We start from the raw sequence: 45,341 nt of genomic DNA on the forward strand, positions 1-45,341 counted from the left end.
TACGTTGGCGTACGACGGAAACTAGAGCAGCCACCCGCATCTACCTGGCGATACGTCACAGCAAATGATCTGTGTTGCGATTTTTGTTGCAATTGATCTACCGTTGCGCCATGGCTGAACGCAAACGTGCCCGCAACGGACAGGGGACCATCACTCCCCGCAAGCTGGCGTCCGGCAGCACCGTCTACGACGCCTGGGCGTCCATCAAGGACCCGCAGACGGGGAAGACCTTGCGGCCCGGCAAGCGGGGACACAAGACGGAAGACGAGGCTGCCAGGTGGATTCGCAAGACCATGGAAGCGGCCGAAGCCGGTACACGTGTCGTAGCGATGCGAGGGGGGCCAACCGTCAGCGAGGCGGCCGAAGCCTGGACGAAGGTGACCCACCTCAAGGAGTCGTCTTGGAAGCTCTACTATGCCCGGTACCTGTCGACCGTCGCCCCCTTAATCGGTACGGAGCCGATCAGCAAGGTTCGACAGACGCACATTGACCAGCTCCTCTCAACGTTGAGGCAGACGCACGCACCAGGAACCCTGATCACCGCCATCAAAGCCTTGACCCATATCTGGGACTACGCGGTTGCCAACGGGGACGCCACCGGGAACGTCATCAAATCGTCCCCGTGGCCCGCCCGGATCGCCCGGGAGGACAAGGCAGCGCGGATCGAACGCGAACAGGACAAGGAAGACCAAGACGGAGGGCTTATCCGGGTCTTCACACCAGAGCAGATAGCCAGGCTTTTCGAGTACGAACGCAAGATCGGCTTGCGTCACCTGTGGCAGTTCATTGCCTCTACCGGCGTGCGTCGCGGTGAGGCCCTGGCACTCCTCTGGTCGGATGTGGACCTTGGTAAGCGCATCATCCGCATTCGACGGAACGTCACGGCGGTAAATCGCGAGATCATCCATCTCGACTCCCCCAAAAGCAACCGCCCGCGACGCCTGTACGTGGATGACAGCGTTATCGCGCTCCTACAGGCGCAACAGGCTTTCTTGGCCGAGTGCCGCCAACGCCACGGTGATGCATGGAATGAGCATGACCTCGTCTTCCCTTACGCCGACGCGCGCAAGGACGCATCTAGCCGGCCTGGAGAGTGGCACAACCCCACCAACATCTCAGATGCCTTCAGCCGGCGGCTTCGCATGCTGGACATGCCCCGCATCACGCTGCACGGCTTGCGGCACACGTGGGCGTCGGCCGCCTATGCGGCAGGCGTGGACCTCAAGACGATTCAAGACCACCTTGGGCACCGGGTGGACATCACAACCCTTGTGTACGTCCACACTGACCAGGAAGCTAAGCGGGAGGCGGTCACGCGGGTCGTGGACTACCTAGGCCGTAGCGCATAGAGAAAGCCCCCGGCTGGAGCCGGGGGCTTGGTTATGCCGCTAGCAAGCTGAGCGGGCAGCCGCCTCGCGAGGCTTCGAGCCACGCATCCACTTCCGACTGTCGGAACCGGTACTCGCGGCCAACCCTTACATGAGGGATCTCATGCGCGTTGTCGTACACCCAGGAGACGGGCGTATCGAGATACGCCGCTAGATCCTTCACGGTCCACAGCGCCTTGATCACGCTGCCCCCTTGTCCTGAACTACGAACGGCTGATCTTCGGGAGTCCAATCCGCGGGCTGTTTAAACACCACGGACAGGACCGTCTTGGACTCGACGTCCACGACCAACGCCACGCGGCCCGCCTGCCGGACAGTGCGCCCCTTGTACGGGCCGCTCTGGCTATAGACGAGAGCCGGGCTTTCCAGACAGGCCCGGATCTCTTCGGGCGTCACAAGCCGGTCAAGAGCCCGGCCGAGGGCGTGCTTCGTGAACGTCCACTCCGATACTTCCTCGCCCACAACGGGGAGGGGGACAGCATCGGCGCGCACGGTACGGCACGAGTTGGAACCGGAGCAGCAGCCCCACAGCGCGGGGTGGGCGTTCCCCCACCTGTTAACTCCGGCGGGGATGTGGCTGGCTGGGCCGTGCTGGCAGTGAACCACTCCTCCTTCAACCCGGAAGTTGTCAACGTTCTTCGGCTGCTTCCCGAGACTCACCACAAACCGCCTTGTCCTAGAGCCGCTTCATTGCGTACTTCGTCCATCGCCATCACCAGGCCCCGGAAGTGGGGGCCGACCTTGCCGAGGATCACTCGCGTGTCAGGGATGCTTCGGAGGTGAACCCCCCGGCCAGTCGCGTCGGGCCTGACCTTGTTGAACAGGGCCAGATAGCCCGTGTTGACCAGCACTCCGCCAGGCCAGTCGACGGCCTTCTCTTCGGCCAGCGCGAACATCTCATCCAGCAGGGACCATTCCGGCCGGAAACCGTGGCGGCTGGCGTCCAATGCCGTCACCGTTTCGGCGTAGGGGTCATCGGTCATGCCGTGGAAGATGACTCCCGCCCTGGGGCCGGTCTCTACCGTGATGCGACTTAGGCCCTTCTTGGTGCCGTCCGCCCGTGCCCTCTTGGCAAGGGCCAGGAGGTCCGCCCGGCTGATCTCAACGGCTTCCGCTGGCTTGCCCTGGTGGCCATCCACCGGGCAGGTTGCCTGTCCTGCCGAATAGGTGTCCGTCACGGTGATGACCAGCTCGTGCCGGTCTGCCGCGACCAGTGCCACGGGCACTGGAGATCGGGAGGGAAGCCATCCTTCGGCGTTCGTGAGCGCCTTGGACAGCTCCCCTGTGGTGACGGTGAGTTGTGCCATATGCAAGACGGTAGCGCCCAACTACCGTCTTGCGCAAATTCTAGATCATGTGATGCACATCACACTCATCGGGGGTACACGAAGCGAAGATGCGACACGGCATAGAGGTTGCCCCAACGGGGGGAACACAAGGGGGGCAGCTAGCTAACAAGCTTGCTAAGCCAGCTAGCAGGGGTTGCGAAGCCCAAGCGGAGCAACCCCTTAGCTAACTAACAGCTACAGCTAGCTAGCTAGCTGTACGCGCGTAGGCGCGCGAGGGAGCATGCCAAGGGCGAAGCAAGTGTGTTCTACGGCCGGATGCGTCCGGCCGGTGACAGCTAGAGGGAAGTGCCTCCGGCACGACCCTGGCCCATGGGCAACGTCGGACAGACGCTCTCGACTCCCGTCGAACTGGTCAAGCCTCCGGCTAGCCATTCTCCGGAGAGACAAGCGCACTTGCTATGTGTGCGGAGGTGAAGCTTCCGAAGTTGACCACGTGCAACGCGGGGATGACCACTCCCCCGCCAACCTCCGGGCCATCTGCGCGGAGTGTCACCAGCGCAAGACGCTGGCAGAGCGCTAGACCAGCCACAGGGTGGCCGTAGCAGCTCGACCCATAAAGCGCGCTAGGCCCCCTCCGGAGAGGGGGCCTAGCTTCAACGTGAGGGCCTTACGCGGTTATCAGAAGTGATGCCGCCAGGCGTACACCATCGCCCGGCACACTTCGCATCGCTTCGACGCCTCAACGGCCTTAGGCGGGACTACGACGACGACCTTGCGCTTACACTCCAAGCATTCGCCGGTGGTGGCGAAGGGCAGAGCCCTTGCCGACTCGCCAAAAGGCGGGATGTACTCGACCAACATAGCGTTCCCCTTAAGGGCGGTTTCTGCTGACACGGAAAACACTATCCCGCTTAAACGCTATGTGCAAGCCGGTAGTCGATGCCAGCTTCCGGCCGCTAGGCCGGAGACTCGAACGCATGGCCGCTAAAGGCGGCCCGAAGCGTCGCTAGAGGCGTCCAGCTCATAGACGCCTAGGCATCGAACCCGTAGCCGTTCCGGCGGCTATGGGCCGTCTCAGCGTCTTCCGGGGCCGTCCACGCATCCACCACGTGAACGCCATCGCTGGGGCATCCGACACAATCGCAGCAGTCACCACAGGCAACAGGATTCTCGCCACAGTCGGAGCAGGGCATCCGATAGGTGGTGTAAGGCATTAGGGTTTCCTTACTGAGAGAGGGTAGCCCCCCGGCCGGAGCCGGGGGGCTTAGCGGTTAGACCTGGGCGATAGTGACGCAGACGTAACCGGTCTGCATGGCCAGCTCGATAGCCACGCGGTTCGCCTCTTCGGCCGTAGCCCGGTTTGTGATCTCCCGCTTGCGGTCACCATACACAACCTCGACGGTGTATCCGTCGACAGTGACGCTAACCACTGCGCGAGGCTTCTCCATAGTTCTTCCTTCCTGAATCCCGCGTTAGCGGGCGGTTCTGCTGACAGGAAGAACATTAGCCGCTTTGGGCCCTATGTGCAAGACGGTAATGGGTTTAGCTGTTGGCAGCAGAAAGCCCCCGACCTAAGCCGGGGGCTTTCGCTTGGTAGCTAGCTAACCAACCCTCCAACGACCGGGACGCTCCGGAAGGTTACCGGGTAGAGATCGCCAGCGGCGATGCGGACGATGATGACGTGAGTTACATCGCGCTCTTTGGCTGCCGCCTCAAATCCGGCGAAGATGGCGTCTGACAGTTCGTCGTGCTCGTTAGCGGGGCAGTAGATCGTCCGGCCACGCAGCTCAAGAGCAAAGTGGTACGTGTCGATCTCCCGAACGGGCCGGTAGACCGCCGCGAAGCGGTAACCGATGTCGGTGGGCTTCTTAGGAATGAGTTCCATCTTGCATCCCTTTCGGGCTGGTTTCTGCTGACATGCAAGACGGTAGCACGGTTTAAACACGATATGCAAGACGGTAGCAATAGAAACAGGTGAAGCCCCCTAGCTGGCTGCTAGAGGGCTTCAGATGTTAGTTCAGGATCTCTGTCTGGCCCGTCGTGTTAGCGGCAGGGCTAACGACTGTGTCCTGAGCTTCCGGCTTGTCCGCCTCCGGACCGTTAGCCTTCCTCGCGATCCGGCGTCCGATCCAAGCCGCAAGAGCGACCAGGACGACCACCAGAACGATCGTGCTAACGATCTGCGTGGGGAAGGCGGCCTTAGCCGGTTCCGGGGTGGCCCTGACGGGAGCCTGTGCCGTGGTCGTCACAGTCACCGTAGGAGCCGCAACTACCGGCATCTGCACATCAGGCTCAGCGCTAACGCTGGGAGCCGGAGCGTCGACTACCGGAGCCGGAGCGGCCGTAACGGTCACCACCGGAGCGGGACTAGCCGGAGCCGTCTCCGTGACCGTCTTGGTGACGGTCGGTGCCGGGCTAGCGGGGGCCGTCGTGATGACGGTCACCGTAGGGGCCGGAGGCGGTGTTGGCACCGGAGCCTGACTAGCAGGAGCCGTAACCGTGGCCGTTGTGTGAACGGTCGCGGTAGCGGTTGCGGTGCTAGTAACCGTCACTGTAGGCGTGACAGTCGGCGCAACGGTTACCGTCTCGGTAACCGTTGGTCCCGGTTCGATGATGGTCTCTGTGACCGTCACCTCAGGCACCGGTGCGTTGGCGGGTTCCATTGACCCATCCCTTTCCACTATTGAGTTGTCAAACCAGCTTGGCCGGTTTGAGAACCCGGTTTGTGCTGACACGACAAACATTAGCGGAACGATCGGCTGATGCGCAAGACGGTAGCGAGGGATCTTTCTGGCTGAACTAAGCGCGCCCTCTCTTAACCATGAGAGCGTCTTTACGGCTTAGCGGAGCAAGACCACACCGAGCGCGTGAGACCGCGTCAGCGTGGCTCACAGGACCGCACAGCGGTATGTGTGTAGTCAGCGGAGACACCCGCAGTCAAGAGACTGGGGTACCCACCACAGTCAGCGACGACAAGAACTGTGGAGGGCTGGTCCTCGCGATGTGTACGAGTCTGGGACTCTGCGTATGGACGCCAGCTACTTGCTGTTACCGCTGGTCGGCATGCGAAAACCCCGGCGGAACCGGGGCTCGAAAATTGGGGCGGCTGAACCTTGGAACCGTTTAGACGGGTTTGCCGGCCAAGCCTCGGAGCTTGGCCCAAAGCTCCCGTAGAGCTTCCTCGAACTCGGCATCTACCAGTTCCATGGCGGCTTCCATCTCCGCGTCGCGCTCGCGGAAGGTGCGCACGGGGTGTTTAAACAGCCCTGCGAGGAAGGCCCTTAAGGTCATGGCTCCACAGTACGTGGTGGGGCTGACGTTTGCGATGGCGTTTAGCTCAAGTGGCAGAGCGGCGGACTGTTACTCCGCTGGTCCTGGTTCGAGTCCAGGAACGCCAGCTTCAGCCGATGAACAGGAGTGCCGCATGCTTCCCTTCAAGTCGCTTGACGCAGCCAACACCGCCGGTCCTGGCGCTGTACGGGATCTAGAGGAGCTGCGCAAGGAACACACGATTCAGATGTCGTTCACGGGAGTCCCCGACCCGTTCTCGGTGTATCTCCAGGTGTCCCTAGACGGCGATAGGTGGACCACGGTCGCCTCTGTGAGCACTGGCTCTAACGCGCCACTGATGACGGTTGCTGGCCCATACGCGCGATACGTGCGCGCTTACCTCGTGGGCAATCCTGGTAACGCCCTCGTTACTGCACTGGTGGTCAGCGTCTAAACGCCATGAACTTAGCGGAGTAGAGGAGTCCGGTTGTCCTCGCGGGTTTCATAGGCCCTGAGATCGTGGGTTCAAATCCCACCTCCGCCACCATGCTTACCCATCACTTGGAGGCTGCATGCTGCCCTTCCTGGCACTCGACAATGCCACTGACTTCGGCCCTGGCCCCACCAAGGACCTTGAGGGTGTGTACGGCAAGCACACGCTTCACGTCTGGTACGCCGGCGACCCTACCGGCCGGGCGGTGAAGCTCAACGGTTCGCTTGACGGCGTGCATTGGTTCGGCATGGCCACTTGGCGTCCCGGTGACAGCACTGTGCTTACGGTGGAGCACCTGGCCCGGTACGTGAGCGCGAGTCTGGGGGGGACGTCGGGCGGCACGGCCTTCTCTGCGATCATCGCGAGCGCGTAGCCGCTCGCCTGTTGGCGACCGTAGCTCAACGGTAGAGCGCCGGGTTGTGAAGCCGGTCACGTGAGGGTTCGATTCCCTTCGGTCGCCCCTATGCCTCCGTAGCTCAAATGGCTTAGAGCATCCGCCTTGTAAGCGGCTGGCTGCGGGTTCGACTCCTGCCGGAGGCTCCATGTGGATTTGGTGTAGTGGTAACACGGCCGGTTTGGGACCGGGCGACGGGGGTTCGATTCCTCCATTCCGCACTCTTTCCTTGTTCGTCCAACGGCAGGACGCACGGCTCTGAACCGTGAAATGGGAGTTCGAGTCTCTCGCAAGGAGCGCTTCTCATGCTGCCCTAGCTCAATGGATAGAGCACCGCGCTACGAACGCGGGGGTCCGGGTTCGAATCCTGGGGGTTGCGCTTCCGTCCCGTTGGTCCAATGGTCAGGACTCCAGGCTTTCAACCTGGCAGCGCCGGTTCGATCCCGGCACGGGGCACGTGGGGAACTAGGCAGGTCTCGCAAACCGGCTGAACTTCCCCTAGGGATGGGGTGTGTCTGCACTCCGGCCCCTAGTAGCGCGGGTTGCCACCGCGCGAACCGGGCGGGCAGTAACGGTTGAAATCCGTTCATCCCGCTTATGGCCTTAGCTCAATTGGTAGAGCAGCCGCCTCCAAAGCGGAAGGTTCCAGGTTCGAGTCCTGGGGGTCGTGCTGGTGCCCCCCTTCGAGGGGATACCGAAAGGCAAGCCTTTGGTTAGCGATCGTAGACCGTGGGGACTGCCCGGTAGGGAAACACAGTCGGCTTGCTGGCTGGGGGCACACCATGGCGATTGGCTCAGTCTGGTTAGAGCACCGCTCTGATATAGCGGGGGTCCTAGGTTCAAATCCTGGATCGCCAACCTTGCTCGCGTAGCTCAGTGGTTAGAGCGCCGCCCTGTCACGGCGGAAGTCACGGGTTCAAGTCCCGTCGTGAGCGCACCATCCGGCGGCCGGAGAGTCCGGCCACAGGGCTCCGCCGGAGGCGGATTCTTTGGACGTTAGCTCAATGGAAGAGTGGCCGACTCTTAATCGGCGCGGTCTGGGTTCGAGTCCCAGGCGTCCAACTCGTATCGGGCGTTAGCTCAATTGGTAGAGCAGTGGCGTGAAGTGCCACGGGTTCCGGGTTCGATTCCTGGGCGTCCGGCAAAGCAGGAACCCTCTAGCCGGGTGGCCGCCGACTAGGGCGCTTAAACGCGCCCGCGGGCGCATCCTGCCTGCATGCCGCTCTAGCTCAGCGGGAGAGCACCTGTCTTACAAACAGGGTGGCGAGGTTCGATTCCTCGGAGCGGTACTGATGGTCTGTCACTGGAGAGACAAGCGGACTGTAAATCCGTGGCTTCGGCTGTGGGGGTTCGACTCCCTCACCATCAACGGAGAGCGCTGGTAAATCCGGGCATGCACTCCTGGTTCCTATCGTCCTACGTGGCGGCTGCTCTGGCAGTAACCGCAAAGAACTATAGGGCAGCGTTCAAGCCGCTCTAGCCCAATCTGGTAGAGGCGCCGGTCTTAGAAACCGGGCGTTCCCGGTTCGAGTCCGGGGGGCGGTACCCATGCGGCTCTAGCTCAACCGGAAAGAGTGCCGGTTTCCTAAGCCGGAGGCTCCAGGTTCGATCCCTGGGAGTCGCACGAAGGGTCTGGCTAGCGCTGGACCCTTTCTCCTGTCATCGCATTCTGCGGAGGATACCTTTTTGAAGTCCACACTTAAGCGTCTCGGTACTGCTGCGGCCGTGACGGTTGGCCTGGTTAGTGCCGTCGCGTTTAGCGCAGTTCCGGCTAGTGCCGCCAGTGTTGCGTCGGTTGACTGTACCGTCACCGCGAACGCGCCCTACTACTCCAGCCCGTACGTGTACGCGGGCGGCACCGTCGACTGCGACGACTGGGGCGCGGCTGGCAGCGTAGACGTGATCGTGGACGCGAAGCTCACGATGGATGGCTCGCTCGTGGATGACGACTACTTCGCGGCCATCGACGCGGACAACGTCAAGGCGTACACGACGCTTCGCGCGACGAACAAGACCGGCAACCAGACCTGGTGCAACAGCGTGGTCGTGAAGGAGCGGACCACAGGCATCCTCCTGGGCAGCGACTACACGTGTGAGTCTGGCGGCTTCTTCGCCTAACGAGGCGGCCCCCGTGGGTCGCCTTCACTGAATGAGGGAGGTGTGAGCGTGGCTGGTCGAGGTCCAGCACCGAAGCAAGACCGCATCAGGCGTAACGCGGACGCTGTCGATTCCATCGCGCTCACACCCGACGCGGTGGTGAAGGCCCCGAAGCTTCCGGGCTACACCACGTACTCGGCGAAGACGCGAGCCTGGTGGGACACGTGGGCCGCGTCCCCGCAGGCTCAGGCTTTCGCGCTCACTGACTGGCAGCGCTTGATGATGCTGGCTCCGCTGGTCGAGCAGTACCACCAGGAGCCCAAGGCGGCTCTGCTTGGTGAGATCCGGCTGAATGAGGAGAGGTTGGGCGCGACGGTCGCGGACCGTCAGCGGCTCAGGATGAAGCTTCCCGGCCCGGCTGATGAGAAGCCGAAGCTTGCGCCCGTGCGGGACATCTCAGCTCGGCGGAAGAGTCTGGAGGACTGATTGCCGTACGCCCCTGACGGGCGTTGGACGGCACCGCAGCACTCCCTTGGCTATCAGGTCATCGACTGGATTGAGACGTACCTTGTGCATGGCCCTGGCGACGTCCAGGGCCAGCCGATGGTCATTGACCGCGAGTATGCGCGGTTCATTGTCGACTGCTACGAGGTGACCCGGCAGGGTCGCCGCAGGGTTAACCGAGCGTTCCTGAGCCGGCCGAAGGGCCGCGCCAAGTCCGAGCTGGCGGGCGCGCTTGGTTGCGCCGAAGCGCTGGGGCCTGTCCGGTTCGATGGCTGGGACGCCAATGGGCAGCCGGTGGGCCGTCCAATCACTTACCCGTATATCCGCTGCCTAGCGACTGAAGAATCGCAGGCGGGAAATACTTACGACAACATTTATTACATGCTCACCGAAGGCCCGGTGATTGACGACTATCCCGGCCTTGACGTGAATCTGGGGCAAGTGGTTCTTCCCGATGGCGGGAAAATCGTTCCTTCTACCGCCTCTAGCGCTTCTAAGGATGGCGGCAAGGAAACGCTCGCCATTTTTGACGAGACGCACTTGTATACGACGCCCGAGCTTCACCGTATGCACAATACGGTGAGCCGCAACCTGCTCAAGCGAAAGCTTGCTGAGCCGTGGGCGCTCGAAACGTCCACGATGTATGCGCCTGGCGAAGCGTCCGTCGCGGAACATACGCACACCGAATATTTGAAGGTCGTTGAGGGCCTTCTAGAAAATCCGCACTTGCTGTTCGACCATCGTGAAGCGCCACCGGTTTCCATCCGGAACCGCGCGGAGCTTAAGAAGGCTTTGCGGTACGTGTACGGGCCGGCGGCCGACTGGATGGATCTCGACCGCATGGTCATCGACCTTCAGTCGATGCCGGAGCACGAGGCCCGACGCTACTTCCTCAACCAGCCCACGGCCACGCAAGACACCTACATCGAGAAGGATGCGTGGAACGCGGCCCGTGTCGAGCTGGAGCCGCAGCCCGGCGACCAGATCGCCATTGGGTTCGACGGCAGCTTGAGGTACGACGCCACGGCGATCGTCGGTTGCCGCCTCTCGGACGGGCTGGTCTTCCCTATCAGGGTGTGGGAGAACCCGCACACCTCCGAAGACTGGGAAGTTGACGTGTTGGAAGTGTCGGCCGCCATGTCCAAGGCGTTCGACACGTACAAGGTGGCGTGGGCGTACTGCGACCCCGCGTATTGGCAGGACATTGTCGGCCGGTGGGCGCAGGAGCACGGCGACAAGACCGTCTACGAGTTTTGGACGCACCGTGACACGCCTATGGCGAGCGCGGTTGAGCGCTTCAAGACTGGCATTGAGACGGGCCAGATTTGGCACACCGGGGACAAGACGCTTACGCGCCACGTTCTCAATGCCCGCACAAAGGAAGTGCGTACCGGCGTCGTCATCCGCAAGGAGACGAAGAAGTCTAAGCGGCACATTGACGCCTGCATGGCGGCTGTGCTCGCGGTTGAAGCCCGCGCTGATGCTATCGCGGATGGCCGCTTGAAGCGGCGTAAGCGCCGCGCCATGAGTTACTAGGAGGTCCATTGCTGGCGGGAGGTCCGCCTAAGTCTCCCGCCGAATGGATGGAGTACCTACAGGGCAAGCTTAATGGCCAGATTGCGGCCAATAGGGAACGCAATGACTACTACGACGGCAACCACCGTCTAGCGTTCGCGCAGGAAAAGTTCTACGAGGCGTTCGGCGGCGTTTTTCAGAGCCGATGGGCTGAGAACTTCTGCGCGCTGATCGTGGATGCGGTCGCGGAGCGGCTTCGCATCGAGGGCTTCCGGATGACGGATGATCCGGCAGCCGACCGTGACGCCTGGGACATCTGGCAGCGCTCCTACATGGACGACGACTCCGACAGCGCCCACGTTGACGCGCTCATCGCGTCCAAGTCGCATGTGCTCGTGTGGGCCGACAGCGACGGCAAGCCGGTCATTCAGCCGCAGTCCGCCAACGAGATGTACGTGTTGACCGACCCCAGCAACAGGCGTAAGCGCCTGGCGGCCTACAAGGAGTACCGCGACGACTGGGGGACTCTGCATTCCCGCCTGTGGCTGCCCGGCCGCCGCTTCTATAAGGCGATCCGCGAGGAGGGCGCCAAGTCTTGGGCAGAGCCGGTGGAGGGGCCGAACGCTTTCGATGTCGTCCCTGTGGTGCCGCTGCTGAACAGGCCCCGCCTGTCCGGCAAGCCGATCTCCGAGCTTGACCGCGTCATCCCCGTCCAGGATGCGATCAACAAGGTTGTCATTGACGCCTTGGTGGCCAGCGAGTTTGCTGCGTTCCCGCAGCGCTGGGTGACCGGCATGGAGCTGGACGAGGACGAGAACGGCAACCCTGTGGCCCCGTTCCGGGTGGCGCTGGATCGCATGTTCCACAGTGAGGACCCGCAGACGGCTTTCGGCCAGTTCCAGGCGGCCGACCTGTCGAACTATGTGAGGCTCGCCGAGTCGCTGACTCAGGCGCTCGCGTCGATCAGCCGTATCCCGCTGCATTACTTCCTGGTCAACTCTGGGCAGCCGCCTTCCGGCGAGTCGATCAAGAGCGCTGAGGCGGGTTTGGTCGCGAAGGCCCGGCAGCGTCAGCGCTCTTTCGGGGAGTCGTGGGAAGAAGTCATGCGCCTGTGCTTCGCGGTGATGGGCGACCCTCGCAGGGACGCTTACCGGGCAGAGGTCATCTGGTCTGATCCCGAGTACAAGTCGGAGTCTGAGCACATCGACGCTCTGACGAAGCTGCGCACCTTGGGTGTGCCTGACAGGCAGTTGCAGGAGGACGCTGGCTACAGCCCCGGCCAGATTGCCCGGTTCGACAAGCTCATGGCCGAGCAGGTGGAACGCGCTCGCGTTCAGGCGCTTGTGGTCGGACTGCCGCCCGCGGCCGACCGTTTAAACGGTTCGGCCGGCGCGGATGAGCGGGAGCCCGGCGAGGAGATGCCGGAGGCTGCCTAGTGCCTTCGCTTGCGGAACTCCGCCGGGACTACTCCAGCCAGCGGCTTTCCCTGCGCGCTGGCTTGGTCCAGGCGGCCCGCCTCATCTGGGCGGGCCTACGCCACTCCTCAACGGCCTACGACCGGGCATCGGTGCCCGGCTTCGTCGACCAGCTCGTGCCGCTCGTGCATGAGGGCCAGGCCCAAGAGGTCTCTCTCACGGTTGCGATGCTGCGGGAGCTGTCCTTGCTGCGGACGGGCGTACCAACCCCGGACGTGGATCTATCCAAGCTTGAGGGCCGCCAGGGAGGCGTGTCCCTCGATGACGTCTATGCACGGCCGTTCGTGTGGCTGTGGACGGACTTGAAGAACGGCAAGCCGTTCGAGGACGCCTTAGATGATGCCGCCGACAGGCTAGGCAAGTCGATTGAGGCGGACCTACAGCTAGCCAGCCGGAACGCGGCAGACGCGGTAATCGACGCCGACAGGCGAACTATCGGGTTCAAGCGGGTTCTGTCTGATCGGCCGAATCACTGCCCTTTGTGCGTGGTGGCGTCTACGAACCACTACCGGAAGGGCGACCTGTTACCTATCCATCCCGGTTGTGGGTGCGGCGTTGAGCCGGTCTACGCCGATGCGGATTGGGACGACACTCTTAATAGGCAGGTCGCTGACGCTTACGCGGATGCGATCCGGAACCAAGAGATCGCTGTGACCGAGCACGGCGAATACGGGCCGTACCTGATTGCGGCCTAGTTCCGCTCTCGGCTCCCGACATGGGGCTATTCCGACATGGAGGCAAGACATGAGTGAGCAGAACGACAGCGTGACCACGACGGAGCAGACGACGGAGACGGGGACCGAGACGGCCCCGGACATGGAGGCTCTTAAGAACGAGGTCGCGAAGTGGCGCACTATGAGCCGCAAGCACGAGGCGAACGCTAAGGCGGCTGCCAAGCAGCTTGAAGACCTTCAGGCGGCGAATCTTTCCGACGCCGAAAAGGCGGTTGCGGAGGCGCGTGCCGAAGGTGAGCGGGCGGCTGTCACGAAGCTTTCCGCACGGCTGGCGAGCGCGGAGCTAGCGGCCGAGGCCGCTAAGGCTGGCGCTCAGCTCCCGGACACCGAGTTCATCAATATGAGCCGGTTCGTCACCAGTGACGGCGACGTTGAATCGGATGCCATCAAGGCGTTCGTGAAGTCGCTGCCGAAGGCGGGCGATAAGCCGAGGTTCGACCAGGACGCGCTTAGCGGTGGTGGCGACGGCTCCGGTTCGAAGGTGCGGCAGCTCACTCGTGAAGACCTTAAGCGAATGAACTATGAGCAGATCGAGGAAGCCCGAAAGAAGGGGCAGCTTAACGATCTGCTAGGCATCAGTTAGGAGCTACAAGCCCTTTGGCTATCTTCCCTGCGCCGCAGCGCGCAGAGCGTTTCATCCCGGAGATTTGGTCTGCCGGGATTTTTTATGCCCTTCGTGGCGAACTCGTGGTCGCTTCCGGCCTGGTATGCAACCACGACTACGAGGGTCAGATCCAGGATGCGGGCGACAAGGTTCGTATCCCGACTGTCCTTGACCCGACCGTTGAGGACTACGACCCGATTGCCGGTTTCACTGGTGATCCGCAGGACATCATCGGCGGCGAGACCAGCTTTGAGATTGAAGAATCCAAGGCGTTCCGGTTCAAGGTCGATGACATCGCTAAGGTTCAGTCCCTTATCGGTGGCCAGTACATGAGCGAGGGTATGACCCGTGCGGCTCGCAGGCTGGCAGAGGCGGCTGACGCCTATGTCGCCGGCAAGATCCTTGCCGCGTCGGTGGCGTACAAGAAGGTTGACCTCCTGCTGGATGCCGCTCCTGATGTGATGTGGCAGCAGCTCGTTGACGTTCGCGTCGCGCTGGACAAGACGAACACTCCTGCCACTGGCCGCTACATGATCGTGTCGCCGGAGCTGTACGGCAATCTACTGATGAACCCGCGTTTCATTGACGCGAGCCAGAGCGGCAGCACCGAGCCGCTTCGTAACGGTCTAGTGGGCCGTGCCCTTGGCTTCGACGTTGTGGTGGCTAACACCCTTCCGGCTAAGACGCACGCTATCGCCGGTCACAAGATCGCGACTAGCTATGCCGACCAGATCGTTAAGACGGAGGCTTACCGCCCGGAGCGTTGGTTCGCCGACGCCATTAGGGGCCTGCACGTCTACGGTGCCCGCGTGATGCGCGGCGAGCACCTTGCCGTGCTGCAGACCGCCTAATCCGTTTAAACGAAGCCGCGGGCCGGTCCCTTCCAGGACCGGACCCGCCGCCGGCTAACCCGTTTAAACAAGGAAGGGGGTTGGTTTGCTGGCAACTCTCGCGGATGTTACCGCGAGGCTAGGCCGGGAGCTGGAGCCACACGAGACAGCCCGCGTTGAGGCGCTCATCTCTGATGTGTCGGCTCTGGTGCAGGCGTACACGCGCCGCACCTTCGGCCGCGTAGAGAACGACGTGGTCAAGCTGACGTCTCCGGCAGAGCTGACGTTGGAGCTGCCCGGCGGACCTGTCCACCAGGTGACGCGCGTACTCATCGACGGCCACGCCGTTACCGACTGGTCTCTAGTCCAGTCGACGCTTTGGCGTCGCTGGGGCTGGCGACTGCGCTGGATGGACATGAAGCCGTCAGAAGTGACCGTGACATACACGCATGGCGCGGACGATGTACCGGCAGACGTGAAGGCGGTTGTCTGCCAGGAAGTGATCCGGCTGCTGTCGGGCACGCCTGGCGTACAGGCGGAAAGCGTCGGCGACGTCTCGATCACCTATGCCGAGTCCGGCGGCTCAGTGGGCCTTAGCGCTGCCGCTAAGAAGGCTCTGGGCAAGTACCGGCGCAAGGCCGGTTCCGTGGCTACGAAGCGCGCCTAGGGGCGGCTTTGGCTATCTACGTAGATCGGTTGGCGGTGCTTCGTGCCCCGCTCGTGGATGACGTCTACGGCAAGGCCCGTGACTGGACGAGCGCGCAGCCGGTGGGCACGTATCGCGCGAGCGTCCAGCCGGAGCGTGTCGGTTCCGGCCTGGCGGCCGATGAGGACCGCGACCGCGAGACGACCATCACCACGTATCGCGTGTTCGTTCCTGGCGTGGTCGACGTCGAGTCGGCGGACCGTGTTGAGTTTCGGGGCCTGCTCTATGACGTCGTCGGCTCTCCCCGGCTTTGGCCGGTAGGCGTCAACGGCCGTCACACCGCGTTCACGATGAGGCGGGTTGATGGCTGACGTCGATATCAACCTTGATCAGCGGGCGATCGACCGGCTCCGCTTCGAGCCGGAGGCCGCTAAGGAATGCCTGACGGTCGCCAAGGAGATCGGCCGGCTTGCTTACGGCCTGGCGCCTAAGCGTCAGCCGTTGCACGAGTATTCGGCATCCATCTCCGAGCATTTGGAGATCACAGCTGACGGCCCGGTCGCCTACGTGTCAGCCGACAAGGACGCGCTCAAGGTCGAGTTTGGGACTAAGCCTCGAACACACACCGAGCTTTTCGGTAAGCCTGTGCCGCCTTACCGGCATCCCGGCACTCCCCGTTTTCGCCCTCTGGGCAAAGCTTTGGAGGCTAAGAGAATTTCGTGACTATCGACCCTGTTGAGGTCGCGCTCACGTTCCTTAAGCCACGCCTTCCCGGCATCGCTGTTTCAGGCTCTCTGGTTGGCCATGCGACGCATGGCCGCCATCTGGTTGTCACGCTCGTAGGTGGGCGTCGGGAAGTACGCAACCGGCTGGACCGGTGGGCGCTGGACTTCGACGCTTACGGCCCCGACAAGCGGGGCGCGCTTCAGCTTGCGCTAACGGCGCGTGCGGCTCTGCTTGAAGAGCTTCCGGGCCGGGCTGTCGGCGGCGCGGTGGTTGCGGACGTGGTCGAGGACCTAGGCCCTTCAGATATCTCCGACTCGGTGAGCCGCGAACACCGGTTTGTCTTCTCGCACGCCCTTTACCTGTATGGGAGCTAAGCCCTTTGGGCAAGATCAACGCTAACGACATTCGTTTCGCGCCAAACGGGCGCATCCTCATGGCTGCTGCCAGCACTCCAATGCCTACCCTGCCGGAGCCTGCGAACGCTTTCGATGATGCTACGGCTCTTGCGGGCTTTACCGATCTTGGCTATGTGTCGGAGGACGGAGCGGAGATCACTCCGTCTCTGACGACGAGCGATATCCCGGTGTGGCAGTCGGCTACCCCGGCTACCACTGTGATTACCGGCGCTGGCCTGACTGTGGGCTTTCGGCTGATGCAGTTCGACGCGGACAGCACAGCTCTGTTCTTCGGCGGTACTTGGGTCGTGGGGACAGGCGATCCGGTGACGTCCACGCTGACGCTGCCTTCGACGCCGACGCTTCTTACTAAGGCGCTCATCATCATGTGGGGTGACGCCACCCGTGTTGCTGCGCTCTACATTCCGCGCGCCCAGGTGTCCGACCGTGAAGGCTTCACGCTTACCCGTACGAACCCTAACGCGCTCGCCATGACCTTCAAGGCGCTGGATGCCAACGGCAAGCTCGGTGACCTGATCGTGTCGGGCGACATCACAGCCGCCAGCTAACCCGTTTAAACCATCGGAGGAGTTTTAAGCTTGAGCAAGTCTGCGCAGAAGGCGGAGGGTACCGGGAAGCCGTTCCCGGTCGAGTACAACGGCGTCACGTACACCGTGCCCACACCGCTGGACTGGGATGCGGATGTCCTGGAGCTGCTGGAATCTGGTCGTCTCACGTCCGCGCTGCGGATGATTCTCGGTGATGACCAGTACGAGGAGTTCCGGGCGACTAAGCCGAAGCTTCGCCATGCTGGCGAACTCATGGAAGCGATCAACGCTGCCGGAGGCACGGGAAACTAGCGTGGCTCGCAAGGCTCCTTAGCGAGCATCCTGCCGCCGTAGAGGCGGACCTACAGCGCTATTACAGGGTTGACCTTTGTGACCTGTACCGGGGGCGGCTAAGCCTCCGGAAGGTATACAGCCTCATCTCACAGTTGCCGCGAGGCTCTGCCGTGCATCGCGCTGAGTACGGCGAAGAGGCTGACTGGAGCACTGCCGAATACCTGTTGGCCCTTATCGGTGACCATATCGCCGCAGGCAACTGGCTATTCGCGGAAGTGCACAAGGAGCAGGGCGTTAGCAACCCTGAGCCGGAGCCTATTCCGCGGCCCAACTCTAATCGCGAAACCGAGCCGGAGCCGGTTCGGGAGTTCGCCACGCCTGAGCAAATCATGCAGCTACTAGCGACCGTCCAAGGGGGGTGAAGTCCTGGCGCAGACGAAGGTGGGTGAAGCCTATGTAGAGATTCACCCGAAGCTAGCTAAGGACTTCTCCTCAAAGCTTCGTAACGAACTACGGACGCACCTCAAGCCCGTTGCCGAAAGCGTTGGGCGTGAGGTCGGCGCGGATATGGGCCGCACGGCTGGTGACGAGTTCGGCCGGTCTTTCGGGGACCGCGTAAGCGGCCAGGCCCGCCAGACCGGGCAGCGCGTCAACGCTTCCCTAACTCCTGCGCTGTCCAACGTCGGCAGGGCGTTCCTGAGCGCGGCCGGCGGAGCCACCAAGTTCGTGGCTGGCCTGGTCGCTGTCTCGGGTGCCGCGAGTGTCGCGGCTGGCGGGCTGGGCGTTGCCACGCAGGGTGCGCTTGCGCTCGCTGCTGCGCTGGCTCCTGCGTCGGGTCTGTTCGCTGCTCTGCCTGGCGGCGTGCTGCTGGGCGCGGCTGCGCTCAGCACGCTCCGGCTGGCCCTGTCGGGTGTGGCTGAGGGCTTCAAGGCTGCGCTGAGTGGCGATTACGAGACCTTCATCGCTGGGACGTCGGAGCTTGGCCCTGCTGCCGGAGAGCTGGCCTATCAGCTGTTTCAGCTAGCGCCCGCGTTCAAGGGGTTGCGCGCAAACGCGCAGGAAGCCTTCTTCCGACCGCTGGTTAGCGACCTGTGGGAGCTGCTTCCCCTCCTTAATGCTGTAGACGGCGGAGTGACGTCTGCCGCCGGGGCCTTCGGCCGTGGCGCTGTGGAAGTGCTTGCCTTCGCCAAGGCAGCGGAGACGGTGCGAGCTGTTCAGTCCGTCTTCGACGCGCTGCGCACGTCTGTCGACGCTGTCACGCCTTCGCTTCTGCCGCTCCTGGGCGGCTTACGCGACCTGGGCGTGGTCGGGGCTGGATGGCTTGCCGGGCTCGCCCCCGGCATCGGAGAGGCGGCTGCAAGCCTGGGCCGCTTTCTGTCGACTGCTGCCGCTTCAGGCGAGGCGCTTCGCTGGATGCAGGACGGCCTAGCTGTCGTGAAGCAGCTTGGCGCGCTGCTCGGTGACGTCTTCGGAATTCTCCGAGCGATCTTCCGTGCCATCGAAGCGACCGGCAGCAACGCTCTGGGTGTCCTCGGGTCTCTGGTCGGCGGGCTTCGCTCATTCCTTGAGTCGGCGCAGGGCCAGGCCATCCTCATTTCGATCTTTGAGGCGCTTGGCCGCGTGGGTGCTGCTCTGCTGCCTGTGGTCCAGGCCCTTGCGGGCGGGGTCGCGCTTCTTGCGCCGATCCTCGCGCGTCTGGCCGAGATCGTCGGCCCGATCTTGACGACCGCGCTGACCGTGCTGGGGCCTGCCCTGGCCACGGTGGGCGGAGCGCTCGTCAGCGTCTTTCAGCAGCTCGGGGTGGCCGTTCAGATCCTCGCGCAGAGCGGGGCGCTCCAGAGCATCGCCGCCTTGCTGGCCGCGCTCCTGGTGGCCGTCGCGCCGATTCTGCCGCCTATTGCTCAGCTCGTCTCGCTTCTGGTCGAGGGGCTGGCGTTTGTGATCACAAGTTATGTGGCTCCGGCGCTTTCCACTTTGGTGGGCTGGATTTCTGAGGCGGTCGGCTGGCTGTCGGGTACCGGCCTTTCCGAGGACACTTGGCTGAGTCGCGTCGTCCGATTCATTTATGAAACGGTTGCGCCTCTCTTCCAGCAGGCTTATGACATCATCAGCCGCATTTTCACTGATCTGGTAGGTTGGTTTACCGAAAATCAGGCCACGGTGGAGGGGTGGGGCGAAAGGCTCCAGTCGATCATATCTCGCCTAGGCGAGATCATCGGTGGTGTTTTCGAGTTCATCTCGATTGCGTGGGATACCTTCGGCGGCCCGTTGCTCGACATCATCGGGAACGTCTTTACGGGCATTCTCGCTGTGGTCGATGGCGCCCTAACGGCGGTTTCCGGTCTGATCGAATTTGTCCTTGGTGTTATTACTGGTGACTGGGAGCGGGCTTGGGAAGGAGTTAAGTCCTTCTTCTCAGGTATCTGGAACGCCGTAGTCGGCATTTTTGAGACCATCTGGGCGAACTTCAAGACACAGTTCAAGACGGCGCTCACTCTGCTAGGTATCGACTGGGAAACCAGTTGGAATCTGGTTAAGCGAACCGTGGAGCAGGTCTGGAATTCTGTAGTTGATTGGTTAACTCGTCGCGTAGGCGATGTGGTCAACATTTTTTCCAGCGCTGGCACATGGCTGTATAACGCTGGCCGTGAAATCGTGAACGGCCTATGGAATGGCATCGTTTCACTCTGGAACTGGGTCGTCGGCCAGTGGAACAACATGGTGAACGGGCTGATCGACACGGTCAAGTCGATTCTCGGAATCGCATCTCCATCTCGTGTCTTCATGGAGATTGGACGCTTTATCGGCCAGGGTCTCGCGAACGGCATCACCGGGACAGGGAAGCTGGTCGGCAGCGCTGTTTCTGGCCTGGCTGATCAGGTGACGTCCGCGTGGTCCGGGGCTGAACTGCCGCTGGCACTGGACGCGGATCGTTTAAACGCGACCGCGGCTTGGGGCGCCCGCAACGCGGCAGGCGTTCGACCCGCCAGGACTCCGCCGGCCGCTAGTGCGCTGGTCACAGCAGGCGCATCTGCTGGGCGGGTGTACCACGTGAGCGTCACTGCTGCCCCGACAGTCCCGACCGAGCGCCAGATCGTGGACGTCCTCGCTTACACCGATGCTCTGTATGCCTGAAAGGGGTGACAGACAATGGCCGCAGGGCCGAAGACTACAATTGAGCTGGCCACCCCTAAGGACGTCGCAGCGGGTAGCGGGGGCGTCTATACGTCCACGTACAACCTGACGAGTGGGGCGGACGGCATCATCACCCTTCCCGGCCTGAAGGGTTTTGACGCTCCGCCCTACAGTCTGTTTTATGACGAGCTGGCAGCGCTTGACGGCGGGTATCCGCGCCACTCACGCGCCACGTCTCGGGAACTGTTCATCCCTGTATTTCTGACAGCCCCGGACCGTCCGGGGCTACTGGCGCTAAAGCGTGGGCTTATTGCCGCGCTCAATCCGACGCTTGGCCCATGCCGTATCACCTTCACTGAAGGGGACGGTTCCCGTCGTTTCATTGACGCCTACTACGTAGACGGGGCGAGGGGCGACGAGGGGCAGGATATTTCTGGACTCCTGTGGCTCAAGTACGGGCTGATCTTCCGTGCACTCGATCCGTTTTTCTACTCCGGATCGGCGCAGACCATCAAGTTCACCACAGGCAGCCTGGAAGTGATTCCGTTCTTCGGCGAACCATTCCTGGGTCGATCGTTCATCAACAAGGCGCACAGCCTGAACGGAAGCTCGACCATTACCATTACGGGCGATGTAGATACATGGCCAACGTGGACAATTCATGGTCCAGCAACGTCTATGACGTTCACTCGTAAGGTGCCGAATGCCCCCGATCAGGCATTCACCGTGAACGCCGGGCTATCGGAGTCTCAAACCCTAGTGATTGATACGCGGCCACGGCGCAAGTCTGTCATTGATCCAGTCACAGGCGAAAACCTGTGGAGGCTTCTAGGTCCGAGCCCTAACCTGTGGCCGATCTCGCCGGGTTTAAACGAGGTGTTCATCGACGTTGCGAACGTCGGCGCTGAAACGTCCGTCTCCCTGACGTACAGTCCGAGGTTCCAAAGTGCCTAAGTTCTTTGTGGAAGCCCGCGACGCCTTCTATACGCGCGTGGGCGTGGTGGAGCAATACACGTCCCTGGACGTGATCTCCCGATTCAACGCGGTCGGCTCGTGGAGCCTCACAGTTCCCGCCGACTCCAGCGAGGCGGCCATCCTGCAACCGGGCGGCGGCATCATCGTTTGGATTGACGGTGTGTCCTGGCCCGTCATGTCGGGCTCCATTACTGCCGTAGCTCACGCCTGGTCGGCAGACCAGCCCGGCCGGGGACAAGTGACATACAGCGGCGTTTCTGATGAGTGGCTGCTCTGGTCACGCATCACGCTCCCCGTGCCAGCCAACGAGATCGGGAACCAGACGGCGGACCGCTACTCCTTCAGCGGCCCGGCGGCTGCCGCGCTGCGGGAGCTGGTGGCAGTGAACGCCGGACCGCAAGCCCGGCCAGACCGGATCATCCCGAACCTGGATGTGCCCGCAGTCTTCTTCGGCCGACCGGTCGACATCGGCACGCGGTTCGACGTACTGGGCGTCAAGCTGGCGGAAGTGGCGGAGAGCGCTGGTATCGGCTGGCGGCTGCGCCAGGGGGCGAGCGACCGCGTGACGTTCCAGCCATACACGCCACTCGTACATGATGACGGCGAAGTGGTGTTCAGCGCTTCGGCCGGCACCTTGGCCAGCTACAGCTATCGGCTTACTGCCCCTGCCGCCAACCGGATTGTGTTGGCCGCTCAAGGCGAAGGCCGCAACCGCTGGTTGCAGCAGTACGACGACCCCGCTACAGCGCCTCACGAGTGGTTCAGGACGCCTGTGGAGCGGTTCGCGGACCGGCGTGACATCCCGGTCGCTCGGGGCGCTAACGGCTCCCCTGTCGACCCTGACAACACCGCCTTGCCCGCTGACCCTCAGGCGCTCGCCCAGCTCGACCAGGCGGCGGCCGAGGTGATCGCGGAGTCTCAGGCGCTCGCCGAGCTGTCCGTGACTCCCATCGACACCGACACGCAGCGGTACGGCGTGCATTACCAGGTGGGCGACGTGGTGACCGTGGATGTTCACGGCCGCATCATCACGGACGTTCTTCGCGAGGTCCGTCTCACTGATGGGGCCGATGGGCCGCGCGTGCAGCCGGTCGTCGGCACGACGGGGGCGAGTGCCACGCCTGGGCTGTATCGGGACGTTCGGCGCATCTGGAATTCGATCAGGAAGCTTGAAGCGAGGCGGTAACCACATTGGCAGAGCGGGCTTTCCCGTTTGACGGCGGTCCGGGGGCGGTGCTGACTGAACCCGATTGGGAGGCGATGGCTTCCCTCTGGCAGGACGACGGCGTTGCCGACATCCCGTCAGGGTCGAGTCTGAGCGTCCTCTCTGAGGAGGTACCGGGCAAGCTGAAGGTCCGGCCCGGTCGTGCGGCCTTCCGCGGATTTCATTACGTCCTCGACACGGACATGGAACTCAGCTACACGCTCAACACGGCTGCTAGCGGCTGGCGCGGCGATCTTGTCGTGATCCGCCTCGATCGTGGGACGAACAAGATGGCGCTCGCCATCAAGGAAGGCGTGGTCGGCGGTTCGACGCCGATCCCGGACGCCGATGGGCCGACGCCGGAGCTTCCCCTTGCGTCCTACAACGTGCCGCCGAACTCTGCGGCAGTGCCCGCCGCGCAAGTGCTGGACAGGCGGCCGTTCGTCAGCCGACGAATCCGGGTTACGGGTGGAGGCAACTCCAGCTACCCGGACGGCACTCTCTACTACGACACTGGGGCCGGTCGCTTCTATGCCAAGTTCAGGGAGTCGGGGGCGACGAACTCCGAAGTTTCGCCCATCCCTAAGTTCCGTGAAGTCAACGTGGCTGTCGCGAGCGACAGCAGCAACTATCCGGCCAACGCCCTTCCGGGCGCGCTCGTGTGGGATGAGTGGCTAGAGCAGCTTCTTATCCAAACGTCGTGGGCGCCGGAACCGGTTTGGGTGTCGCTCGGTAACACGAAGTTTCAGGGGATCAAGCGTCGCGGCGGCGACACCCAGATTACAACGACGACCGTGGATGCTTCCCTCACAATTCCTATCACAGCTCGGGGCAACTTCCAGTTTGAAGGCGTCGTGTTCTACCGGCACGCGACTGCTGGTGGGACGTGCAGTCTCCAGATGGATTTCCCGTCGCTGGGAACGACGGGACGGGCCACACTTGGGTTCGAGTACAACAACGGCAGCAACAACGCTTCGCTGCGGATGAGTTCTATCTCTGCCACGGCGACGCTGGGGCCGTTCGGCGCTCCGACGACAGGCACGGTCTACAACTGCCGCGTGTTCGGCACTTTCAACAACGCGACGGCTGCCAGCGACGGCGACCTTGCCATTCGTTACCTGAACCCTTCGGGGACGATCACTATTCTGAACGGCAGCTATCTGACCGTCCGCCAGGTCTAAGGAATCCCTTTGGCTGAACATTCTTTTCCTTTCGACAGCTCAGCGCTCAATGAAGCGCAGTGGTCGCGCATGGCGGGAAGCTGGCAGACAAATGGTGTGGATGCGCCTGGCCCTTGGGACCAGGCGCTCAAGGTGCTATCGACCGGCCAGCCGTTTCAACTGCTGGTCACCGCCGGGAATGCCAAGTGTGCGGGCTTCCATTACGAGCTTGACGCGAACACCATGATCCTGTTCGCGGAGAACAAGACCACCAGCGAGCGGACAGACCGGGTTGTCCTGAAGCTTGACCGGGAGACGAACACAGTCGCCCTCGCTGTGAAGCAGGGCGGCATCACGGCCCCGCCCGTCGACCGGTCGTGGAACAGCCTTGAGATCCCGCTCGCCACGTTCATCGTGCGAGCGAACTCGGACACGGTTGTGCCGGCCGATCTGGTGGACGTGCGCGAGTTCGTGTCGTCCGGTGTGCAGATGCTCTCTCCAGCGCATGGCGAGCCGGGCGCGCGGCAGCTCGCCGAGGGGCAGCTTGGCTACGACCCAACCGCTAAGAAGTTCCTCGCGAAGGACGGCGCGCGGGAGTTCGAGCTTGGCCCTCCGCAGGACTTGTCTCCGTACCTCACCAAGGGTGAGGCGGTGATGGGCTATGCGGTCCGGAATCATCAGCACAACATGGCCGCGTATCCGTCTTCGGTGTCCGATATTCACAGTGACGCTGCGGTGCTCTTGAATCAGATTCGTTGCTGGGGGCGCTGGGCGTCTGTTTCGTTGATCGTAAGTCCGCCTCCGGCGTGGGGCACTGTCGTTGGCGGCAGCGCTATCGGCATCATTGCGGATACTCGACTGCGGCCTACCATTCCGGTTCACATCACCAGCTATCAGCAGGACAATTCGGGGCCGCATCACGGCGTCGCGCGTGTGACGCTTAATCCGGATGGTTGGGTCGTGTTCAGCGGCTCGACTGAGCCGTGGATGGCCGCTCGCTATATTCACGCGCACGCAACCTATCTGTGCTCGGGCATCAGCCCATGGTGAGGAGACTTGAGTAACGAACCTAACGGCGTCGTCGTCAGCATGAAGGACATGTATGACGAACTGCGCGACCTTGTCAGCGAGGTCCGTACGCTCACACAGGAGCTTAAGGAATCTCGTAAGACGGACGACGACCACGAGCGGCGTATTCGCCTGCTGGAGCAGTGGCGCTATGCGCTACCGGCTTCACTTATTCTCGCGGTCGCTTCTGCCGTCAAGACGTTTTGGCCCGCATAGGAAAGGGTTTGTTTTTGGCTACGGCCAAGAGGGTTATCAGGGTTGCTCTCGCGGAAGTTGGTTACCGCGAGAGTGGCAACAATCATCAAAAGTATGCTCCGGCCGTGCCCGGTCTTGAGTGGGCTCAAGACGACCCGTGGTGTCACACGTTCGTGTCGTGGTGCGCCATGATGGCGGACGCCGACAACATCATCCCTCGCACTGCGAGCTGTCTTACCGGTGTGGCTTGGTTCGACCGCCGCAACCGGCTCCACAGTTCGCCGAAGGCGGGAGACATCGTCTACTACGGCCGCAACGGCGGCACGCATGTGGAGATCGTCACAGAGGTCGAATCGGGCCGGTTCAAGACGGTGGGGGGCAACACTCGGGGCGACCTGGGCGACGGCTACGCCGAGGGTGACGCCGTGGCGGTCAAGTGGGTGTCGAAGAACGCGAGCAACATCTACGCCTTCGGCCGTCCTGCCTACGACAGCTCGGGCAAGCCGAAGCCGGGCGACGGTCCGCGTTGGCCTGGGCGAGTCCTCAAGCTCAAGAACCCGCACATGCGCGGCTCGGACGTGAAGGCGTGGCAGGCCCGCATGCGCGCCGACCATTGGGGCCTTGCGGCCGATGGCATCTACGGCCCGCAGTCGGCTGCTGTGTGCCGCGCGTTCCAGCGCCAGGAGGGCCTTGCGATTGACGGCCAGGTGGGGCCGAACACGTGGGCCAGCTCGTTCCGGTGACTCCGCGGCCGACCGTTTAAACGGTTCGGCCGGCGGGTGGCATCCCAATCGCGTTCTCACGGCTTGCGCCCGACTACGCCGGTCGCGCTCAGAATCATGATCCCGAGGGTGGCCATGCCGAGGAACGTCCCGCCGAACCAGGCGAACGCAGCCACCAGCTCTGTTCCAAGGGCGTACGCGGCGATCCCGGCCATGAAGGCGAGGATGAGGGCGATGCACAGGGCCAGAGCGACATAAACGCCGTTCTGCATGTCTTCTCCTACAGAGGGGTTGAGGGGCACAGCCCGCGAACAGGTCCACGACAGGATGCATCGCGGCCAGGGTTAGCGTCGCTTCCGAATCTGGTTCTGTGGAAGAGGTTGTCCACAGGCGACTGCGGGTTGTCCACAGACAGAGGTATAGCCGCCCTGTCAAGCATCTCGATATCGCGAAGGCCACGCGGCCGGGTGACGCTTTGGTCATGAATCGCCCTCTTTTGGCCGATATGCCGTCGCCATTTCGCTCCGTATGTCCTCCGGAGTTATGACACACCCGGACTGTTCGGACCCGCGCTCGAACAAGCCGGTTCGCGACGCCGTAACGGTGCATCGAATGTGAGGAAGGTCTCACCTCTCATAGAGGCGGCGTGAGCGCCGCCCTCGTTTAAACGGGGCCGCGGCCAGGGCCCCCGCCCCAAGTCCGACGTTGTCTCAGTCCATCGCACATCAAGAAAGAAAGCGTGTTTAAACGTGGTACATGTTGACGAACAGGCGAACCAGTCCAAGCGCGTCGAAGCGCTGTCGCGCGGCTGGCGCACCTTCCTACAGTCGATCGCGGCCGTAGCAGTCGTAGCGGCCGGGCAGGCGGTCGTGGACTCCGGTTCGACCGACCTAACGCAGCTCGGCATGGCGGCCGGTACAGCTGCGCTCGCGGCTGCGCTGTCGTGGCTGCACAACGTCGTGTCCCCCAAGAAGTAGGCTGCAAGCGGCTGTGTGAGCGCGTGCAGACATGAGGAAGCCCCCACGGTCCTTCGGGACCGTGGGGGCCTTTTCTCGTTTCTAGGGGAAGCTTGTGCCCCCGCCGCTGCTACCCGGTTCAACGGCGAGGGCGTCCCCATAGCTCTCTTTCCGGGAGACTTGGCAGCCGTCCCGTCACCGTCCCGCATCGGTGGAGCTATGGAGTTTGGCCCCGTGGCCTGCCGGGGTGGGGCTCACGCGGCGGCGCGGAGCGCAGCAGGCCACAGGGTGCTAGGGGGTGGTCAGCCGGCAGTCCGGCTGACGGTCGAGCTGCCGCGCCAGGTCGTCAGGAGCGGAGCCGATCAACGCATACAGATAGCCTTCGTTGAATTGCTCGGAGGTCGGCAGGTGCTTCCTGGCGGCAGCAACGCCCCACCACAGGGGGTAGAACTGCCAGGCCGGGTAGCGGGCCACCAGCTCGTCGACCGTCACGGCATGTCCGGCAGGTAGCCAGGGATCAGCGCTGCGGCCTTCGCCGGGAGGTGGCCGGGAACCGGCGTCACCTTGTCGGGGAGTACGGCGTTGTCGTTTCCGACCTGCGCCACCTCCACGATGTACGCGCCGGATCGCGGAGCTATCCGGACGGTCGCTACGCGCCACCCTTGAGGCGCGAACACCAGCAGCTCGGGCGCGTACCTGTTCTCCAGGCTGACCGGCGGCTGCGGCCAGGGCGAGGATTTGAGCGTGAGTTTGAGCCATTCGACTATGTGGCTGTGCACCCCCCGCTCTGTCAGGAGATCCCGCAGCGCCCCGAGGGCTTTGTCGTGCTTGGCGGCTATATCGTCGCTGACCGGTTCGCAGGCCGGGTTGACGTGGGCTACTTCGGTCATTCTCTCCAACAGTTCGTGAGTCATCACTTTTCACCGACCATGTCCGTGTCTGGTATGCGGCCCGGATCGTAACTGGATCAGAGTTGTCCCGTTTCGAACGCCTGGGGCCGCTGGCGTGTGTTCCCCGAGAGCAGTTCCAAGAATGCTCTTGGCCCGCTATTTTCGGGATAGGGCCGCAGTAACAGCCGTGAACAACACTGTTGCGGCGAACGTTGTCGTAGCCCACAACCCTCTGTTGTCTCGCCAGGAACGGAGCCGAAATGCCCCCCAGCCTCGAAATGCCGCCCGTCACGCCCGAGGCCGCGTTTGGCCGTGAGCTGCGCAGACTGCGCGAGGCTCAGGGATGGTCGCTGGACGCTTTCGGGACGCGGGTCGGCTACTCGGGGACGATGATCGGCTACTTCGAGCGGGCAAAGCGGCCCGTACCGGAGAAGTTCGTCACCTCCGCTGAGGAGACGCTAGGGCTCAAGGGGGAGCTGGTGGCGCTCTGGAAGGAGATCGACCCGAAGACGGCCCCCCGCTGGTTCCGGCAGTGGCCAAAGATCGAGTCAGCGGCCGTGTCCATACGGACTTGGGAGCCGCTTGTCGTGCCAGGACTGATGCAGACGCCGGAGTATGCGCGCGTGCTGCTCAGCGCAGAGCCGGGGGCAGCTAAGGAGCAGGTGGAGGAGCTAGTGCAGACGCGCCTACAGCGGCAGTCCATCTTTCAGGGAGCTTCCCCGCCGATGTATGCGGCCGTGATAGACGAGGGGGTGTTGCGGCGGCCGATCGGCGGCAAGTCCGTGATGAAGGCGCAGCTTGAACACCTGATAGCGCTGATGGATCATCCGAAGATCACCCTTCAAGTGGTCCCCACCGAGGTCGGCGCAACTCCCGGCCTGCTGGGCGGTTTCGCCATCGCACAGCTTCCCAGCGGTCCCGACGCGGCTTACCTGGAGTCGGCATCCAATGGCCAAGTAACGGATCGCGTGGACGAGGTCCGGGCCATTAGCCTGAGGTACGACACGATCCGTGCGTGGGCTCATCCACTGCATGTCACAAGGAGCGTGATCCGCGAGTTGACAGAGAGGTATGGCGATGAGTGACGAGCTGGCCGCCGAGCTGGCCGCCGCTTCCTGGCGCAAGGCCACAAAGTCCGGCTCGAACGGCGGCAACTGCCTGGAGGTTGCTCCCCTCTCTGGGGGGCGTGTCGCCATCCGCGACACCGAAGCTCCCGACCAGGCTCCGTACGTCGTTCGCGGTCCAGTGTGGGCCGCTTTTATCGACGGCGCCAAGATGGGTGAGTTCGACTTCTAAGAGGACCAGGCCCCCGACTCCGGCCGGGGGCTTCTCTAGTGCTGCCGTCTTGTTGCGTTGTTTGTTGCGCCGCAAACCGTAGAAGCTCCTGGCCTGCGAGTCCCCTCGAACCTAGCTTCGAGTGAGCAACAGTCCCCTTCCAGGAGGCTCACATGACTCTGACGCAGGAACAATGCGCACGGCCGTGGGGCTTGAGCCGGATGGCTCCGCCTTCCCCGCCCACGTCGCCCGAGTACGCGACCGTCGAGTTCGACCCTGACACCCAGCTCACCCACTTCCGCGACGCCGCCGGCGCGCTGGTCGACATGGCGAAGTCCACGATCTCCTACTCCCAGGGAGGAGGCGGGGACGGGTCCAAGAACGCCCCGAAGGTCGCCGACGACACGACGCCCGACAACGACTAACGCATGAGGTCTTCGCCGCGAACCGTGCTGGTCGTCACGTCGCTCATTGACGCGACGGCCAACATGGTCATAGAAGCGCTGATCGAGCGTGAGGCACATGTGGCCCGCGTCGACCCCGCAGACATCGGTAGCGCGTTGACGTTCAGCGCCCATATCGGCGAGGGCCGCAACGACTGGGGCGGCTGGCTTCGCACGCGGAGCCGTAACGTTGCCCTGGCGGAGATTGGGGCGGCCTACTATCGCCGCCCCAGCTCTTGGCGTTGCGACTCTCCCGACGAGCAGACGCGGCAGTTCGTGACGACTGAAGCCCGCTATGGGCTTGGTGGCCTGTTGAGAAATCTCCCGCACTGCCGCTATGTCAACCATCCCGCCTCGACGGCCCGAGCCGACTACAAGGTTGCCCAGTTGGAGGCAGCCGCGCGGCTGGGGCTGAAGATCCCTAAGACGCTCGTGACGAACGACCTGGACGAGGCTCGGGAGTTCGCTCGCGGTCTTGACCGAATCGTCTACAAGTCGTTTCGTGGCGCTCCGCCTTCCCCGGACGGCCATGTCACCGCGATATGGACGCAGCAGATCAGCGCCGATGATCTCGACCGTTCGGTGTCGGCGACAGCCCACATGTTCCAGGAGGAGATCCCGAAGACTGCGGACGCGAGGGTTACGGTCGTCGGCCGGAAGGTGTTCGCGAGTCGGATCGTTACCCCGGATGGCTCGCTGGATTGGAGGCGCGGTGACTGGAACGAGCTGGTTCACGAACCGGTAAACGTTCCTGCACCGCTGCGACTAGCCCTGTTCGCCTATCTCGACTTCTTCGGCCTGGCCTTCGGCTGCTTCGACTTCGCCCTGCATGACGGCAAGGCGGGCGGCGATCCGTCCGAAGAGTGGACGTTCATCGAGTGCAACCCCAACGGGCAATGGGGATGGTTGCCCAACTCCCACGCGATAGCACATGCCTTCGCTGATGTGCTCCTAGAAGGATGGTGGCAATGACCGATACCGCCGCGAGGCTGCGCCTCAAGCTGGCAGACGAAGTGTCGTCTACCGGCTGGCACAAGGCGCTCCAGATGGTTCCCCGCGATCGGTTCCTAGGCGATGCGGTGTTCCTGCCGCATGAAGGCCGGGGAGACCAGTGGACGCCGGTACGGCGTGCCGACATGGACGCGGATGACTGGCTGGCGCTCGCCTACACGAACGAGACGTGGGTGACACAGGTAGCTGGCGTTCTGGCCAGCGAAGCGGCCGGAGTCGTGACGGGACAGCCCAGCTCGTCGTCCACCTATCCCGGCCTGGTCGTGCGGATGCTCGAAGCCGCTGAGATCGCCGAGGGTGACAAGGTGCTGGAGATCGGCACCGGCACCGGCTACTCGACGGCGCTGCTGTGTCAGCGCTTGGGCAATGACGCTGTCACGTCGATCGAGTACGACCCTGCGGTGGCCGCTCGCGCCCAGGATGCGATCACAGGGGCGGGCTACGCGCCTACCTTGGTCGTGGGCGATGGGCTGTACGGTCATGCCGAGAACGGCCCGTACAGTCGGCTCATCGCTACCTGCTCGGTTCGCACAATCCCGCATGCGTGGATGCGGCAAGTGCGTGAGGGTGGAACGATCACAGCACCCATGTGGGGCTGGATGGGCGGAGTGGCGTTCGCGCACCTCGCCATGGCGGATGACGGCGCGGCCAGTGGCCGCTTCCTGCGCGACGACCTGTACTTCATGACGGCTCGAACTCACCTGCCGCCGCCACGGCCGCCGCTCGTGCGCGGGATCGGCGAGACGCGCGAGACCATGCTTGACCCGTCGCTGCTTCAGGACGACGCAGCTCTATGGGTGGCGCAACTCGCCATTCCTCAAGCGCAACTTTCGTGGGCGGAGGACACGACGTTTCTCGTGGACGTCGGCACAGGTTCACGGGCGGACGTCCACCCGAAAGCCGGAGGCGGCTGGACAGTGTGCCAGCACGGCCCGGTCAGACTGTGGGATGAGGTGGAAGAAGCCGTCAAGACGTGGCAGGAAGCTGGCCGCCCCCACCAATCAGGCTTTGGCCTGACGGTGACCCGTGAGGATCAATGGGTGTGGCTCGGCGATCCTGGCGGGCCTGCGTGGCGACTCCCCGCCTGACCAAACCGCGGCCGACCGTTTAAACGGTTCGGCGCCGTCGACTAATAGGAACTGTCCCGTCTTGCATAAATGATCACGGCAGGCTTACTGTCCCGGCATGCATCCCTCTCAGCCTCAACAGCCTTACCAGCAGCAGCCGCAGTACGGCCAGCCGCAGCCATACCCGGCTCAGCCGTACGGCCAGCAGTACCCGCCACCGGGTTACGGGCAGCCGATGATGCCTCAGCAGCAGCCGGTACAGGTCGCCATGACGGGGCGTGCGGTGACAAAGCCCGCGTGGACTATCGGGGACTTTCTGTGGATCATCTGCACGGCTGGGCTGGCTTTGCCGATCATCTGGTTGAAGCGCCGCAGTAAGACAACCGTGACCCGCTACCGCTGATTGTTCAGCGGGTTAGCCGGCGGTGTGCCGCCAGCGGGAAAGCCCCCGGCTCCAGCCGGGGGCTTTCGTCATGTCTCCGTCACAGCGTCAGTAGTCGTCGTTCCATGATTCACCTGCGTAGGTCGGGTCGAACCAGCTCGGTGGAGTGGGGGTGTCCGGGTAGACCTGGCGTAGCCGCTGGTCACGCTCCGCCGCCTCCTGCTGATGCTTGGAGCATTCGGCGATCCGCGTTCCCGTTCCGGCGTAACTGGCCCTGTAGGTGACGCCGCCTCGGCAGTTGCCGTCCCCACCGTAGGAGCGAAGGCATTCCGGTTCCGGTTCGAGCTGCGCGGCGTAGAGCTGCGCTTCGCAGAACACGCACACCGGACCGCCTAGGCTTGGCCAGTTGTCGCCAAGTTCTGCGCTTCGGCCACACTCGACGCACGGTTTCATGCGTTCCCCTTTTGAGTTTTCAACCGGCTTTCCAGCCGGTGCGGTCTCGCTGACGGTTTAAACACTACACGATCACTACCGTCTTGCACAATACGGTCAATGAAAAGCCCCCGGAATCTCCGGGGGCCTTGTCTTCTAGGAGGCCGGTCGTCGGTCCGGGAATGCCTCATAGAACTTCTCGTAAACATCTTGCGCTACGCGAGCTTTGGCTGACACTGGGACGTCGTTGGCCTGTGCCCACTGCCGGACTTCGGCTGCCGTGGGTGCGCCGGTTTGCCGGGCCGGTATGGAGCTGCCACGTACGGCCCTGGAACGGCCGCTGCGGGCGGATGACGCCGCCGGAGCGGGGATGCGTTCGGCGACCGCCTCGAACGCCTCCAGCGCCTTCAGGAGCGGCTTAGCGTGGGTGTCGCAGGCGAGCGCTCGCTTGCCGTTGATTTCGATCTTGTGTGGCGCTTCAGTCTCTTTGTCGTCATGCGCGCAGTAGTCGCATAGGAACTGCTCAACGATTCGGATAGGCATGCGGGGAAGTCCTTCCTGGGTGCTGACGGGATCGTACAGGTACTTAGGGCCTAGCGCCCCCTTAGCGGGGGCGCTAGGCCGGGTTAGGCGGCCGGGGGCGTCTGCATCGGCTGCCCCATCGGGCACATAGGTGCTCCGATCTTCAACCATGTTGCGGTTACCCGCACCACGTAGCCGCCGCAGGCGCAGTCCGCTGCGACGCATTGCGCCTTAAGGAGCCGGGCCGTTTGCTTCTTAGGGCCAGAGGAGAGCGGCCCTTCCGACATCGGCGGCATCGGCTGCCCTGCCGGGTCAACCAGCTTCCGGCGGCGGTCGCGACTGATGAGGACCTTGCCGTGCGGGTACTCCCCCAGCGTTTCGGCGATAGTCATCAGCTCGGCCGCCAGTTCAACCCCCGGCGTCGCGGTGGTCATGGGCGACAAGAGCCCGAGCCTGGTAGCGCCTTCGGCGAACGCCCCCCGGTGGCCGTGCTGGCAGTCGTCGGCGGCGTGGATCAGCTCGTGCAGGAGTACCGCCAGGACAACGGCTGTGTCTCCCAGCTCGGGCGAGATGTAGATGTGGTTTACACCGTCCTCGCTGCCCGCCTTGGAGATGCACACGCCCCGGATGACCGCGTTCTCTCCGCCGTGCCCGTCAGGTCCGAAGCCGACCGACAGGTGGAGCCTTTCCGGAAGCGGCATACCGATCTCAATGAACCGGGGGCGGAAGATAGATGCGGCCTTGTGAAGCCAAGCTTCCCGCGTCTTAGAGAGGTCGTTCATCACGATCCCCTTTCGGGTTTGGAACCGGTTTCTGCTGACAGGATTAAACCTACCGGATCATTACCGTCTTGCACAAGTCGAGTGCGGGAAGTTCTTAGCTAAGCGATCGGTCAGCGGTGGCCGACAGGCACAGAAAAAGCCCCCGGCTAGCCGCCGGGGGCTAAGTGGCTAGCTAGTCCCAACTGTTGGTGTACTGGGGGCCGTGATTGGCTCGGCGAGCTTCCCAGTCGGCGACGTCAGCCGCCTCTGCGTGCCGCCACTCCCGCGTTAGGCGCTTCATGCTGAGGTACGCAGACTCTTCCACCGCATCGCGGAAGTAGTCTGGGTCCGCATAGCTGATCCGGTGAACTCGGCCGTCCTCGTGGCGGCACACGCCTACGATCTTGACCGTGACGACGTCATCCGGCTCGTCACCTTCCCAGCTCACATAGTCGCCAACCTTTGCCTTGTTCCAGTCGAACATCTCAACCCCTTTGGTGTTGTGCCCAGCCTTTCCGGCGGAGCCGGTTCTTGCCGACGCGCTCAAGCTATCAACGCCTACCGTCTTGCACAAATCAGCCCCTTAGCGGCTTACGATCAGGCTTCTGACTACCTGGTTCATCCACCGGCTTCGGTTGAGCTTGCCGCGCCATCGCGCCTCGCCGGGCTCAGGAACCGGCTCCGCCGCGTGGCGCGGACCGCCGCGGGCTTGTTTAAACGGCGCCGCCGGCTGCACGGCCCCCTGCCTCGAACAGCGGAAACGCGCCACCAACCTGCCCGAGAAACAGAAAGCCCCCCGGCCGGAGCCGGGGGGCTTCTCCATCGCGTGATGGTTTAAGTGTCAGCAGAAACCGGGCTCAAAAGAGCCTCCCAGAAAGGGCCGCGATGAAGTTCACAGCCTAGCAAGAGAACCCGGGTGCCCGCGTCTCCGCCAGGAGCCTTGCTAGACGGCGTCGGCCGGAGCCTGACAGTCGTCTTCGTTCTCGTAGTGCTGCGTCACGCTGCCTCCGATGACGTCGGTATCTGTGAGGAAGTGCGTGTCGGGGATCATCCCGTTCACCTTGGCCAGTTCGGACGGCTTGGGGTGGCCGTCGAGATGAACCCGGTACCCGATGCAGCCACACCCGTAGGTGATCTTCACGAGTTCGGCCGTGGCCGACGTGTAGATCGTCTCGGAGCTTTCGGCTGCAATCGCGTCGACGTTGACGGGGGTCAAGGGCGTGTCCTTCTGACGTGATCGGTCTCTGACGGGCCAAGTAGATACAGGAGATGGGGGCTTACGTCCTGCTTGGATTCTGTTATGCCATGACCAGGGGCTTTACGGCCACTAACCTAGTAACTAGGTGTTTCAAGATGCGGCTGCGCTGTGCTTTGTGCGGTGATCTACGCCTGGATGTCAACGTGGATGCCCGCCTCGCGGGCGTACCGGATCGTGCTGGCTGTGCCCCGGCTGTTGTCCTTGTGGAAGGCCAGCACCCTGTCTGCTCCGGCCGCGACCATGCGCGCGTTGCGGTGCGGTCCAGCCGCAGGACCTTCGCGCCAGTGAGCCGGGAACATCTCCTCGTCGACCGCCATACCGTCGAAGCGGGCCATGAGAACCCACTCGTGGGCGTGCGCATCGGCACCTGTGGGGCAGGCCCCGTGGACGACCACCAGGCGCTGCCGCTTCTGCGTCGCCTCGCGGTAGACGGCTTCCAGGGCTGCGTACACGCGGCCGGGCTCTGGCCAATCCCGGGAGCCGGTGACGATGACTCTCATCCGCCGCCCCCGCTGCTGCGGCCACCGAACCCGCCACGGCTGATCACCTTGCCGGTTCGCGTCGTGATTTCCCCGCTGCCGGGCCTGACCGTCGTCCCGCCGCGTACGGAGCCGTGCCTGGCCGTGCCGCCGTAGTACCAGACGTAGGAGGCATGCGAGCCGCCCTCGCAGTAGCGGTCATCAACGATCTGGTACGCCCCACTGCCGTCCGGCTTGGCTGCGACACAGTCGGCCGTGACGTCGTCGGCACAGCCGGAGATCACGAGCGCTGACACTGCGCCGAGTGCGCCGAGCGTGATCCCTCGGCTTCTGCGGTAGCCAGCGCGTCTCAAATGCCCGCCTCTTGGTTGAAGTCTGCCATGCTGCGTTTAAACGCCTTCCTGATAGAGAGACGAGTTAGGCGACGGGAAAACCCCGTCGCCCAGTCGCTACCGTCTTGCATATTACGGACATGCAAGACGGTAGCGCAATGAGTGTCCGAAAGTTGGAACGCCCGGATCTAGTGGAGCAGTAGGCGAAGCACGAAGCCGAGCGCTTCGGCTGTGCCGTGGGCTCCCCCGACGACTGCTAGCGCTGCGATGAGCGGGTCCGCGGTCGCGTTTAAACGGGTCCGCCGGCGGCGGCAGGCGGGGCAGGTGCAGGCCATCATCCCCCCGCGAGCATGCCTAGCAGGCTGATCATTGCCCTGATGCCGCCGATCACGAGTAGCCAGAAGATGCCGCTTGCTAGGACCAGGGCCAGGCAGCCGAGCATGATTTCTTTCGGCTTGGGAGGCTCTACCACTTCGCCTCCGGCAGGAACTCGTCGGTGACGTCTTCCCACGCCAGTTCGCCGTTCACGTGGCCGGAAACCCGGTAGACCTTGCATCCGAGCTGGTTGCAGGACCAACCCCGGCCCTTGAGCGCTTGTTTGACGTGGCCAGCCGAAACGTACGGTCGCGGCCGGTTGCTAGTCGCCAGGTAATAGATGGTGCTAGGCAGCTTCGCCACTCTCAGCCCCCTTCCCTGCTAGTAGTTGCTTCGGGCCCCAGATCCACGAGCGCATCCACCACGGGCCGCCCTCAGTGCAGCCACAGGTGAGGCACATGGTGGGCATCCATTCCCCCTCTACTTCCTTCACGTAGGGGGGAGAGGTTGCGTAGTGGCCTAGCTCGATCAGGCAGGGGCTCCCCGGATGGTCGGGGAGCCACCATGCGAAGTCCGGCATGCAGGGCTGCATGCTTTCGGTCATCGGCCGTCTCGCTCGTCGTGTGTGACCGCGTGCGCGTGGGCGTTGGACATGGCACGGCGTGCACCTGGGGCGTTCTCGTGGACGCCTCGCGGGCGGTTGATCCGCTTGTTCAGCCGCTCCGTAAGCCGGTCTACGGCTCGCTGGTACGTCTTCCGCTCTGCGGCTGTTAGCGGCTCCCAACCGGCTTCCCTGAGCGCTTCCCGCTGCTCCTTGGTGAGCCCGGCAGCTTCGTGCTTGCGGGAGATGATCGCTCGGTAATTGGCGGGGAGCTGCTTGAGCGCTTCCTTGAGGTCCCACACCGATACGACGAGAGAACCCGTTTCGAGCACCACAGCGTACGAGTCCTTAGCCGGCGGCTTGGACCAGTCTGCTTCGCTCGTCTCGTACAGGACGGCCAGCAGTGACCGGACTTCGGCCGGGGTGTAGAGGTACTTCGCCGTGCGGGTCGTGTAGTCGGCCCGCTCCCTCATGCAGTAGGCGTGTGCGTCGGCACGGAAGCACGCAAACAACGCGGCTTCGTCCATGGCGTTGTATCGGTCGGGCCGCTTGCAAGCGCCCGCTAGCACCTCTTGCGTGATGTCGTCTGCGTCGATCATCGGCCAGTCGCGGGCGACATACTTGCCGACCCGCGACGCCGTGTCGATCACTTCAGCGGTGAGCACCGCTTAGTTCCAAACCTTTCCGTCAGCGATGAACGAGCCATCGGGGCTCATGGGGTGAAGCTCGGGCCGCACCCGGCGGCCGTCGATGTGCAGGACCACGAAGCCGCTTTGCCAGTTGGCGGCTCCGCGCTTCAGGTAGGCCGGTGTCCGGCCGGGCCTGGTGTCCATGACGTGACCGGCTTCGACTCCCCAAAGGGTGTTTGTGCGGCCCTGGTATCCGGTTGTGTCGGGGCACAGGGCCAGCTTGTGGACGTGCCCTATCACCACCGACTTGCCGATGGTCTTGGCCGCGTTGAGCGCTGTCCGACCGGGAATGCCGGACAGGCTGAAGCCTTTGTGTCCATGGGTGGCGATCCAGCCGGGGGCGATCGGATGGAAGGCGTCGACCAGCTCGACGCCGTGGCCGCCAAAGTCCAACAAGACGTCGATGTTGAACGCCTTGCTGGCTGCTAGAGCCGGGGCGTACTGGGAGAGGTAGACGCGGGGGCGTTCGTCGTGGTTACCCTCGATGAACTGGACCGGCCCGGAGTAGCCGCGCCGGAGGTCGCCTAGGGTGCGCTTGCCGATCTCGACGTCGCGGAAGACGTCGCCCTGAAACTCGGCGGCCGTGCCCTTGGACCATCGGCTTGGAGTCGGGAAGTCCATGAAGTCGCCGATGATCAATACGGCGTCCGGCTTCGTCGCATGAATATAGCTGTGAAGCGCTTGGACCTGGCGCGCGTTGTGGTACGGGATTTGAGCGTCGGGGTAGACAACGATTCGCTTAATCGTCTGCCTCCACGTCAAGTCCGGTCTGGAACAGGACGGCCATGACCAGCGCGTTGAAGACAATGTCCGAGCCGCTTTGGTAAGCCTTTCGGGCCTCATCCATCATGGTCATGTATTCGGGGGGAAGGTCTTCCAGTGGCACCAGTTCCATGGCGTGGGCCACCATGGCGTTACGGGCTAGATTGATGAGTACCTTTTGGCCACGTGGCAGGAAATCGTGCAGTATCATACGGTGAACGCCTTCTTAAGCTTGCGCTGGAGCCGGACGAGGCGGATGCGCGTCATGACCGCATATGCGATCTGGTCGTCGCATTCCTCGACGGCGTAGTTGAGCAGTTCGTTGATGGTCATCTGCTCGAAAAGCTGTTCGTCGCCCTTGTCGTATTGCTCCTTCCCCACGGTGAGGATGCGGCTCTTTACGGCCTTGACGGTTGTCTCAACGGCCTTGGCGAGTTCTTCACTGGTCATTGATTCCCACCTTTTCTAGTAGCGCTTCCGCGCCGTGTTCTTGGACGAATGAGTTGACGTCGTGCCCCTCGGGCATGAGTACGATTCGGACGTTGTCGGAGTGCCCGGCGATGGTTTCGCCGAGCTTTTTCCCTTGACCCTTGTCATCGTTGTCCGCGAGTACGAATACGTGGTCGTATTGGTGCAGGGCGAGCGCCCATTCCTTGCGCCAGGCGGACACGCCTGGGATCGCTATGGCTGGTAGACCGGCTTGTGCGGCGGTGATGGCGTCGATTTCGCCTTCGCAGACGCACATGATGGGGCTGTCCAGGTCTAGCGCTCTGGTGTTGAATGGGCGTGGTGTATCGCCTGGCACGGTGAGGTATTTGGCCCCTTCGCCATCGCCTATCCGGCGGAATCGAATCTGTAGCGCGATCCGGTCGGGCGAAAGGTATGGGATTGCTAGGCGGCCGGAGTATGGCTCATGTCCCGGCATCGAATCGGCGACGTACCCGAGTTGAAAAGATCGAATGCTGTCCGGGGCTAGGCCCCGGCTCATCAAATACTCTTCTGCGGGACTTCCGCGCATTGCGCGCCGATATCGCCGGGTGGCTATCTCCAAGAATTCCAGTGAGGATTTCGAGGGCACTAAAGTAATCGCAAGACTCCTTCCAGCGAATGAGTGCGATTGGGTCGCCCTTGGCTTCGCAGGCGTGGCATTTAAACGCTCCGCGTTCCGTTGAGACAGATGCGGAAGCGGAGCGGTCATCATGGAACGGGCATCTCATCGGAGCCCACTTGTACCCTTCGGGTACGTACTCGGCTCCGTAATGGGTGAGAACTTCGCCTATGCCCTGCGGTGCTTCCCGCATCGCTTCACCTTTCGGCGTGCGCGGCGCTCCCGCCATTCGCCGAACAAGGCCAGGGCGAGGATGACAATCAAGAAGCCGAGCGTTGCCGTCATGGCTTCTGCGTGACTGGCGGGGCTCAACTGTTGAGCGCTTCGGTGAGAAGATGGTCGCCGATCACGGGCAGGATGCGCCGCCATTCCTCAAGAGTCATGACGACGTACGCTTCGCTGACCGGCTTGCGTGGGGCCTTGACGACCATGACGCCGGCCGGAGCGTTTAAACGGGCCTTGATGGCTTTGAGCTGCTTGGCGTACTCGCTCAGTGTGATCTTGCGTTCGTTCTTGCACTCGTGGGGGATGGGCCAGGGGACGGCGAGGTCCCCCGACCCGAAGTCGCGTGAGCCGATCCTGTCCACGCCGGGGATGGTCTCGGCGAGGTAGTCGGCGACTTCCCGTTCCCAGCGAGTGCCCTTGGCCTTGCTGGGGCTGGACAACTGCTAGAGCTTCCGCATCAGCCGCGTGACCGCGCGGCTCGGAATCCACGTCTCGCGCGGCTCTACCTCGCGGTAGCCGGTGCCGGGAATCCAGTGGCCATCAACGAGACCGTGGTACGCCTGGCGGCGCTCGTCGTAGTTCAGGGAGCCTTCCTTGATGTGTAGTCCGTCGCCGTCCACCGTGGCGATGAACGTGATCTCGGGGAGTCGGTTGATGGGGACATGGTTCGTCACGTTTAGGCGGCCTTCCTGTCCTCGGCCGCCTCCTCGGCTGCCTGCTCGCCCGGCTGCTCGGTCTTGGGCTCGGGCTGAACGATCAGGCCAATGATGCGGCTCGTCAGCAGAACGAACTGCTCATCGGTCTTAGCGTGCGTGAAGGTGACCACGACGTCATCAATCGGGATGAACGTCTCCGGCTTGACTGCGACGCGGCCGATGTGCTCGATCAGGACGGCCTTGACGGGGAGGGAGGGGAGCATGACGGGCATGGGTGTCTCCGTTAGTCGGTTATGGACATGCGGGAAAGGTCCGCGTTCAAGACGACGCGGTATTGGTTGCCAACATCGGGTTGGCCTGTGCGGTTCTTGGCGATGACGACGCCGAGCTTGCCTACGGCGGGCCGGAAGAGGTTGAGGACCAAGCCCGGCTTTTTGCTGATCTTGCCCTTGAGGGCGCTTAGCGGCGGCGGCTCTGTGCCGTCGTCGTATTCGGCGGTGAGGTGGTGTAGCGCTATGACGGCCGCGCCGGTAGCGCGGGCCAGGTCTGCCAGGTAGTTCATGATGGATTCGAGGGCTAGCGTTCCGCCCTCTTCGCTGTCGGGGGTGACGTCTGAGACGTTGTCCACCACGATCAGCTCCGGGTAGGCCCCGTAGATGGCCGCCCAGCACTTCACATGGTTCTCGACGTCATCCAGGGTGGGTGACGACTCGAAACACCATCTGAGTTTGCGCAGGGCAGCTAGCTTGCTGTCGAGGTAGCGGGTATCCCCGCTCTCGACGAGTTCGGCGATCTCGTCACGGGTTCGGCCGGTCAGCATGGAGGCGGCCCGCTCGTATTGGATGGCCGCGTCACTGTCGGCTGACAGGTACAGGGTTGGGACTCGGCTTGCGGCTGCCAGGGTGAGGGCGAACACGGACTTGCCGACGCCTGGCCCCGCCGCGACCAAAGCAAGTTGGCCACGGCGGAACTCGACGCCTTCCGCGGCTAGCCGTTTAAACGGGCTAGGGATTGGCAAGCCCGTCTCCCCCGCCTTAGCGCGCGCTCTGGCGAGCGTATACAGCGGGGAACCCTTCTACTTAGGCCGGACGGGTCCGGCAGCGGTTGGGGTCGTTGCGGTCAAGCTGGCAGGCGTAGAACGCCTTGTACGGCTTGTTGTTGCGTCCGACCCCGGCCGGGACGTACTTCATCTCGCCGTGGTCGCAGTACACGCCCGCGTCGTCGCCGGGAGGGGTTTCCGGCCAGTCTGGAGCGTCGTCATAGGCGGGGGCCGCCTGGCGGCTCTGGGGCCTGCGCTGCGGCTGCTGGGGAGCACGCCGGGGGGCGGGGGCTCGACTTGGAGCCGGGCCGCTCTCGGACACGAACTCCGCGCCCAGCTCGACCTTGAGCAGGAACGCGGAACGCACGGTGTGGGTCACGTTTGCTACCGCATCGGCGAACTGCCCGTCGACTTCGTTGGCTTCAGCGATGAAGTCGGCCGCGCTCGGTGCTCGCAGATGATAGAGACCAACCTTGCGGCCCTGTCCGTCCCAGATTTCGACGTCCAGGGCATGCGGGTAGTCCTCTGCCAAGTGGCTCTCCTGTCTAGTTGATCACTACCGTCTTGCATATTATGGGCGAAAAGAATGCCGGTCCGTCCCCATCACGGAACAGAACCGGCGCACGCTACACGTGGTGCAGTGGTCTCCAGGATTCGGCAGGTAGATGCCTGCGTTCTCGCTGGTGTCCATCTGTTTGAACCATCGGGTCACCATGTCGCGCGTGAAGGGGCGAAGGGGGACCGGGTCTAGGGCTTTGTTGTCCTTCGCCATGTAGTAGTCGCCCCATTCGACCACGTCGCCCGTGAGGTCGAACACAGCGAGCCCGTATACGGCTAGCTGGATGGGGCCGGACGGTCGTTTGGAACCGGTCTTGATGTCGCGCACCAAGAGGCGGCCCCACGGGTCGACCATGATCAGGTCAATGCTGCCGATCACGGTAAGCCCGTCCAGGTCGAGACTGAAGGGAACTTCTGACGCCGGTTCGCCCGGCATCAGTTCCAGCACCTTGAGCTTGGACGCTAGCGCCTGTTCGATGTAGCCGGACACTTGGACTCTCCCCCGGTCTATTCGGTTGGCGAGGTCCGTTTCTGGTTTGGTCCGGCCGGGGCACAGCCAGGCGTTGATGTCTGGCTCCGCCTCGAACATCTTGGCCGCTTCGCGGTCGAAAGCTTCCTCGAACCACGCGATGGCGGTTTCTGGGCTGTGCTCGCGGTGCGTGCGTTCCCACTTTTCGATCGCTTCGTGTACGGCTGTCCCTTGTGCGAACCATGCTGCGGGGGTTTGTGGTGCCCGCGCGACCTTTGACAGCCGGTAGGACTCCCCGCAACTCGCGTAGCTGGTTAGCTGTGACACGGAACGATGCTTAGGCATGCGTTCCCCCCTTCGTAAGGGGTGAGGTCTTCGCGCGTTTCCACTGTTGAGTTCTCAAGTCGTGCCAGGCACGAGCCGGGTACTGGTCCCCTTGCCCCGCGTTACCAGGTTGGAGGGAGGTTTCCCCGGCCGTGCTGAGCACAGCCTACCCGATCACTACCGTTTTGCACAAATCGAAGCTCGAACCCACCCTGTTGAGTGCATTAGGGCAGGTCAGGGCTCTCTACGATCCGCCGGCGGGGCGCCAGTGGGTGAAGTAGGAGAACGTTCCGTCCTCCTCTTCCTCCGTGGCCGTGCTCACCATGTGGCTGCCGGTGGGCACAAGGTGAGCGTTCGTGGCGTGTACGTAGTCGGAGTCGACCGGCAGACGGTAGCGCGTCTCAACCATGACGCCGTCCGGGTAGGTGATATCGGCCCGGCTCACGCCCTCGGCGTGAGGGATGCGCGCGATGTCCAGGATCGCGAACGGGTCTGCCGGTCCGTACACCTTCAAAGCTCCCCCTTTAAGGGATTCTCAGGATTCGTTGCCCAAATGATCTAAGCGGAGTCATCCAGCCTGACGGAAGACGGTAAGGACGGTTTTCTGTTGCACCGATGCAATTGATCTTGGTCGGGTCAGCCGACCAGGCCGGAGAGCCAGCCCCACAGGCTCATTCCAGCACTCGGGCTGGTGCCCGACACCGTGGGCGTCGGCTTTGGCGTCGTCGTGGACGTCGGCCCAACCGTGGGCGTCGGAGTCTCCGTAGGCGTGAGTGTAGGGCTCGCCGTAGGCGTGGGGTCCGGCGTCTCTGTGGGAACTTCTGGGGGTGCTTGAGAGCCGGTGGGCGTGGGCTTGTCTCCAGCGGGGTCCGGCGTGGCTGTGGGCGACGGTAGCGGCTTGGAAGGCGCACCGGTAGGGGTTGTGGTCGGCAGGGAGGATTGGGCCGCCGTGGGCGTAACCACCGTCTCGGGCGAAGCGGGCTTGGACGACGACGGCGACGCCTTCGGCGGCGCGGTGCTATCTGGAGAGGGCGGCGACGTGCCGGGCGGCTCGGATGTCTTCACCGACACCGGGCCGGCGCTTTTCGTCGGCGCAGGGCTTCGATGTGTTGAGCGCGGTGGATCGGGCTCCAGAACCTTCGCTTCTCTGGGTGATGACTCATCGCGCATCGTCGTGACGTCGTCAGGGATCGCTGTCGGGCTGATCATGTCCGGTGGCAAAGCGTCAACGGGGCCGCCTGTGTAGGGGGTCGGTTCTGGCTGTGGCTCATCCACTTCCATGGTCACGGCATGGTCTAGCGACGGCGGGGGCTGCTTGCTTCCGGTCGCCTCGTACGCGACGACCCCTGTAGCACCGAAGACGAGCCCTGTCGCGACCCATCCGGCAACTACCTTCCCCGCGATCGGGGCGACGACCGGAGCCGCCACTTCGGCGGCACCGGCGGCGATTGGGATCACGGCGGCCAGTCCTGCCCCGGCGGCTGGCGCGGCGCTTGTCGTGGCTACCGCTCCTGCCGTGGCGGTTGCCGTTACGCCGCCTGCCGCTCCGGCCGAACTGGCCGCAGACAGCTTTTGGGCTAGGAACGCGGGCAGCAAGGCTAACCCGACCACCTTGGCCCCTTTGAACAGGTTACGGACTGCCCGCATCATGCGGCTTGTCCGCTTTGCCTGCTGGATCTGGATGGGCGTTAGCAGAGGGTTGGCGGCATCTCGGCTTTTACGGGCTTCAAGACCGGTAAACAGTTCGTAGGCGTAAGACTGCGGATCGTCTCCGCGCTCAATGCGGGCCTGCACTTCGGCTAGTCGCTTCTCGGCCTTGGCCGTGAGGCGGGTGCTCGCGTATCGCTTGCCCGACTTGTTGATCAGCGAGGCGATCCCGAGAGTGTCTAGGCCCTTCTCTTCAAGGATCAGGGTGAAGTAGCCCCGCACCTCGTCGGCTTCCTCATAGCAGTGGTTCAGTAGCGCCATGTAGTTGCTTAGGCGCTTTACGACGTCCTCTTCGTCCTTAGCTCGACTGAGGATCGTTTCCAGGATTCCGCGATGCTGCTCAAGGTCCATGCCTTACGTGCCCTCCCGAGACAAGCAGGAGGGACATGGATAACAAACCTTCCCTTAAGTGGTCAAAACGTTACCGACTTGCGGATCGGCTACATACCACCTAAAACGACCATAGCCAGGGGTAAATCCCCTGGCTATGATCAACAGTGACCAGCTATAGATAGCTAGGAACGCCCGCTATCGCCACCCTTCCACCCAGCCGCCTCCAGCAGCTTGCGAAGGTGGCTTTCCTTTTGCGCCGGCACTAGGTAGAAGCCACCTTGAGGGCAGAAGTCGCTCGGCGGGGCGTCGGGGCTATAGGAGACGTCCCAGCCGTCCGCGATCAGCTCTTGAGCCCAGCGGATGGCCGTGGCCTGCCGGTGTACGCTGATCATTTTCCCTTGAGCCATCTGCGATAGTTCCCGCATGTACTGGAGCGGCGCGGTCTTGCGATGCTCAGCACTGATGGCCCAGGGCAGCGCGTCGCGGTGCTCAAGCTGCTTGCGGCTAAGGCCCATGCGTGACAGTGCGTGAGCAACCCCGCTGTAGGTGGCCCCCAGCTCGGCGGCAATCTCACTGATGCTGTAGTTCGCCGCGTGCAACTCTCGAAGCCGCTCCCGGTCGATACTGGGGCCTCTGCCAGCCATGATCAAACTCCTAGCGTGGGGAAGGGTAACGCGCGGCACATGTGATCAAATTAGCGTCGGCCGCTTGATCCTGTCCACCGTCTTGCACAACCGTCTTGCATATAACAACGTATCACGGCGAGATTAACACGTTCGGCGATACTCGTTATTCCTGATCAGCGAATCAACTCGAATGTGCGTTCGATCGCTCGATTGGCCTGCTCGCATAAAGCTGCAAGTGCAGCTCTATGCGGGACGGCAAGATCGTTTAAACGGTCATAGCTGGACGAGCGCGTTGCAGCCCGTGTTGCAGTTCGTGTTGCAGATCACCCCCCAAGCGCCCCCACCAGACCGGAAAACGCATCTGTCCGCCGGTCCCCCTCGGGCCGTGTTTGCACTGATCAGGAGCAGTTGTCCGGAAAGACACGCCTTGACGGCAAACCACCCGAAGATACGTTGGCGT

General features: G+C 63.1%; 63 protein-coding genes and 17 tRNA genes. 48 read left to right on the top strand and 32 right to left on the bottom strand.

Annotated elements, in window-relative coordinates; genetic code table 11:
• The first annotated feature begins 110 nt into the window (after positions 1-110).
• Positions 111-1,349 (top strand): site-specific integrase, encoded by a 1,239-nt coding sequence (locus AB0G11_RS46175; protein WP_357593434.1) that lies wholly within the window; start codon positions 111-113, stop codon positions 1,347-1,349.
• Positions 1,350-1,380: 31 nt separating this feature from the next.
• Here AB0G11_RS46175 and AB0G11_RS46180 read toward each other — a convergent pair whose 3' ends face one another.
• Genes AB0G11_RS46180 through AB0G11_RS46190 form a run of 3 tightly spaced genes read right to left on the bottom strand, consistent with a single transcriptional unit; the run spans position 1,381 to position 2,695 of the window.
• Positions 1,381-1,572, bottom strand: a complete 192-nt coding sequence (locus AB0G11_RS46180) for a helix-turn-helix domain-containing protein (protein ID WP_357593436.1) — start codon at positions 1,570-1,572, stop codon at positions 1,381-1,383.
• Positions 1,569-2,048, bottom strand: a complete 480-nt coding sequence (locus AB0G11_RS46185) for a hypothetical protein (protein WP_357593437.1) — start codon at positions 2,046-2,048, stop codon at positions 1,569-1,571. Before AB0G11_RS46185 ends, AB0G11_RS46180 begins: the two co-directional genes overlap by 4 nt.
• Positions 2,045-2,695, bottom strand: a complete 651-nt coding sequence (locus AB0G11_RS46190) for a hypothetical protein (RefSeq protein WP_357593439.1) — start codon at positions 2,693-2,695, stop codon at positions 2,045-2,047. The genes AB0G11_RS46185 and AB0G11_RS46190 overlap by 4 nt, the downstream gene beginning before the upstream one ends.
• A gap of 262 nt (positions 2,696-2,957) precedes the next feature.
• Between AB0G11_RS46190 and AB0G11_RS46195 the strand changes: the two genes are divergently transcribed.
• Entirely contained in the window at positions 2,958-3,257 is a 300-nt protein-coding gene (locus tag AB0G11_RS46195) for an HNH endonuclease (protein WP_357593441.1), read from the top strand.
• 691 nt (positions 3,258-3,948) lie between these two features.
• Here the strand turns inward: AB0G11_RS46195 and AB0G11_RS46200 are convergent.
• From AB0G11_RS46200 to AB0G11_RS46210, 3 genes are all read right to left on the bottom strand, one after another.
• Complete coding sequence (locus AB0G11_RS46200) at positions 3,949-4,125, bottom strand: hypothetical protein (RefSeq protein WP_357593443.1); 177 nt, start codon at positions 4,123-4,125, stop codon at positions 3,949-3,951.
• 149 nt (positions 4,126-4,274) lie between these two features.
• Complete coding sequence (locus AB0G11_RS46205) at positions 4,275-4,562, bottom strand: hypothetical protein (RefSeq protein WP_357593445.1); 288 nt, start codon at positions 4,560-4,562, stop codon at positions 4,275-4,277.
• Positions 4,563-5,800: 1,238 nt separating this feature from the next.
• On the bottom strand, positions 5,801-5,968 hold the full coding sequence (locus AB0G11_RS46210) for a hypothetical protein (RefSeq protein ID WP_357593447.1): 168 nt from the start codon (positions 5,966-5,968) through the stop codon (positions 5,801-5,803).
• A 35-nt stretch (positions 5,969-6,003) separates the two neighbouring features.
• On the opposite strand from AB0G11_RS46210, the gene AB0G11_RS46215 reads away from it, so the two are divergent.
• From AB0G11_RS46215 to AB0G11_RS46405, 39 genes are all read left to right on the top strand, one after another.
• Positions 6,004-6,075, top strand: a tRNA-Asn gene (locus AB0G11_RS46215).
• 339 nt (positions 6,076-6,414) lie between these two features.
• Positions 6,415-6,494, top strand: a tRNA-Met gene (locus tag AB0G11_RS46220).
• Positions 6,495-6,519: 25 nt separating this feature from the next.
• Positions 6,520-6,813 (top strand): hypothetical protein, encoded by a 294-nt coding sequence (locus AB0G11_RS46225; protein WP_357593449.1) that lies wholly within the window; start codon positions 6,520-6,522, stop codon positions 6,811-6,813.
• A gap of 14 nt (positions 6,814-6,827) precedes the next feature.
• Positions 6,828-6,900: transfer RNA gene (locus AB0G11_RS46230), tRNA-His, on the top strand.
• A gap of 5 nt (positions 6,901-6,905) precedes the next feature.
• A tRNA-Thr gene (locus AB0G11_RS46235) sits at positions 6,906-6,983 on the top strand.
• A gap of 1 nt (position 6,984) precedes the next feature.
• A tRNA-Pro gene (locus tag AB0G11_RS46240) sits at positions 6,985-7,055 on the top strand.
• 5 nt (positions 7,056-7,060) lie between these two features.
• Positions 7,061-7,131: transfer RNA gene (locus AB0G11_RS46245), tRNA-Gln, on the top strand.
• 10 nt (positions 7,132-7,141) lie between these two features.
• A tRNA-Arg gene (locus AB0G11_RS46250) sits at positions 7,142-7,213 on the top strand.
• 5 nt (positions 7,214-7,218) lie between these two features.
• Positions 7,219-7,290, top strand: a tRNA-Glu gene (locus AB0G11_RS46255).
• Between the two features lie 141 nt (positions 7,291-7,431).
• Positions 7,432-7,504: transfer RNA gene (locus tag AB0G11_RS46260), tRNA-Trp, on the top strand.
• A gap of 113 nt (positions 7,505-7,617) precedes the next feature.
• A tRNA-Ile gene (locus AB0G11_RS46265) sits at positions 7,618-7,692 on the top strand.
• Between the two features lie 4 nt (positions 7,693-7,696).
• A tRNA-Asp gene (locus AB0G11_RS46270) sits at positions 7,697-7,769 on the top strand.
• 55 nt (positions 7,770-7,824) lie between these two features.
• Positions 7,825-7,896 (top strand) — tRNA-Lys (locus AB0G11_RS46275).
• A 7-nt stretch (positions 7,897-7,903) separates the two neighbouring features.
• Positions 7,904-7,976 (top strand) — tRNA-Phe (locus tag AB0G11_RS46280).
• A gap of 76 nt (positions 7,977-8,052) precedes the next feature.
• A tRNA-Val gene (locus tag AB0G11_RS46285) sits at positions 8,053-8,123 on the top strand.
• A 1-nt stretch (position 8,124) separates the two neighbouring features.
• Positions 8,125-8,203 (top strand) — tRNA-Tyr (locus tag AB0G11_RS46290).
• Between the two features lie 101 nt (positions 8,204-8,304).
• Positions 8,305-8,379 (top strand) — tRNA-Leu (locus AB0G11_RS46295).
• Between the two features lie 5 nt (positions 8,380-8,384).
• A tRNA-Arg gene (locus AB0G11_RS46300) sits at positions 8,385-8,458 on the top strand.
• A gap of 62 nt (positions 8,459-8,520) precedes the next feature.
• Positions 8,521-8,952, top strand: coding sequence for a hypothetical protein (locus tag AB0G11_RS46305; RefSeq protein ID WP_357593451.1), 432 nt, complete (start codon positions 8,521-8,523; stop codon positions 8,950-8,952).
• A 42-nt stretch (positions 8,953-8,994) separates the two neighbouring features.
• Positions 8,995-9,417, top strand: a complete 423-nt coding sequence (locus tag AB0G11_RS46310) for a hypothetical protein (RefSeq protein ID WP_357593453.1) — start codon at positions 8,995-8,997, stop codon at positions 9,415-9,417.
• A 117-nt stretch (positions 9,418-9,534) separates the two neighbouring features.
• Positions 9,535-10,971 (top strand): terminase TerL endonuclease subunit, encoded by a 1,437-nt coding sequence (locus AB0G11_RS46315; protein WP_357593455.1) that lies wholly within the window; start codon positions 9,535-9,537, stop codon positions 10,969-10,971.
• A 47-nt stretch (positions 10,972-11,018) separates the two neighbouring features.
• A complete protein-coding gene (locus tag AB0G11_RS46320) occupies positions 11,019-12,386 on the top strand; it encodes a phage portal protein (RefSeq protein WP_357593457.1) in 1,368 nt (455 codons plus the stop codon).
• On the top strand, positions 12,386-13,120 hold the full coding sequence (locus AB0G11_RS46325; protein WP_357593459.1) for a hypothetical protein: 735 nt from the start codon (positions 12,386-12,388) through the stop codon (positions 13,118-13,120). The genes AB0G11_RS46320 and AB0G11_RS46325 overlap by 1 nt, the downstream gene beginning before the upstream one ends.
• A 49-nt stretch (positions 13,121-13,169) precedes the next feature.
• On the top strand, positions 13,170-13,742 hold the full coding sequence (locus AB0G11_RS46330; protein ID WP_357593461.1) for a hypothetical protein: 573 nt from the start codon (positions 13,170-13,172) through the stop codon (positions 13,740-13,742).
• 14 nt (positions 13,743-13,756) lie between these two features.
• On the top strand, positions 13,757-14,614 hold the full coding sequence (locus AB0G11_RS46335) for a P22 phage major capsid protein family protein (RefSeq protein WP_357593463.1): 858 nt from the start codon (positions 13,757-13,759) through the stop codon (positions 14,612-14,614).
• Between the two features lie 85 nt (positions 14,615-14,699).
• Positions 14,700-15,260, top strand: coding sequence for a hypothetical protein (locus AB0G11_RS46340; protein ID WP_357593465.1), 561 nt, complete (start codon positions 14,700-14,702; stop codon positions 15,258-15,260).
• A 35-nt stretch (positions 15,261-15,295) separates the two neighbouring features.
• Positions 15,296-15,610, top strand: a complete 315-nt coding sequence (locus tag AB0G11_RS46345) for a head-tail adaptor protein (protein ID WP_357593549.1) — start codon at positions 15,296-15,298, stop codon at positions 15,608-15,610.
• Complete coding sequence (locus AB0G11_RS46350; RefSeq protein ID WP_357593467.1) at positions 15,603-15,962, top strand: hypothetical protein; 360 nt, start codon at positions 15,603-15,605, stop codon at positions 15,960-15,962. The genes AB0G11_RS46345 and AB0G11_RS46350 overlap by 8 nt, the downstream gene beginning before the upstream one ends.
• The gene (locus AB0G11_RS46355; protein WP_357593469.1) at positions 15,959-16,339 is read left to right on the top strand and encodes a hypothetical protein; all 381 of its coding nucleotides are present in this window, start codon (positions 15,959-15,961) and stop codon (positions 16,337-16,339) included. The genes AB0G11_RS46350 and AB0G11_RS46355 overlap by 4 nt, the downstream gene beginning before the upstream one ends.
• 5 nt (positions 16,340-16,344) lie before the next feature.
• A complete protein-coding gene (locus AB0G11_RS46360; RefSeq protein WP_357593470.1) occupies positions 16,345-16,929 on the top strand; it encodes a hypothetical protein in 585 nt (194 codons plus the stop codon).
• A 30-nt stretch (positions 16,930-16,959) separates the two neighbouring features.
• Positions 16,960-17,220 carry a hypothetical protein gene (locus AB0G11_RS46365; RefSeq protein WP_357593471.1) on the top strand — a complete coding sequence of 87 codons (261 nt, stop codon included), beginning with the start codon at positions 16,960-16,962 and terminating at the stop codon, positions 17,218-17,220.
• A gap of 152 nt (positions 17,221-17,372) precedes the next feature.
• Positions 17,373-17,624, top strand: a complete 252-nt coding sequence (locus AB0G11_RS46370; RefSeq protein ID WP_357593472.1) for a hypothetical protein — start codon at positions 17,373-17,375, stop codon at positions 17,622-17,624.
• A 19-nt stretch (positions 17,625-17,643) separates the two neighbouring features.
• On the top strand, positions 17,644-20,337 hold the full coding sequence (locus AB0G11_RS46375; protein WP_357593474.1) for a hypothetical protein: 2,694 nt from the start codon (positions 17,644-17,646) through the stop codon (positions 20,335-20,337).
• Positions 20,338-20,352: 15 nt separating this feature from the next.
• Positions 20,353-21,291 (top strand): hypothetical protein, encoded by a 939-nt coding sequence (locus tag AB0G11_RS46380; protein ID WP_357593476.1) that lies wholly within the window; start codon positions 20,353-20,355, stop codon positions 21,289-21,291.
• Positions 21,284-22,498: a siphovirus ReqiPepy6 Gp37-like family protein gene (locus tag AB0G11_RS46385; protein ID WP_357593478.1), complete on the top strand. Its 1,215-nt coding sequence runs from the start codon at positions 21,284-21,286 to the stop codon at positions 22,496-22,498. Before AB0G11_RS46380 ends, AB0G11_RS46385 begins: the two co-directional genes overlap by 8 nt.
• A gap of 47 nt (positions 22,499-22,545) precedes the next feature.
• A complete protein-coding gene (locus AB0G11_RS46390; RefSeq protein WP_357593480.1) occupies positions 22,546-23,697 on the top strand; it encodes a hypothetical protein in 1,152 nt (383 codons plus the stop codon).
• A 9-nt stretch (positions 23,698-23,706) separates the two neighbouring features.
• Positions 23,707-24,726 (top strand): hypothetical protein, encoded by a 1,020-nt coding sequence (locus AB0G11_RS46395; protein WP_357593481.1) that lies wholly within the window; start codon positions 23,707-23,709, stop codon positions 24,724-24,726.
• A gap of 48 nt (positions 24,727-24,774) precedes the next feature.
• Positions 24,775-24,960: a hypothetical protein gene (locus AB0G11_RS46400; RefSeq protein WP_357593483.1), complete on the top strand. Its 186-nt coding sequence runs from the start codon at positions 24,775-24,777 to the stop codon at positions 24,958-24,960.
• A 104-nt stretch (positions 24,961-25,064) separates the two neighbouring features.
• Positions 25,065-25,682 (top strand): peptidoglycan-binding protein, encoded by a 618-nt coding sequence (locus AB0G11_RS46405; RefSeq protein WP_357593485.1) that lies wholly within the window; start codon positions 25,065-25,067, stop codon positions 25,680-25,682.
• A 56-nt stretch (positions 25,683-25,738) separates the two neighbouring features.
• On the opposite strand, the gene AB0G11_RS46410 is transcribed toward AB0G11_RS46405, so the two are convergent.
• On the bottom strand, positions 25,739-25,933 hold the full coding sequence (locus AB0G11_RS46410) for a hypothetical protein (protein WP_357593487.1): 195 nt from the start codon (positions 25,931-25,933) through the stop codon (positions 25,739-25,741).
• A 477-nt stretch (positions 25,934-26,410) separates the two neighbouring features.
• On the opposite strand from AB0G11_RS46410, the gene AB0G11_RS46415 reads away from it, so the two are divergent.
• Positions 26,411-26,638: a hypothetical protein gene (locus tag AB0G11_RS46415; protein ID WP_357593489.1), complete on the top strand. Its 228-nt coding sequence runs from the start codon at positions 26,411-26,413 to the stop codon at positions 26,636-26,638.
• Positions 26,639-26,908: 270 nt separating this feature from the next.
• Here the strand turns inward: AB0G11_RS46415 and AB0G11_RS46420 are convergent, their stop codons facing one another.
• Both AB0G11_RS46420 and AB0G11_RS46425 read right to left on the bottom strand, forming a co-directional pair.
• A complete protein-coding gene (locus AB0G11_RS46420; RefSeq protein ID WP_357593491.1) occupies positions 26,909-27,109 on the bottom strand; it encodes a hypothetical protein in 201 nt (66 codons plus the stop codon).
• The gene (locus AB0G11_RS46425; RefSeq protein WP_357593493.1) at positions 27,106-27,531 is read right to left on the bottom strand and encodes a hypothetical protein; all 426 of its coding nucleotides are present in this window, start codon (positions 27,529-27,531) and stop codon (positions 27,106-27,108) included. The genes AB0G11_RS46420 and AB0G11_RS46425 overlap by 4 nt, the downstream gene beginning before the upstream one ends.
• Positions 27,532-27,767: 236 nt before the next feature.
• Here AB0G11_RS46425 and AB0G11_RS46430 point away from each other — a divergent pair, with 236 nt between their 5' ends.
• The 6 genes from AB0G11_RS46430 (at position 27,768) to AB0G11_RS46455 (ending at position 31,706) form a co-directional block, all read left to right on the top strand.
• The gene (locus AB0G11_RS46430) at positions 27,768-28,592 is read left to right on the top strand and encodes a helix-turn-helix transcriptional regulator (RefSeq protein ID WP_357593495.1); all 825 of its coding nucleotides are present in this window, start codon (positions 27,768-27,770) and stop codon (positions 28,590-28,592) included.
• A complete protein-coding gene (locus AB0G11_RS46435; protein ID WP_357593497.1) occupies positions 28,585-28,803 on the top strand; it encodes a DUF397 domain-containing protein in 219 nt (72 codons plus the stop codon). The genes AB0G11_RS46430 and AB0G11_RS46435 overlap by 8 nt, the downstream gene beginning before the upstream one ends.
• A 152-nt stretch (positions 28,804-28,955) precedes the next feature.
• The gene (gene tgmA, locus AB0G11_RS46440; protein ID WP_357593499.1) at positions 28,956-29,207 is read left to right on the top strand and encodes a putative ATP-grasp-modified RiPP; all 252 of its coding nucleotides are present in this window, start codon (positions 28,956-28,958) and stop codon (positions 29,205-29,207) included.
• Positions 29,208-29,231: 24 nt separating this feature from the next.
• On the top strand, positions 29,232-30,197 hold the full coding sequence (gene tgmB, locus AB0G11_RS46445) for an ATP-grasp ribosomal peptide maturase (protein ID WP_357593501.1): 966 nt from the start codon (positions 29,232-29,234) through the stop codon (positions 30,195-30,197).
• On the top strand, positions 30,194-31,324 hold the full coding sequence (gene tgmC / locus AB0G11_RS46450) for an ATP-grasp peptide maturase system methyltransferase (RefSeq protein ID WP_357593503.1): 1,131 nt from the start codon (positions 30,194-30,196) through the stop codon (positions 31,322-31,324). Before tgmB ends, tgmC begins: the two co-directional genes overlap by 4 nt.
• 97 nt (positions 31,325-31,421) lie before the next feature.
• Positions 31,422-31,706 (top strand): hypothetical protein, encoded by a 285-nt coding sequence (locus tag AB0G11_RS46455; RefSeq protein ID WP_357593505.1) that lies wholly within the window; start codon positions 31,422-31,424, stop codon positions 31,704-31,706.
• Between the two features lie 87 nt (positions 31,707-31,793).
• On the opposite strand, the gene AB0G11_RS46460 is transcribed toward AB0G11_RS46455, so the two are convergent.
• From AB0G11_RS46460 to AB0G11_RS46570, 23 genes are all read right to left on the bottom strand, one after another.
• Positions 31,794-32,138, bottom strand: coding sequence for a hypothetical protein (locus AB0G11_RS46460; RefSeq protein ID WP_357593507.1), 345 nt, complete (start codon positions 32,136-32,138; stop codon positions 31,794-31,796).
• Positions 32,139-32,273: 135 nt separating this feature from the next.
• A complete protein-coding gene (locus tag AB0G11_RS46465) occupies positions 32,274-32,660 on the bottom strand; it encodes a histone-like nucleoid-structuring protein Lsr2 (protein WP_357593509.1) in 387 nt (128 codons plus the stop codon).
• Between the two features lie 83 nt (positions 32,661-32,743).
• On the bottom strand, positions 32,744-33,421 hold the full coding sequence (locus AB0G11_RS46470; RefSeq protein WP_357593510.1) for a hypothetical protein: 678 nt from the start codon (positions 33,419-33,421) through the stop codon (positions 32,744-32,746).
• A gap of 172 nt (positions 33,422-33,593) precedes the next feature.
• Positions 33,594-33,884 carry a hypothetical protein gene (locus AB0G11_RS46475; RefSeq protein WP_357593512.1) on the bottom strand — a complete coding sequence of 97 codons (291 nt, stop codon included), beginning with the start codon at positions 33,882-33,884 and terminating at the stop codon, positions 33,594-33,596.
• A gap of 459 nt (positions 33,885-34,343) precedes the next feature.
• Positions 34,344-34,616, bottom strand: a complete 273-nt coding sequence (locus AB0G11_RS46480; RefSeq protein WP_357593514.1) for a hypothetical protein — start codon at positions 34,614-34,616, stop codon at positions 34,344-34,346.
• A 167-nt stretch (positions 34,617-34,783) separates the two neighbouring features.
• Positions 34,784-35,158: an SLOG family protein gene (locus tag AB0G11_RS46485; RefSeq protein ID WP_357593516.1), complete on the bottom strand. Its 375-nt coding sequence runs from the start codon at positions 35,156-35,158 to the stop codon at positions 34,784-34,786.
• Positions 35,155-35,433, bottom strand: coding sequence for a hypothetical protein (locus AB0G11_RS46490; RefSeq protein WP_357593518.1), 279 nt, complete (start codon positions 35,431-35,433; stop codon positions 35,155-35,157). The genes AB0G11_RS46485 and AB0G11_RS46490 overlap by 4 nt, the downstream gene beginning before the upstream one ends.
• Positions 35,434-35,934: 501 nt before the next feature.
• Positions 35,935-36,147, bottom strand: coding sequence for a hypothetical protein (locus AB0G11_RS46495; RefSeq protein WP_357593519.1), 213 nt, complete (start codon positions 36,145-36,147; stop codon positions 35,935-35,937).
• A 237-nt stretch (positions 36,148-36,384) separates the two neighbouring features.
• Positions 36,385-37,050 (bottom strand): hypothetical protein, encoded by a 666-nt coding sequence (locus tag AB0G11_RS46500; protein WP_357593521.1) that lies wholly within the window; start codon positions 37,048-37,050, stop codon positions 36,385-36,387.
• 3 nt (positions 37,051-37,053) lie between these two features.
• Entirely contained in the window at positions 37,054-37,917 is an 864-nt protein-coding gene (locus tag AB0G11_RS46505; protein WP_357593523.1) for a metallophosphoesterase, read from the bottom strand.
• Positions 37,814-38,047: a hypothetical protein gene (locus tag AB0G11_RS46510; RefSeq protein ID WP_357593550.1), complete on the bottom strand. Its 234-nt coding sequence runs from the start codon at positions 38,045-38,047 to the stop codon at positions 37,814-37,816. The genes AB0G11_RS46505 and AB0G11_RS46510 overlap by 104 nt, the downstream gene beginning before the upstream one ends.
• Complete coding sequence (locus AB0G11_RS46515; RefSeq protein WP_357593525.1) at positions 38,044-38,286, bottom strand: hypothetical protein; 243 nt, start codon at positions 38,284-38,286, stop codon at positions 38,044-38,046. The genes AB0G11_RS46510 and AB0G11_RS46515 overlap by 4 nt, the downstream gene beginning before the upstream one ends.
• Positions 38,276-38,854 carry a toprim domain-containing protein gene (locus AB0G11_RS46520; RefSeq protein WP_357593527.1) on the bottom strand — a complete coding sequence of 193 codons (579 nt, stop codon included), beginning with the start codon at positions 38,852-38,854 and terminating at the stop codon, positions 38,276-38,278. The genes AB0G11_RS46515 and AB0G11_RS46520 overlap by 11 nt, the downstream gene beginning before the upstream one ends.
• Complete coding sequence (locus AB0G11_RS46525; RefSeq protein ID WP_357593529.1) at positions 38,748-39,173, bottom strand: CHC2 zinc finger domain-containing protein; 426 nt, start codon at positions 39,171-39,173, stop codon at positions 38,748-38,750. The genes AB0G11_RS46520 and AB0G11_RS46525 overlap by 107 nt, the downstream gene beginning before the upstream one ends.
• 79 nt (positions 39,174-39,252) lie before the next feature.
• Positions 39,253-39,609: a hypothetical protein gene (locus AB0G11_RS46530; RefSeq protein ID WP_357593531.1), complete on the bottom strand. Its 357-nt coding sequence runs from the start codon at positions 39,607-39,609 to the stop codon at positions 39,253-39,255.
• 3 nt (positions 39,610-39,612) lie between these two features.
• Entirely contained in the window at positions 39,613-39,843 is a 231-nt protein-coding gene (locus tag AB0G11_RS46535) for a hypothetical protein (protein ID WP_357593533.1), read from the bottom strand.
• 2 nt (positions 39,844-39,845) lie between these two features.
• Entirely contained in the window at positions 39,846-40,097 is a 252-nt protein-coding gene (locus AB0G11_RS46540) for a hypothetical protein (protein ID WP_357593535.1), read from the bottom strand.
• 11 nt (positions 40,098-40,108) lie between these two features.
• Entirely contained in the window at positions 40,109-40,843 is a 735-nt protein-coding gene (locus AB0G11_RS46545) for a DnaB-like helicase C-terminal domain-containing protein (protein ID WP_357593537.1), read from the bottom strand.
• 61 nt (positions 40,844-40,904) lie between these two features.
• Positions 40,905-41,396, bottom strand: coding sequence for a hypothetical protein (locus AB0G11_RS46550; RefSeq protein WP_357593539.1), 492 nt, complete (start codon positions 41,394-41,396; stop codon positions 40,905-40,907).
• A gap of 39 nt (positions 41,397-41,435) precedes the next feature.
• Positions 41,436-42,218 carry a PD-(D/E)XK nuclease family protein gene (locus tag AB0G11_RS46555; RefSeq protein WP_357593541.1) on the bottom strand — a complete coding sequence of 261 codons (783 nt, stop codon included), beginning with the start codon at positions 42,216-42,218 and terminating at the stop codon, positions 41,436-41,438.
• 241 nt (positions 42,219-42,459) lie between these two features.
• Complete coding sequence (locus AB0G11_RS46560) at positions 42,460-42,723, bottom strand: hypothetical protein (protein ID WP_357593543.1); 264 nt, start codon at positions 42,721-42,723, stop codon at positions 42,460-42,462.
• Positions 42,724-42,851: 128 nt separating this feature from the next.
• Complete coding sequence (locus AB0G11_RS46565; protein ID WP_357593545.1) at positions 42,852-44,273, bottom strand: hypothetical protein; 1,422 nt, start codon at positions 44,271-44,273, stop codon at positions 42,852-42,854.
• Between the two features lie 164 nt (positions 44,274-44,437).
• Positions 44,438-44,899 (bottom strand): hypothetical protein, encoded by a 462-nt coding sequence (locus AB0G11_RS46570; RefSeq protein WP_357593547.1) that lies wholly within the window; start codon positions 44,897-44,899, stop codon positions 44,438-44,440.
• Positions 44,900-45,341 lie beyond the last annotated feature (442 nt).

The sequence above is a fragment of the Nonomuraea sp. NPDC023979 genome (assembly GCF_040639085.1).
Taxonomy (GTDB): domain Bacteria; phylum Actinomycetota; class Actinomycetes; order Streptosporangiales; family Streptosporangiaceae; genus Nonomuraea; species Nonomuraea ceibae.

Excerpts from the sequence above, each read along its gene's own strand:
- AB0G11_RS46570 (WP_357593547.1), bottom strand. The coding sequence starts at position 44,899 with ATGGCTGGCAGAGGCCCCAGTATCGACCGGGAGCGGCTTCGAGAGTTG.
- AB0G11_RS46380 (WP_357593476.1), top strand. The coding sequence starts at position 20,353 with ATGGCCGCAGGGCCGAAGACTACAATTGAGCTGGCCACCCCTAAGGAC.
- AB0G11_RS46400 (WP_357593483.1), top strand. The coding sequence starts at position 24,775 with ATGTATGACGAACTGCGCGACCTTGTCAGCGAGGTCCGTACGCTCACA.
- AB0G11_RS46565 (WP_357593545.1), bottom strand. The coding sequence starts at position 44,273 with ATGGACCTTGAGCAGCATCGCGGAATCCTGGAAACGATCCTCAGTCGA.
- AB0G11_RS46510 (WP_357593550.1), bottom strand. The coding sequence starts at position 38,047 with ATGATACTGCACGATTTCCTGCCACGTGGCCAAAAGGTACTCATCAAT.
- AB0G11_RS46460 (WP_357593507.1), bottom strand. The coding sequence starts at position 32,138 with ATGAAACCGTGCGTCGAGTGTGGCCGAAGCGCAGAACTTGGCGACAAC.
- tgmC (WP_357593503.1), top strand. The coding sequence starts at position 30,194 with ATGACCGATACCGCCGCGAGGCTGCGCCTCAAGCTGGCAGACGAAGTG.
- AB0G11_RS46540 (WP_357593535.1), bottom strand. The coding sequence starts at position 40,097 with ATGCCCGTCATGCTCCCCTCCCTCCCCGTCAAGGCCGTCCTGATCGAG.
- AB0G11_RS46190 (WP_357593439.1), bottom strand. The coding sequence starts at position 2,695 with ATGGCACAACTCACCGTCACCACAGGGGAGCTGTCCAAGGCGCTCACG.
- AB0G11_RS46350 (WP_357593467.1), top strand. The coding sequence starts at position 15,603 with ATGGCTGACGTCGATATCAACCTTGATCAGCGGGCGATCGACCGGCTC.
- AB0G11_RS46475 (WP_357593512.1), bottom strand. The coding sequence starts at position 33,884 with ATGTTCGACTGGAACAAGGCAAAGGTTGGCGACTATGTGAGCTGGGAA.
- AB0G11_RS46195 (WP_357593441.1), top strand. The coding sequence starts at position 2,958 with ATGCCAAGGGCGAAGCAAGTGTGTTCTACGGCCGGATGCGTCCGGCCG.
- AB0G11_RS46465 (WP_357593509.1), bottom strand. The coding sequence starts at position 32,660 with ATGCCTATCCGAATCGTTGAGCAGTTCCTATGCGACTACTGCGCGCAT.
- AB0G11_RS46225 (WP_357593449.1), top strand. The coding sequence starts at position 6,520 with ATGCTGCCCTTCCTGGCACTCGACAATGCCACTGACTTCGGCCCTGGC.
- AB0G11_RS46470 (WP_357593510.1), bottom strand. The coding sequence starts at position 33,421 with ATGAACGACCTCTCTAAGACGCGGGAAGCTTGGCTTCACAAGGCCGCA.
- tgmA (WP_357593499.1), top strand. The coding sequence starts at position 28,956 with ATGACTCTGACGCAGGAACAATGCGCACGGCCGTGGGGCTTGAGCCGG.
- AB0G11_RS46485 (WP_357593516.1), bottom strand. The coding sequence starts at position 35,158 with ATGAGAGTCATCGTCACCGGCTCCCGGGATTGGCCAGAGCCCGGCCGC.
- AB0G11_RS46520 (WP_357593527.1), bottom strand. The coding sequence starts at position 38,854 with ATGCGCGGAAGTCCCGCAGAAGAGTATTTGATGAGCCGGGGCCTAGCC.
- AB0G11_RS46320 (WP_357593457.1), top strand. The coding sequence starts at position 11,019 with ATGGAGTACCTACAGGGCAAGCTTAATGGCCAGATTGCGGCCAATAGG.
- AB0G11_RS46410 (WP_357593487.1), bottom strand. The coding sequence starts at position 25,933 with ATGCAGAACGGCGTTTATGTCGCTCTGGCCCTGTGCATCGCCCTCATC.
- AB0G11_RS46175 (WP_357593434.1), top strand. The coding sequence starts at position 111 with ATGGCTGAACGCAAACGTGCCCGCAACGGACAGGGGACCATCACTCCC.
- AB0G11_RS46200 (WP_357593443.1), bottom strand. The coding sequence starts at position 4,125 with ATGGAGAAGCCTCGCGCAGTGGTTAGCGTCACTGTCGACGGATACACC.
- AB0G11_RS46205 (WP_357593445.1), bottom strand. The coding sequence starts at position 4,562 with ATGGAACTCATTCCTAAGAAGCCCACCGACATCGGTTACCGCTTCGCG.
- AB0G11_RS46435 (WP_357593497.1), top strand. The coding sequence starts at position 28,585 with ATGAGTGACGAGCTGGCCGCCGAGCTGGCCGCCGCTTCCTGGCGCAAG.
- AB0G11_RS46515 (WP_357593525.1), bottom strand. The coding sequence starts at position 38,286 with ATGACCAGTGAAGAACTCGCCAAGGCCGTTGAGACAACCGTCAAGGCC.
- AB0G11_RS46525 (WP_357593529.1), bottom strand. The coding sequence starts at position 39,173 with ATGGCGGGAGCGCCGCGCACGCCGAAAGGTGAAGCGATGCGGGAAGCA.
- AB0G11_RS46505 (WP_357593523.1), bottom strand. The coding sequence starts at position 37,917 with ATGAGGCCCGAAAGGCTTACCAAAGCGGCTCGGACATTGTCTTCAACG.
- AB0G11_RS46455 (WP_357593505.1), top strand. The coding sequence starts at position 31,422 with ATGCATCCCTCTCAGCCTCAACAGCCTTACCAGCAGCAGCCGCAGTAC.
- AB0G11_RS46315 (WP_357593455.1), top strand. The coding sequence starts at position 9,535 with ATGGTCATTGACCGCGAGTATGCGCGGTTCATTGTCGACTGCTACGAG.
- AB0G11_RS46330 (WP_357593461.1), top strand. The coding sequence starts at position 13,170 with ATGAGTGAGCAGAACGACAGCGTGACCACGACGGAGCAGACGACGGAG.
- AB0G11_RS46430 (WP_357593495.1), top strand. The coding sequence starts at position 27,768 with ATGCCCCCCAGCCTCGAAATGCCGCCCGTCACGCCCGAGGCCGCGTTT.
- AB0G11_RS46425 (WP_357593493.1), bottom strand. The coding sequence starts at position 27,531 with ATGACTCACGAACTGTTGGAGAGAATGACCGAAGTAGCCCACGTCAAC.
- AB0G11_RS46210 (WP_357593447.1), bottom strand. The coding sequence starts at position 5,968 with ATGACCTTAAGGGCCTTCCTCGCAGGGCTGTTTAAACACCCCGTGCGC.